The 57,671-nt window shown below is 64.0% G+C and carries 53 protein-coding genes and 1 pseudogene (1 of these 54 running past the window's edge); 40 read left to right on the top strand and 14 right to left on the bottom strand.

The genetic code is table 11. The annotated features are described in order from the left end of the window. From GGQ88_RS18560 to GGQ88_RS18460, 21 genes are all read left to right on the top strand, one after another. A protein-coding gene (locus GGQ88_RS18560; RefSeq protein WP_183614962.1) for a biopolymer transporter ExbD crosses the window boundary here: on the top strand, positions 1–378 show its 3' portion. Its footprint begins 78 nt before the window's first position; 378 of the gene's 456 nt are visible here — the last part of the coding sequence; the start codon falls outside the window, past its left edge; the stop codon is at positions 376–378. Positions 379–404: 26 nt separating this feature from the next. After that, positions 405–1,316 (top strand): hypothetical protein, encoded by a 912-nt coding sequence (locus tag GGQ88_RS18555; protein WP_183614961.1) that lies wholly within the window; start codon positions 405–407, stop codon positions 1,314–1,316. Then, a complete protein-coding gene (gene tolB, locus GGQ88_RS18550) occupies positions 1,313–2,626 on the top strand; it encodes a Tol-Pal system protein TolB (protein WP_183614960.1) in 1,314 nt (437 codons plus the stop codon). The genes GGQ88_RS18555 and tolB overlap by 4 nt, the downstream gene beginning before the upstream one ends. A gap of 80 nt (positions 2,627–2,706) precedes the next feature. After that, positions 2,707–3,219, top strand: coding sequence for an OmpA family protein (locus tag GGQ88_RS18545; protein ID WP_183614959.1), 513 nt, complete (start codon positions 2,707–2,709; stop codon positions 3,217–3,219). 14 nt (positions 3,220–3,233) lie between these two features. Continuing rightward, positions 3,234–3,893 (top strand): OmpW/AlkL family protein, encoded by a 660-nt coding sequence (locus GGQ88_RS18540; RefSeq protein ID WP_183614958.1) that lies wholly within the window; start codon positions 3,234–3,236, stop codon positions 3,891–3,893. A gap of 50 nt (positions 3,894–3,943) precedes the next feature. After that, on the top strand, positions 3,944–4,690 hold the full coding sequence (locus GGQ88_RS18535; protein WP_221214772.1) for a tetratricopeptide repeat protein: 747 nt from the start codon (positions 3,944–3,946) through the stop codon (positions 4,688–4,690). 241 nt (positions 4,691–4,931) lie between these two features. Beyond that, positions 4,932–5,384 carry a hypothetical protein gene (locus GGQ88_RS18530; protein ID WP_183614956.1) on the top strand — a complete coding sequence of 151 codons (453 nt, stop codon included), beginning with the start codon at positions 4,932–4,934 and terminating at the stop codon, positions 5,382–5,384. Between the two features lie 33 nt (positions 5,385–5,417). Continuing rightward, a complete protein-coding gene (locus tag GGQ88_RS18525) occupies positions 5,418–5,678 on the top strand; it encodes a hypothetical protein (RefSeq protein ID WP_183614955.1) in 261 nt (86 codons plus the stop codon). 34 nt (positions 5,679–5,712) lie between these two features. Next, positions 5,713–6,573 carry a class I SAM-dependent methyltransferase gene (locus GGQ88_RS18520; protein WP_183614954.1) on the top strand — a complete coding sequence of 287 codons (861 nt, stop codon included), beginning with the start codon at positions 5,713–5,715 and terminating at the stop codon, positions 6,571–6,573. A gap of 64 nt (positions 6,574–6,637) precedes the next feature. Beyond that, on the top strand, positions 6,638–7,699 hold the full coding sequence (locus GGQ88_RS18515; protein ID WP_183614953.1) for a LysR substrate-binding domain-containing protein: 1,062 nt from the start codon (positions 6,638–6,640) through the stop codon (positions 7,697–7,699). A 142-nt stretch (positions 7,700–7,841) separates the two neighbouring features. Beyond that, positions 7,842–8,825 (top strand): P-type conjugative transfer ATPase TrbB, encoded by a 984-nt coding sequence (gene trbB / locus GGQ88_RS18510; RefSeq protein ID WP_246386312.1) that lies wholly within the window; start codon positions 7,842–7,844, stop codon positions 8,823–8,825. Then, on the top strand, positions 8,822–9,154 hold the full coding sequence (locus tag GGQ88_RS18505) for a TrbC/VirB2 family type IV secretion system protein (protein ID WP_183614952.1): 333 nt from the start codon (positions 8,822–8,824) through the stop codon (positions 9,152–9,154). Before trbB ends, GGQ88_RS18505 begins: the two co-directional genes overlap by 4 nt. Then, positions 9,154–9,426: a VirB3 family type IV secretion system protein gene (locus GGQ88_RS18500; RefSeq protein ID WP_183614951.1), complete on the top strand. Its 273-nt coding sequence runs from the start codon at positions 9,154–9,156 to the stop codon at positions 9,424–9,426. The genes GGQ88_RS18505 and GGQ88_RS18500 overlap by 1 nt, the downstream gene beginning before the upstream one ends. Beyond that, positions 9,423–11,912, top strand: coding sequence for a conjugal transfer protein TrbE (gene trbE, locus GGQ88_RS18495; RefSeq protein ID WP_183614950.1), 2,490 nt, complete (start codon positions 9,423–9,425; stop codon positions 11,910–11,912). The genes GGQ88_RS18500 and trbE overlap by 4 nt, the downstream gene beginning before the upstream one ends. After that, positions 11,909–12,625, top strand: coding sequence for a P-type conjugative transfer protein TrbJ (gene trbJ, locus GGQ88_RS18490; RefSeq protein WP_183614949.1), 717 nt, complete (start codon positions 11,909–11,911; stop codon positions 12,623–12,625). Before trbE ends, trbJ begins: the two co-directional genes overlap by 4 nt. Before the next feature lies 1 nt (position 12,626). Continuing rightward, on the top strand, positions 12,627–12,890 hold the full coding sequence (gene trbK-alt / locus GGQ88_RS18485; protein WP_183614948.1) for a putative entry exclusion protein TrbK-alt: 264 nt from the start codon (positions 12,627–12,629) through the stop codon (positions 12,888–12,890). Then, the gene (gene trbL, locus GGQ88_RS18480) at positions 12,887–14,203 is read left to right on the top strand and encodes a P-type conjugative transfer protein TrbL (protein WP_183614947.1); all 1,317 of its coding nucleotides are present in this window, start codon (positions 12,887–12,889) and stop codon (positions 14,201–14,203) included. Before trbK-alt ends, trbL begins: the two co-directional genes overlap by 4 nt. Positions 14,204–14,208: 5 nt before the next feature. After that, entirely contained in the window at positions 14,209–14,892 is a 684-nt protein-coding gene (trbF, locus tag GGQ88_RS18475; RefSeq protein WP_183614946.1) for a conjugal transfer protein TrbF, read from the top strand. Further along, positions 14,889–15,893, top strand: a complete 1,005-nt coding sequence (gene trbG / locus GGQ88_RS18470; RefSeq protein WP_183614945.1) for a P-type conjugative transfer protein TrbG — start codon at positions 14,889–14,891, stop codon at positions 15,891–15,893. Before trbF ends, trbG begins: the two co-directional genes overlap by 4 nt. After that, complete coding sequence (locus GGQ88_RS18465) at positions 15,890–17,176, top strand: TraB/TrbI/VirB10 family type IV secretion system protein (protein WP_183614944.1); 1,287 nt, start codon at positions 15,890–15,892, stop codon at positions 17,174–17,176. Before trbG ends, GGQ88_RS18465 begins: the two co-directional genes overlap by 4 nt. Further along, positions 17,173–17,400, top strand: a complete 228-nt coding sequence (locus GGQ88_RS18460) for a DUF2274 domain-containing protein (protein ID WP_183614943.1) — start codon at positions 17,173–17,175, stop codon at positions 17,398–17,400. Before GGQ88_RS18465 ends, GGQ88_RS18460 begins: the two co-directional genes overlap by 4 nt. A 110-nt stretch (positions 17,401–17,510) precedes the next feature. Here the strand turns inward: GGQ88_RS18460 and GGQ88_RS18455 are convergent, their stop codons facing one another. Both GGQ88_RS18455 and GGQ88_RS18450 read right to left on the bottom strand, forming a co-directional pair. Beyond that, positions 17,511–17,657: a hypothetical protein gene (locus tag GGQ88_RS18455; RefSeq protein WP_183614942.1), complete on the bottom strand. Its 147-nt coding sequence runs from the start codon at positions 17,655–17,657 to the stop codon at positions 17,511–17,513. Between the two features lie 90 nt (positions 17,658–17,747). Continuing rightward, positions 17,748–18,125: an SOS response-associated peptidase family protein gene (locus GGQ88_RS18450; RefSeq protein ID WP_183614941.1), complete on the bottom strand. Its 378-nt coding sequence runs from the start codon at positions 18,123–18,125 to the stop codon at positions 17,748–17,750. A gap of 516 nt (positions 18,126–18,641) precedes the next feature. Here GGQ88_RS18450 and GGQ88_RS18445 point away from each other — a divergent pair. The 7 genes and pseudogenes from GGQ88_RS18445 to GGQ88_RS21415 all read left to right on the top strand — a co-directional run. Next, positions 18,642–19,169, top strand: coding sequence for a hypothetical protein (locus GGQ88_RS18445; RefSeq protein WP_183614940.1), 528 nt, complete (start codon positions 18,642–18,644; stop codon positions 19,167–19,169). A gap of 80 nt (positions 19,170–19,249) precedes the next feature. Continuing rightward, positions 19,250–20,533, top strand: coding sequence for a CsgG/HfaB family protein (locus tag GGQ88_RS18440; protein WP_246386309.1), 1,284 nt, complete (start codon positions 19,250–19,252; stop codon positions 20,531–20,533). Positions 20,534–20,619: 86 nt separating this feature from the next. After that, the gene (locus tag GGQ88_RS18435; protein ID WP_183614938.1) at positions 20,620–23,721 is read left to right on the top strand and encodes a beta strand repeat-containing protein; all 3,102 of its coding nucleotides are present in this window, start codon (positions 20,620–20,622) and stop codon (positions 23,719–23,721) included. 180 nt (positions 23,722–23,901) lie between these two features. Continuing rightward, a complete protein-coding gene (locus GGQ88_RS18430; RefSeq protein WP_183614937.1) occupies positions 23,902–24,885 on the top strand; it encodes an AAA family ATPase in 984 nt (327 codons plus the stop codon). A gap of 10 nt (positions 24,886–24,895) precedes the next feature. After that, positions 24,896–27,235, top strand: a complete 2,340-nt coding sequence (locus GGQ88_RS18425; RefSeq protein ID WP_221214771.1) for a S8 family peptidase — start codon at positions 24,896–24,898, stop codon at positions 27,233–27,235. 251 nt (positions 27,236–27,486) lie between these two features. After that, a complete protein-coding gene (locus GGQ88_RS18420) occupies positions 27,487–28,866 on the top strand; it encodes a DUF6035 family protein (protein ID WP_183614936.1) in 1,380 nt (459 codons plus the stop codon). Positions 28,867–29,451: 585 nt separating this feature from the next. Next, positions 29,452–29,628: pseudogene (locus GGQ88_RS21415) on the top strand (aldehyde dehydrogenase (NADP(+))); the annotation flags it as partial. Positions 29,629–30,165: 537 nt separating this feature from the next. On the opposite strand, the gene GGQ88_RS18415 reads toward GGQ88_RS21415, so the two are convergent. Further along, positions 30,166–30,831, bottom strand: a complete 666-nt coding sequence (locus tag GGQ88_RS18415; RefSeq protein ID WP_183614935.1) for a LolA family protein — start codon at positions 30,829–30,831, stop codon at positions 30,166–30,168. Between the two features lie 96 nt (positions 30,832–30,927). Further along, positions 30,928–31,095, bottom strand: a complete 168-nt coding sequence (gene rpmG, locus GGQ88_RS18410; RefSeq protein WP_011446825.1) for a 50S ribosomal protein L33 — start codon at positions 31,093–31,095, stop codon at positions 30,928–30,930. Between the two features lie 237 nt (positions 31,096–31,332). On the opposite strand from rpmG, the gene phhA reads away from it, so the two are divergent. Continuing rightward, entirely contained in the window at positions 31,333–32,223 is an 891-nt protein-coding gene (gene phhA / locus GGQ88_RS18405; protein ID WP_183614965.1) for a phenylalanine 4-monooxygenase, read from the top strand. Positions 32,224–32,323: 100 nt separating this feature from the next. Here phhA and GGQ88_RS18400 read toward each other — a convergent pair whose 3' ends face one another. From GGQ88_RS18400 to GGQ88_RS18380, 5 genes are all read right to left on the bottom strand, one after another. Continuing rightward, positions 32,324–32,599 (bottom strand): hypothetical protein, encoded by a 276-nt coding sequence (locus GGQ88_RS18400; RefSeq protein ID WP_183614934.1) that lies wholly within the window; start codon positions 32,597–32,599, stop codon positions 32,324–32,326. 89 nt (positions 32,600–32,688) lie between these two features. Continuing rightward, positions 32,689–32,955: a GlsB/YeaQ/YmgE family stress response membrane protein gene (locus tag GGQ88_RS18395; RefSeq protein ID WP_183614933.1), complete on the bottom strand. Its 267-nt coding sequence runs from the start codon at positions 32,953–32,955 to the stop codon at positions 32,689–32,691. Positions 32,956–33,049: 94 nt separating this feature from the next. After that, complete coding sequence (locus tag GGQ88_RS18390) at positions 33,050–33,862, bottom strand: undecaprenyl-diphosphate phosphatase (RefSeq protein ID WP_183614932.1); 813 nt, start codon at positions 33,860–33,862, stop codon at positions 33,050–33,052. 87 nt (positions 33,863–33,949) lie between these two features. Next, a complete protein-coding gene (locus GGQ88_RS18385) occupies positions 33,950–36,010 on the bottom strand; it encodes a M13 family metallopeptidase (RefSeq protein WP_246386306.1) in 2,061 nt (686 codons plus the stop codon). Between the two features lie 141 nt (positions 36,011–36,151). Continuing rightward, on the bottom strand, positions 36,152–37,954 hold the full coding sequence (locus tag GGQ88_RS18380; RefSeq protein ID WP_183614930.1) for an ABC transporter transmembrane domain-containing protein: 1,803 nt from the start codon (positions 37,952–37,954) through the stop codon (positions 36,152–36,154). Positions 37,955–38,116: 162 nt separating this feature from the next. On the opposite strand from GGQ88_RS18380, the gene GGQ88_RS18375 reads away from it, so the two are divergent. The 3 genes from GGQ88_RS18375 to GGQ88_RS18365 all read left to right on the top strand — a co-directional run bounded on the left by GGQ88_RS18375 (position 38,117) and on the right by GGQ88_RS18365 (position 40,087). After that, the gene (locus tag GGQ88_RS18375; RefSeq protein ID WP_183614929.1) at positions 38,117–39,373 is read left to right on the top strand and encodes a polyhydroxyalkanoate depolymerase; all 1,257 of its coding nucleotides are present in this window, start codon (positions 38,117–38,119) and stop codon (positions 39,371–39,373) included. A 97-nt stretch (positions 39,374–39,470) separates the two neighbouring features. Next, entirely contained in the window at positions 39,471–39,704 is a 234-nt protein-coding gene (locus tag GGQ88_RS18370) for a type II toxin-antitoxin system Phd/YefM family antitoxin (RefSeq protein WP_183614928.1), read from the top strand. Next, positions 39,701–40,087, top strand: a complete 387-nt coding sequence (locus tag GGQ88_RS18365; protein ID WP_183614927.1) for a type II toxin-antitoxin system VapC family toxin — start codon at positions 39,701–39,703, stop codon at positions 40,085–40,087. Before GGQ88_RS18370 ends, GGQ88_RS18365 begins: the two co-directional genes overlap by 4 nt. 13 nt (positions 40,088–40,100) lie before the next feature. On the opposite strand, the gene GGQ88_RS18360 is transcribed toward GGQ88_RS18365, so the two are convergent. From GGQ88_RS18360 to GGQ88_RS18350, 3 genes are all read right to left on the bottom strand, one after another. Further along, on the bottom strand, positions 40,101–40,562 hold the full coding sequence (locus GGQ88_RS18360) for a MaoC family dehydratase (RefSeq protein ID WP_183614926.1): 462 nt from the start codon (positions 40,560–40,562) through the stop codon (positions 40,101–40,103). 83 nt (positions 40,563–40,645) lie between these two features. After that, complete coding sequence (locus GGQ88_RS18355; RefSeq protein ID WP_183614925.1) at positions 40,646–42,004, bottom strand: putative O-glycosylation ligase, exosortase A system-associated; 1,359 nt, start codon at positions 42,002–42,004, stop codon at positions 40,646–40,648. Beyond that, positions 41,997–42,158 carry a hypothetical protein gene (locus tag GGQ88_RS18350; RefSeq protein ID WP_183614924.1) on the bottom strand — a complete coding sequence of 54 codons (162 nt, stop codon included), beginning with the start codon at positions 42,156–42,158 and terminating at the stop codon, positions 41,997–41,999. Before GGQ88_RS18350 ends, GGQ88_RS18355 begins: the two co-directional genes overlap by 8 nt. A 67-nt stretch (positions 42,159–42,225) precedes the next feature. Between GGQ88_RS18350 and GGQ88_RS18345 the strand changes: the two genes are divergently transcribed. The 4 genes from GGQ88_RS18345 (at position 42,226) to GGQ88_RS18330 (ending at position 51,421) form a co-directional block, all read left to right on the top strand. Beyond that, the gene (locus GGQ88_RS18345) at positions 42,226–43,470 is read left to right on the top strand and encodes a TIGR04063 family PEP-CTERM/XrtA system glycosyltransferase (RefSeq protein WP_183614923.1); all 1,245 of its coding nucleotides are present in this window, start codon (positions 42,226–42,228) and stop codon (positions 43,468–43,470) included. 42 nt (positions 43,471–43,512) lie between these two features. Continuing rightward, positions 43,513–45,129 (top strand): hypothetical protein, encoded by a 1,617-nt coding sequence (locus GGQ88_RS18340; RefSeq protein WP_183614922.1) that lies wholly within the window; start codon positions 43,513–43,515, stop codon positions 45,127–45,129. A gap of 204 nt (positions 45,130–45,333) precedes the next feature. Beyond that, entirely contained in the window at positions 45,334–49,974 is a 4,641-nt protein-coding gene (gene gltB / locus GGQ88_RS18335) for a glutamate synthase large subunit (protein WP_183614921.1), read from the top strand. A 13-nt stretch (positions 49,975–49,987) separates the two neighbouring features. Continuing rightward, complete coding sequence (locus GGQ88_RS18330) at positions 49,988–51,421, top strand: glutamate synthase subunit beta (RefSeq protein ID WP_183614920.1); 1,434 nt, start codon at positions 49,988–49,990, stop codon at positions 51,419–51,421. A 139-nt stretch (positions 51,422–51,560) separates the two neighbouring features. On the opposite strand, the gene GGQ88_RS18325 is transcribed toward GGQ88_RS18330, so the two are convergent. Then, positions 51,561–52,883, bottom strand: a complete 1,323-nt coding sequence (locus tag GGQ88_RS18325; RefSeq protein WP_183614919.1) for a CNNM domain-containing protein — start codon at positions 52,881–52,883, stop codon at positions 51,561–51,563. Between the two features lie 166 nt (positions 52,884–53,049). Between GGQ88_RS18325 and GGQ88_RS18320 the strand changes: the two genes are divergently transcribed. Both GGQ88_RS18320 and GGQ88_RS18315 read left to right on the top strand, forming a co-directional pair. Continuing rightward, the gene (locus tag GGQ88_RS18320) at positions 53,050–53,742 is read left to right on the top strand and encodes a YiaD family glycine zipper/OmpA-like lipoprotein (protein WP_183614918.1); all 693 of its coding nucleotides are present in this window, start codon (positions 53,050–53,052) and stop codon (positions 53,740–53,742) included. 128 nt (positions 53,743–53,870) lie between these two features. Then, a complete protein-coding gene (locus tag GGQ88_RS18315) occupies positions 53,871–54,869 on the top strand; it encodes an aldo/keto reductase (RefSeq protein ID WP_183614917.1) in 999 nt (332 codons plus the stop codon). Positions 54,870–54,873: 4 nt separating this feature from the next. Here GGQ88_RS18315 and GGQ88_RS18310 read toward each other — a convergent pair whose 3' ends face one another. Then, positions 54,874–55,650 carry a 3'(2'),5'-bisphosphate nucleotidase CysQ gene (locus tag GGQ88_RS18310; RefSeq protein WP_183614916.1) on the bottom strand — a complete coding sequence of 259 codons (777 nt, stop codon included), beginning with the start codon at positions 55,648–55,650 and terminating at the stop codon, positions 54,874–54,876. Positions 55,651–55,836: 186 nt separating this feature from the next. Here GGQ88_RS18310 and sucC point away from each other — a divergent pair, with 186 nt between their 5' ends. Together sucC and GGQ88_RS18300 are read left to right on the top strand one after the other, a co-directional pair. Beyond that, positions 55,837–57,036, top strand: coding sequence for an ADP-forming succinate--CoA ligase subunit beta (gene sucC, locus GGQ88_RS18305; RefSeq protein ID WP_183614915.1), 1,200 nt, complete (start codon positions 55,837–55,839; stop codon positions 57,034–57,036). A 405-nt stretch (positions 57,037–57,441) separates the two neighbouring features. After that, positions 57,442–57,671 (top strand): electron transfer flavoprotein subunit beta/FixA family protein (locus GGQ88_RS18300; protein WP_425490467.1); only part of this gene is annotated, 230 nt, incomplete at its 3' end.

Here is a 57,671-nt window from a genome sequence, read left to right as displayed (position 1 = left end):
GATGTGATGCTCGTTCTGCTCGTGATCTTCATGATCACGGCGCCGTTGGCGGTAACCGGCGTGAAGGTCGATCTTCCGCAAGCGCGAACGCAAAACCTGGCATCGGACCAAAAGCCGCTGATGATCACCATCAATGCCGCCGGGGAAATTTTCATCGGCGATGCTGTCATCGCCCGCGATTCCTTTGGCGAGACATTGCGTCAGATGGCGGCAGCTTCGGGCGATCCTGCCAGCATGCGGGTCTTTGTCCGGGCTGACCGGAGCCTCGCTTACGGCTCGGTCATGCAGATCGTTGCCGAGATCGGGGCGGCCGGCTTCGTGAAAGTTGCGTTCCTGTCGGACTCGGGTGACGCCCCCATTGATAAGGTCTTGCCGTGAATGCGCGCCTGCCTTCTCTTGTCTCCTTGCTGCTTCATCTGGGATTGCTCGCGTTGCTCTTGCTCGTGACCTTTCCCACGCGCAATCTGGTGCTGCCCCCGGCGGGCATGGAGATCGAGATCCTCGATCTCGATCATGCCATGCCGTTGCCGCAACCGGAGCTTGCGCACCAGGAAAGTAGTGAAACGGCTGCCCGGCCTCTCGCTGCCGCTCTTCAATCCGAGCCGGCGGCGATCGTGTCTCCGGTGCCCAACGAGCCGCCGCCGATACAGCAGCCAGTGCCGCGAGCATCCGCGCCCGCGATGCCCGAACCAGTCGTTTCGCCCGTGCGGGTCAACGCGCCCGTCGCCCCTGCGCTAGGTCCCGGCCCGGTACGCGTTCTGGCGCCGGCAGTTCCAGCACCTCCCACCCCCCCGCTCCCGGCCCCTCCATCAGCAGCCATGTCTCGTGCAGCCCCATCGCCCGCAGCGAGTACCCCAGCACCGCGACGCCTTGACGCCGCTGCGCTAGCCCGCACGCTCGGGACAGTAACCGGAGCGGCCAGTCGGCCTCGCCTTAACTCCGCTGCAATTGGTTCTGCGATTGGACAGGCCGTGCCCAGGGGCGTGGCCGGGCTCACCATCCGCCAACGCACCAATTTGGCCGAGATGATCCGCTCGCAGATCACGCCCTGCTGGAATCCGCCGCAGGTCGAGGAGACCAGCGGGCATGTCACGATCCTCATGCGGATAAAGCTGGGACGGGATGGCGCTGTAGCCGGCGCACCAGTGGTATCGCATGTCAGCGGCCAGACCGCTGCAAACGGCGCCTATGCCAACGCGGTCACCGGCAGCGTCCGGCGAGCGATCCTGCGCTGTTCCCCGCTCAAGCTGCCATCCGAACTTTATGAGGCATGGGCAGATGTCGAAATCAATTTCGATCCGAGAGACGTACAATGAGAAGGGCCTTCGTTCAAGCGATCCTGGCGTTGTTCCTGGTCGAGGCGCATCCCGCGTTCGCTGAGGGGCCGCTGCATGTCGATATCACGCAAGGGGTGGCGTCGCCCCTGCTGCTCGCCATTCCGGATATTTCCAGCGGAGCCATACCGGAGGTCGCAAATGGCGAGGATGCAGGGGTAGCGCTGGCGAAAGTTGTGCGCGCCGATCTTGGTTCCACTGGCTTCTATCGCTTTGTCTCTGTCGATGGCCACTACGCAGCCGCAGACGAAGTCGCGTTTGCGCCATTCGCCCGCGCCGGAGCCCAGGCGCTTGTCGTCGGCCGTGTCCGTTTGGTTGGCAACAATGTCCTCGCCTATGACTGCGCTCTTTATGACGTCTTCGGCGCGCATCTCGAAACCTCGCAACGCATTCTGGTAGCTGCCCCGCAGTGGCGCCGCGCCGCGCACAAATGCGCCGACATGGTGTTTGCCTTCACCACCGGCGATCCGGGTCATTTCGATACCCGGCTTCTTGTCGTCGGCCAGGACGGTGAACGGCCTGGTCTGCACACGCGGCTCCTCTCGATGGACTATGACGGCGCGAACCAGACAGTGCTGTCGCAGGGGCAAGAACTTGTCGCCATGCCGCGGTACGCGCCGGGGAGTCGCAAGATCGTGTTCCTCTCCTTCGTTATGCTTGTTCCCCAGTTGGTCTTAGCAGATCTCGACAGCGGCCAGATCACCGCACTGAAAATACCGCCCGGAGTTCCCTCCGCTCCGCGCTTTTCGCCCGATGGCCGCTCCATCATCTTCTCGCTCGCACGGGACGGCGTGGCGGATATCCTTGTAATTGATCTTCAGACCGGCGGTGTCCGGCAGCTCACGAACACCGCTGGTTCGAACACCAGTCCAGGTTACTCTCCCGATGGGGCGTTCGTGGTCTTTGAATCGGACCGATCGGGCGACCCGCAACTTTATGTCATGGCATCCGATGGCAGCGGCCAGAAGCGCATCAGTTTCGGAGCGGGTGCGCACGCCTCCCCGATGTGGAGCCCGCGCGGTGACCTCATTGCCTTCACCCTGGTTGAAAACCGCAGACTTCGCATCGGGGTGATGAAGCCGGATGGTTCGAAGGAACGGATACTTTCAGATGGCGAGCGTGACGAGGATCCAAGTTGGGCGCCGAGCGGACGCGCGCTCATGTTTCAGCGAACCGCTGCCGGGAAGGCGCTGCCGGGTGTCTGGATGACCGATCTCAGCGGAAAGCTTGAGAGCCGCATCAATATCGACCCGTCTGCGTCCGAACCTGCCTGGTCGGGGAGGCGGCCATGACGCAAATGACCCCATCCAGGCATTCTGGCATCCTAAGGCACTCCCGAGGGCCTGCACTGCTTGCTGCAGTGTTTCTGCTGATGTCCTGCCAGCGCCTGGCGCAGCCCTTGCAGCCGCCCCCGCAGTTCGCGATGCAGGCACCGCAGCCCGCACCGCTGAGCGTCCAGCAGGATGTTGCGCAAAATCGCGCGATGCGTGACCCCGATACGCCAGCTACGGTCGAGGATTTCGAACGTTATGCGCGCACTACAAGGATCCTGTTTGCGCGCGGGAGCGCCGAACTTTCCGATGCCGCCCGCGCGACCCTCGATCGCCAAGCCGAGTGGCTGAAACGCCATAGCGATGTCCGCGCCGTACTGGCTGGCCATGCCGACTTGCTCGGCCCGCGCGAGCATCAGTTCGCGCTCGGCGAGAGGCGGGCCGCAGCCATGAAATTCTATTTCACCGTACACGGCATCTCGGGTGAGCGCCTCATTGTGACCTCGTTCGGCAAGGAACGCCCGGTCAACGCAAGCAGCGATGAAGTCAGCCAGAGCCAAAACCGCCGTGGAGAGACCATACTCATCGGTCTTCCAGGTGCACCGCGACCATGAGGGGAGACCAGAAAATGCGCCGTTCAGCTATTATCCTGTCCACCATTGCTACCTTCGCCGCGACCACACCGGTCTGGGCTGCGCCGGGAGACATATTGATCAGGGTCCGCGGAGACTATGTCGTTAGGACCGGAAGCTCGGACGTGACGGTCAGTGTCGGAGGATCGCCGGTTACGGCCAAAGCCAAGGGCGCGGTCGGCGGCGAGGCCAGTCTGACTTTCTTCATGACTGACCATCTCGCAACCGAATTCACGCTCGGCGGCGCCCCCTATGACCTCAAGGACAGCAGCGGGCGCACATTGATTTCGGCCGGGTTGATCACGCCAACGGCCATGCTCCAGTATCACCTCATGCCGAACGGCCGTGCGTTCCGGCCCTATATCGGCGCTGGGGTATCCTACGCCAATTTTGGCAGTGTGACCGTGGGTGAGGTTCTCACTAACCGCACTGTCGTGCCCGCTATTTCCTATTCGGCGAGCATCAATGGCGCCCTTGCGCCTGTGGTTCAGATCGGTGCGGACGTTGCCATCAACGAGCAAATGTATATAAATCTCGACGCGAAATATCTCGGCACCAATTCGAAGCTGACGCTCGTTCAGGGTGGTAACAGTCAGACTGTTTCACACAAAATGCGGTCGCTTGTTCTGGGCGCAGGCGTGGGATTCCGTTTCTGATGTCCTGGACCGGCAGCAACAGGTCGATCCGGCATCGGCGATTAGGGGCAATGGCCCTCATGGCTTGGTCGCTGCCCTCGATTGGCGTTGCGCAGGCGCAGACGGCGCAAGTTGGTTATCCAGCTACCGTCAGCCCCGTACCTCGTTCGGCTTCGTCTGCGTCGCTCGAGGCGCTCCTTCAACTCGACCGCAGGCTGGCCGCGCTGGAGCGGGCGTTGTCCGGACTTATGTCCGCCCAAGAGCAGGATCATCGTGCGCTTGCCGCCAGTCTCACGCAGATGCAGGCACTGAAAGGCGACATTGAATCCCGCCTCGATGCGGTCGAGCGGCAGGCTGAGGCTATTCCAACGGCATCGAAAACGCCTGAGGCTGCGCCGGTCCCGCCGGTTGCACCACCGCCGACCGCCGATGATCGGTTCCGGCAGGCAATGGACTATGCCGAAGCCCAGGACTGGCCGAAATCCGAACTTGCTTTCGACAGTTTTGTCGCAAGCTGGCCATCGGATGCGCGTGTGCCCGAAGCCAGGTTCCAACTCGGCCGCGCTTTCCAAGGGCAGGGCAAATATGCTCAGGCGGCCCAGATATTCCTCGATCTTTATGAAAAGGCACCCCAGGCCCCGTTTGCCTTGGCCAATCTCTTTGCCCTGGCCGATGCGCTTGTCGCGATCGGGCCAGACAATAGCGCGCAGGCTTGTGAGGTGTATTCCGAAATCGAGGTCGTGCATGACTCCGTCCTCACCACGGAGCAGAGATCCCGTCTGCTCGATCGTCGTCTGGCTCTGAAATGCGCCGGTTGACGCCCGTGGCCCCCTTGGCAAGCGATCTTTGGGCAGCCCGACGAAAGGTACGACTAAGCGCGATCGCTTTGGCGTTGTCCGCAACCCCGTTGGCCGCAAACGCAATGGTCCGTGACGTTGCTATGCCTTCGGGAACCGTGCCTGAAGGCATCATCATGCGCCTCTCGCACGATGGAACTCACAGCAGCTCTTTGACCAGCGATGGCTTTGTCAGCGACACCGATAAAAAGGGAGAGATGCGGTGGAATCGTCCCTGAACGCGCCCGAGAACCACTATGTAGGTCTCGGCCAACTGCTTGCCGGTGCCGGAGTCCCGGTTGCTCGTACCGAACAACTCATATCCGGCATGTTGGCACAGAGCGTGCAAGAAACCCGGCTGACAGTCTCCCGCGACGTATGCGCGCTGGTTGATGGCTATATCAGGGGCCTCGATAAGCGATACGCAACGCGCCTTGACGATGCTCAGAAGCTCATAACAAACATCACCATTGAACTCGAAATAGTCCGTCGTCGGGCGCGTGATGAGCGCGCTACCCGAAATAGGATTGTGATCGTTCTTATTGCTATGCAATTTTTAGCTTCAATCGCAATTATTGGTTCTCTGTATTTCAAATTTCCACTCAAGGCCGAAGATATTTTTAGCACATCGCCGGATGACTCGACTGTTTCTGGATATGAACTTCCGGGGCGATGAATTGGTGGCAGGGGCGTGGCGACATCCCAATTGATGCAGACTGAACAGTTGATGCGCACGGCCTGCGAAGCGTTAACGATTGCCCAGACCGAACTGACCGTCCGGCAGGAGTTGCTGCTTCACCAGCTATGCCGATCGTCATCCGGCGAAATGTCGGAGGCTACCCAACTGGCTGATCACGCGCTCGAACCCTGCGTGATGCAGTTGAAGCAGATCCGGTTCCAACAATTCCGCTGTGCGGCATGCGATCGGCCGCGAGGCAAGGCGCGATGCTCTCTGACACTCTTGGGTTGAATTCCTCATTATAATCGAGTGGCAAAGGACGGAAATGACCAAACTTGGGATGCCGGATTTACGCTCAAGTTCCAATGACCAATGGAATCAGATGGCCTGGAGATGGGATTGTGATCGCCCGCCGCTGAGGCCCTCGCAACTCGATGTCGTACATTATCAGAACGAGATCGACGTGCTGGCCGATTATCGCTCCATCAACACTGCGGCCATTCTTGGCTTCATTCGGGAGTTTCGGGGTTTGGCATGGCCCACAGGAACACGGGTTATCTGCTTCGAAGATAGTCTCGACATGATCGAAAGAGTCGGGTGCGGGAGACGCGAGGAAGCTCTGCGCTGGCATTCGACCGACCCGGCGGTTGCTCTTGGAAGTGTGCAGATCGTCCTGTGCGATGGCGGCCTTCACCAGCATGGCTTTCCAGACGGGCAGGAACGTCTGGTGGCCCAGCTCGCGCGCATGCTCGCCCCTGGCGGGCGGGCTGTCTTCCGTTTGTTTCTTCCGCCCGATCCCTGCCCCTCGCCGTATGAAGTGCTCGACCGTCTGGAAGATGGCGCTATCGCCAACATGAGTGAACTCAAGCTGGCATTGGGCCACGCCATGACAACGCAGGCCGCGCAAGGCGTTTCGGTCAATGCCATTTGGCACCGTCTCCACGAACGGATCGGTTTCGAAAAGCGTGAGCAGTTCTTTGACCTGCTTGGGTGGCCGCGCTGCGAGTACGAGGTTATCGACCTGTACCGAGATTCCCCTGTTCAGCATCATTTTGCCAGCCTTGAAGAAGTACTGACAATGTTCTGCGGCAAGACGATGGAGGGGGTCTTCCGCCTGGTCCGCGTGTCTGCCGTTTCGCGGGACGAGCCGCTGCCGTGCTGGCATCTCACCGTCGAACGAAAATGAGCAAACGAGCGTGGTCGCAGTATGCTGCAAGGCTGGAGGGCGACCTGCACGCAAAGGCGGTGGAATGAGCGCTTGCCCTTTCCTTCAGGATTCTGGTCTTGGTCTACAGGATGATCCCGAATGGCCTGAGCAAAGTACCAAGGGCGCAAGGGCTGCCAGTTGGAACAGCGTGCGCGCCATGCCTTCCCCATCGGTCGATCCTGTTCTGATACGAACCGGGGTCGAGCGGGTACATCTCGAAACCGCCCTTGCGCTCGCCATGCACGGCAGCTTCAATCGCACCGCCCGCGCACTAAACATGAAGGCGTCAACGGTTAGTCGTCGGATCAGGGACCTGGAATTCCAACTCGGGACAGCGATATTCGAACGGAACCGACATCGCATTGCACCAACCCCGATCGGAAGGATCTTTCTGGAGCGAGCCGGCGACCTCCTGCGCGAATTCCATGGTCTCGTCGCTGGTATTCGCCGCATCGGAGACGGCAAAGCTGGCACTGTCGCTGTGGGCTTTCATGGCCCGATCGGGGATGGCCCCCTCGCAGATCTTCTGTTCCAGAAGATCGACCCGCTGCCCGACCTTCGCCTGGTCCCCGTCGAAATGCCAAGGGATCGGCTGGCCGGAGCGCTGAGCTCGTGCCAGATTGACGTCGCCATCGTCCGTGGCCCTCCTGATATCGCGAGCACCGACACACTCCCCCTTGCCGGCGAACGGCTCGTCGCGGTGCTGCCGCAGGAACATGCGCTCGCCGCCCGCGAACGCATAGGCTGGCCTGCTCTCGCCAACGAAACGGTCATGCTGTCGCGTCCAGACTGCGGAGATGCGCTGATCACAGGCCTTGCACAGCGGATGCACGCACCGGGAATGAACGGCTCAGTCGAAGTACATGACATCGGCACTTGCTCCATACTGGCGCTCGTCGCGCGCGGTCGGGGCGTGTCAATCTCGACCGAAGCGATCCGGGCGCATGCGTTCGAAGGCGTCGCTGTGTGTGATCTCGAAGAAACGCTTGAAGTTCATGCATGTTGGGATCCCGATTCGCCGAATCCCGTAGTCGGACGTTTCCTGCGACTGCTGCGCTGCGACCGCCCGCATCGCCAGTCGGTTTGCGTGTCTGCGCGCGCATGACGTCGGCTACGCCATTGCCTGTCTTGCTTCGCCGTTGTGCGACACCGGAAAATCACTGTTGAACCCGCCCTGTTTCTGCGTCTCTTAATCATCCCCATCGCGCCGGACGGTCATCGCCGGCGCTCTCAAACGGGGAATGTCCATGGGCGCCGCCAGCCACGGATCGCAAGTTCACGCACGAGGCGCGCGCATGCTGCGCACCGCGATGGGCGCGTCGATCGCATCCTGGCTCGCCGATCCCCTCGTCATCGAGGTCATGCTCAATCCGGACGGGCGCCTCTGGGTCGATCGCCTGGGTGAAGGGATCAGCGACAGTGGCGAGCGCCTCTCACCCGCAGACGGCGAACGTATCATTCGCCTCGTCGCCCATCATGTCGGCGCTGAGGTCCACGCCCGCTCCCCGCGGGTTTCCGCCGAACTGCCGGACAGCGGCGAACGCTTCGAAGGACTGATACCGCCGGTCGTAACCGCCCCGGCCTTCGCGATCCGCAAGCCCGCCGTCGCAGTCTTTTCGCTCGGTGATTACGTCACCGCAGGCATCATGTCTCCGGCCGAAGCCGAGGTGCTCCGCCGGGGCGTCGCGGACCGCCTCAACATTCTCGTTGCCGGCGGCACCGGCACCGGCAAGACCACCCTCACCAACGCGCTGCTTGCTGAAGTCGCCAAGACCCAGGATCGCGTCGTGCTGATCGAGGACACGCGCGAGTTGCAGTGCGCCGCACCCAATCTGGTCGCGATGCGCACCAAGGACGGGGTGGCCTCGCTCTCCGATCTCGTCCGCTCATCGCTGCGCCTGCGCCCCGACCGTATCCCAATCGGTGAAGTGCGCGGCCCTGAAGCGCTCGACCTCCTGAAGGCCTGGGGCACCGGACATCCCGGCGGCATCGGCACAATTCACGCCAACACGGCTGTGGGGGCGCTCCGCCGCATGGAGCAACTCATCCAGGAAGCCGTGGTGACCGTGCCGCGCGCGGTTCTCGCAGAGACCATCGATCTCATCGCCGTGCTGGTGCGGCACGGCACCGGACGCCGCCTGTCCCAGCTCATGCGCGTCACAGGCCTCGATCCTGCCTTCGGCGACTACCGCCTGACCCCTGCAACCCAAGACCTCGGAGACGTGTCATGATTTCTGTATCCCACCGCCCCGCGCAGCATCTGGCGGCCTGGCCGGCATTTTTCGCCGGCCTGCTGCTGTTCGCCGGCACTGCCCATGCCTCGGGCTCCTCCATGCCGTGGGAAGCTCCGCTGCAATCCATCCTTGAATCGATCGAGGGGCCGGTCGCCAAGATCGTTGCGGTCATCATCATCATCGCTACCGGTCTGGGGCTCGCCTTCGGCGATACATCGGGCGGCTTCCGGCGACTGGTCCAGATTGTCTTCGGCCTGTCGATCGCCTTTGCGGCCAGCTCCTTCTTCCTCTCCTTCTTCTCCTTCGGCGGTGGGGCGCTGGTCTGATGGATGGCCGGGAAGAGGATATGCCGGGGTTCCTGGTGCCGGTCCATCGGGCGCTATCGGAACCCATCCTGCTGGGCGGCGCCCCGCGTAGCCTTGCCATCGTCAACGGCACCCTGGCTGGTGCGCTGGGCCTCGGCCTCAGGCTCTGGCTCGCGGGCCTCGCGCTCTGGGCCATCGGCCATGCGCTCTCGGTCTGGGCCGCGCGGCGCGACCCCCAGTTCGTCGATGTTGCCCGCCGTCATCTCAAATATCCCGTCTGGATGCGGCCATGATCAACCTCTCCGAATATCGCTCCAAGGCCGCCTGCCTTGCCGATTTCCTTCCCTGGGCCGCACTGGTGGCGCCCGGCATCGTGCTCAACAAGGATGGCTCGTTCCAGCGATCGTTGCGCTTTCGCGGTCCCGATCTCGACAGCGCAACCCCCGCCGAGCTGGTCGCGGTAACCGCGCGCCTCAACAATGCGTTGCGGCGGCTGGGAACGGGTTGGGCCGTGTTCGTCGAAGCGAGCCGGGTGCCCGCGCAGGACTATCCCGACGCCACCTTTCCCGATCCCGTCTCCGCGCTGGTGGACCAGGAACGCCATGCGCAGTTCCGCGAGGAAGGCGCCCATTTCGAGAGCTTCTATCATCTGACCTTGCTGTGGATGCCGCCCGCCGAGGACGGGGCTCGGGCAGAGAGCTGGCTCTATGAAGGCCGCTCCGGATCGGGCGTCGATCCCGATGAGCTGTTGAAAAGCTTCGTCGAGCGCAGCGACCGCGTTTTGAATCTGGTCGAAGGCTTCATGCCGGAAGTCGCCTGGCTCGATGACGGGCAGACGCTGACCTACCTGCATTCGTGTGTGTCGACCAAGCGCCAGCGCGTGCGCGTGCCCGAAACCCCGGCCTATCTTGACGCCCTGCTGACCGACGAAGGGCTTACCGGCGGGCTCGAACCCAAGCTCGGCGAGCATTACCTGCGCACACTCACCATCACCGGTTTTCCGACCGCGACCTTCCCGGGGCTGCTCGACGAACTCAACCGGCAGGCCTTCGGCTATCGTTGGTCGACCCGCGCGATCATGCTCGACAAGACCGACGCCACCAGATTGCTGACGAAGATCCGGCGACAATGGTTCGCCAAGCGCAAGTCGCTTGCCGCAATCCTCAAGGAAGTGATGACCAACGAACAGTCGGTCCTCATGGATTCCGACGCCTCGAACAAGGCGGTCGATGCCGACATGGCCTTGCAGGAACTGGGTGCGGACGCCGCCGGTATCGCGTATATCACGGCGACCGTCACCGTCTGGGACCGCGACCCGGCGCTCGCCGCCGAGAAACTGCGCCTCGTCGAGAAGGTCATCCAGGGCCGCGACTTCACCTGCACCATCGAGGGCATGAACGGGCTGGAGGCATGGCTCGGATCCCTTCCCGGCCATGTTTACGCCAATGTCCGCCAGCCTCCCGTTTCCACCCTCAATCTTGCCCACCTCATTCCCCTCTCGGCCGTGTGGGCTGGCGCGGAACGCGACGAGCACTTCGCGGCGCCTTGCCTGCTCTACGGCAAGACCGAAGGCTCGACCCCGTTCCGCCTCTCCCTCCATGTCGGCGACGTTGGCCACAGCCTTGTCGTTGGCCCGACCGGCGCGGGCAAATCGGTGCTGCTCGCGCTCATGGCGATGCAGTTCCGCCGCTATGCGAACGCCCAGATCTTCGCTTTCGATTTTGGCGGTTCGATCCGCGCCGCCGCCATCGCAATGGGCGGGGACTGGCAGGATCTGGGCGGCGCGCTGCACGAAGGCGAATCGGGTGAGGGTGTGGCCCTGCAGCCGCTGGCCCGGATCGACGAACCGGGCCAGCGCGCATGGGCCGCCGAATGGCTGGCCGCAATCCTGGCGGGCGAAGGGGTGGCGATCGATCCTGCCGCCAAGGAGCATCTGTGGACCGCGCTCGGCTCCCTGGCCTCCGCACCGGTCGCCGAGCGCACGCTCACAGGTCTTGCCGTCCTCCTGCAGAACCAGGAACTCAAGCAGGCGATCGCGCCTTATTGTGTGGGCGGTCCCTGGGGGCGACTGCTCGATGCCGAAACCGAACAACTGGGTGAAGCGCGCGTTCAGGCCTTCGAGACCGAAGGACTGATCGGCGCCGCCGCAGCCGCCGCGGTCCTGGCCTATCTCTTCCACCGCATCGAGGGCCGGCTCGATGGCCGTCCCACGCTCATCATCATCGACGAGGGCTGGTTGGTGCTCGACCATCCCGCCTTCGCAGCTCAGCTGCGCGAATGGCTCAAGACCCTGCGCAAGAAGAATGCGAGCGTCATCTTCGCCACGCAAAGCCTTGCCGATATCGAGACGTCGACCATCGCGCCTGCGATCATCGAAAGCTGCCCCACCCGCATCTTTCTTCCCAATGAACGCGCGGCCGAACCACAGATCCGCGCGGTTTATGAACGCTTCGGCCTGAACGCCCGGCAGATCGAGATCCTGTCCCGAGCAACGCCCAAGCGCGATTACTATTGTCAGTCGCGGCGCGGCAACCGCCTGATCGAGCTGGGTCTGGGCGAAGTCGCGCTCGCTTTTGCCGCAGCCTCCTCCAAAACCGACCAGCGCCATATCGGTGAACTGGTCGCCGCCCATGGCCAGGCGGGCTTTGCCGCTGCGTGGCTGCGTCATCGCGGCCTCGACTGGGCCGCCGACCTGCTCCCTGCGCCCGATCCCCTGATCCTGTCCGAACCGGACGACGCTCCCTTTCTACCGCTCGATCCCGAGGAGTTTCCATCATGAAAACGCCGTCGCTTCGCCGAGTCCTGATCACCGGCAGCATCAGCCTGGCCGCTCTGGCCGGGCCTGCGCTCACCACGCCGGCCCAGGCCCAGTTCGGCGGGATCGTCTATGATCCCAGCAACTATGCACAGAATGTGATGACCGCCGCGCGGTCCCTGGTACAGATCAACAACCAGATCCGGCAGATCGAAAACCAGGCGAGCAGCCTTGTCAACGAGGCGAAGAATCTCACCAGCCTGCCGATCTCGACGCTCTCGAGCCTGCAGCAGCAGGTCCAGCAGACCCGTCAGCTTCTCGCCCAAGCCCAGCGCATCGCGTACAATGTCCAGGATATCCAGAGCGCGTTCACCCAGCGCTACAATGGCGCGAACCTCACCGCCTCGCAAAGCCAGATGGTCGCCAACGCCAATGACCGCTGGCAAGACAGCGTGGGTGCGTTCCAGGACGCGCTGCAGGTGCAGGCCGGCGTCGTCGGCAATATCGACGGGGCCAGGGCCAGCCTCGACACGCTGGTCAATGCGAGCCAGTCGGCGAGCGGGGCGTTGCAGGCGGCCCAGGCCGGCAACCAGCTCCTCGCGCTCCAGTCACAGCAACTCGCCGACCTGACCGCCGCGCTGGCGGCGCAGGGCCGGGCGCAATCGCTCGAAGGCGCGCGCAACGCTGCCACCGAAGCGGAAGGGCGCGAGCGCTTCCGCCGCTTCCGGGGCAATTAGGATGCGGCGGCCGGGCCGGATTGCGCTGGGTGCCGCGCTGGTCGGCCTGATGCTGGCCGCGACGGCCGGGATCGCGATGCATTGGCGGGAGCGAGGCCAGCCCAAACGGGAAGCCAGGGTGCCTGCCGGCGCGCAGGAGCACGCGGCCGCTCCCGAAGTCCGCACGCTCACCCGCTGCCGCACCCTCACCATGCCCGACAGCGGCTGCGAAGCTGCCTGGGAAGCCCGACGGCGCCATTTCTTTGGACAGGATTCAGCCCGATGAACGACACCGGCGTGATCGACTCATTCCTGTCGGTCTTCACCAGCTATATCGACAGCGGCTTCGGGCTGCTCGGCGGCGAGATAGGCTTCCTCTCCTCGACCCTCATCGTCATCGACGTCACGATCGCCGCCCTGTTCTGGGCCTGGGGCGCGGACGAGGACGTGCTCCAGCGATTGGTCAGGAAGACGCTCTACATCGGCGTTTTTGCCTACATCATCGGCAATTTCTCGAATCTGGCGACGATCCTGTTCGAGAGCTTCGCCGGCCTCGGGCTCAAGGCTTCGGGCGGCGGCATGGCGCTGGGCGATTTCATGAAACCTGGCGCCGTCGCCGCAACTGGCCTCACCGCAGGCAAGCCGCTGCTCGATGCCACCGCCGATCTCCTCGGGCCGGTCGGCCTCTTCACCAATTTCGTGCAGATCCTCGTGCTGCTGCTCGCGTGGGCAATCGTGGTGCTCGCCTTCTTCGTCCTCGCCATCCAGGTCTTCATTACCATCGTCGAGTTCAAGCTGGTGACGCTCGCCGGCTTCGTCCTCCTGCCCTTCGCCTTCTTCGGCCGAACCGCCTTCATGGCCGAGAAGGTGCTCGGCCATATCATCTCCTCGGGGATCAAGCTTCTCGTCCTCGCCGTCATTACCGGCATCGGCACCACCTTGTTCAGCCAGTTCACGTCCGGGCAGGCACCTGATCCCACCGTCGAACAGGTTATGGCGATCGCACTCGCCGCTCTCACGCTGCTTGGCCTCGGCATCTTCGGTCCCGGCATCGCCAATGGCATCGTCACCGGCGGTCCCCAGCTTGGCGCCGGCGCGGCTGCCGGGACTGCGCTTGCCGCCGGCGCGACGCTCGGCGGCGGTGTGGCCGGCGCGCGGCTCGCCGGCAGCGCCGCCATGGGCATGGCCGGAAACGCCGCCACCGGCATGGCCCGCACGGCGGGCGCTGCATCGGGCGCCTATAGCGCCGGGGCCGCGGGACGGTCCGGTGTGGCCGCCGTCGGCGCAGGACTCGCCCATGTCGGCAAGGGTACGCAAGACGCAGCCGTCTCGCCGCTCCGCCGCGCCGCACAGGCCCTGAAGCAGAGCTATGCCGATGGCCGCAACGGGGCGATGGACAGCGCCGCCGGTGCGGGCGCGCAGTCCTCCTCTGCCGCATCGCCTTCCAGCGCATCGGCACCCGCCGCGCCGCCCGCCTGGGCGACAACGATGAAGCGCCGGCAGGCGATCACCCAGGGCGCCACAATGGCCGCCCATACCCTGAAGGGCGGCGACAGCCATGGCGGCGGCGTCAGTCCCGACCTCACGCAAAAGGACTGACACGCATGTTCAAGCGACCTTCCATCCGCTACGGGCAATCGCCCGAACCCGTCACCCCCTATCAACGCGCGGCGCAGGTCTGGGACGACCGCATCGGCTCGGCGCGCGTGCAGGCCCGCAACTGGCGCCTGGCCTTTTTCGGCTGCCTGGCCCTGTCCGGCGGGCTGGCGGGCGGTCTCGTCTGGCAGTCGGCGCGCGGGACCATCATCCCCTGGGTGGTCGAGGTCGACAAGCTCGGCGAAGCGCAGGCCGTGGCGCCCGCCACTGCCGACTATCGGCCGAGTGATCCGCAGATCGCGTTCCATCTCGCCCGTTTCATCGAAAATGTGCGCTCCATCCCCGCCGATCCGATCGTGCTCCGGCAGGACTGGCTGCGCGCCTACGACTTCGCCGCTGCCAAGGGCTCCCTGTTCCTCAATGACTATGCCCGCGCCAACGACCCGTTCGCGCAGATCGGCAAGGTCCAGGTCTCGGTCGAGGTGTCGAGTGTCATCCGCGCCTCCAACGACAGCTTCCGCATTGCCTGGACCGAGCGCCGTTATGTCGATGGCGCGCTCGCCGAGACTGCCCGCTGGTCGGCGATCATGACGGTCATCGTCCAGACCCCGCGCACCCCCGATGCTCTCGCCAGGAACCCGCTCGGGCTCTTCGTCGCCAATCTCAACTGGTCGAAGGAACTCAACCCATGACCCCACTTTCTCTCCCATGCCCGCGTCTCTGTCTGCTCCTCTCCGTCTCGCTGCTACCGCTCGGCGCAATGGCCGAGGCACGGTCCCGCAAGCCACCGCCGCCGATGGTCGCGGCAATGCCTGCGCCTGAACCCCGGCGGGTGGTGGAAATTGTCAGCGTGCCGACGCCGCTCCCGCTTCCTGGCCAGTTGAAGCCCGTCGCGCCTGCGCGCGAACCGGGGGAAAAGCCTGCCCCGCAGCTGCGGGTGACCGCCGCCAACGCCGCTGCTCGCGTGCAACCCAGCAAAGGCGGCTATTTCAACGCGATCCAGCAGTACCCCTACGCCGATGGCGCGCTTTATCAGCTCTATGCCGCCCCCGGCCAGGTCACCGACATCGCGCTTCAGGAAGGCGAGGAACTGGTGGGGCCTGGACCGGTCGCGGCCGGTGATACCGTGCGATGGATCATCGGCGACACGGTGAGCGGTGCGGGGTCGGCAAAGCGGGTGCATATCCTGGTCAAGCCCACCCGCGCCGACATCGCCACCAACCTCATCATCAATACCGACCGGCGCACCTATCATCTCGAACTGCGCGCCACGGCCACGACCTATATGGCCTCGGTCTCCTGGATCTATCCCGCCGACCAGCTCATCGCCTTGCGGCTCGCCCATGCTGAACGCGACAGGAGCGCGCCTGCGACCGCGGGCATCGATATGGAGCGGCTCAACTTCCGCTATCGCATTTCCGGTGACAAGGCAGCCTGGCGCCCCGCCCATGTCTTCGATGATGGCCGCCAGGTGATGATCGAATTTCCCGGTAGTGTCGCCACCGGCGACATGCCGCCCCTGTTCGTGCGCGGCGCCGATGGATCGGCCGAACTCGTCAATTACCGCGTTTCGGGTCGCTATGTGATCGTCGACCGGCTGTTCGATGCGGCCGAGTTGCGGCTCGCGACCCGCAAGGGCGAGCAGCGCGTCATCATCGAGCGGCAGGGCGCTGCGTCGCGGTGGGCGTCATGATCGGGCCGGAACGGGACGAGGGGCAGGCGCAGGCCGCGCGGGAGGCGAACCTGGCCCAGCCTGCCGGCGTCGCTCCGGAACACCGCGCGGCCGTGGCCGCCAACCCGGGCGCCTTTCGCCTTGCGGGGCCACACCCGCGCGTCACGCGCCTGTCGCGCAAGGCCCTCGCCACGATCGGCATGGTCGCCGCAATCGGCATCGGCGGGTCGCTGCTCTATGCACTCCGGCCCGTCCATCATGGGCCGGCCGTCAACCTCGTCGACACCGACAGCCGCAACAAGGCCGCTGTCGTGACCGCCGCGCCGGCAAGCTATGACAAAGTGCCAAAGCTTGGGGCACCGATGCCCGGCGATCTCGGCCGGCCGATTCTGTCCGCACAGCAAAATGGTCAGAGCGTGCCGGTGCTGCCGATCGGGCCTTCGACCGTGCAACCCGATTCCCGTCTGGCCGCCGCCGAGCAGGCTCGCCAACGCGCAATGCAGGAGCGGGAATCGGCGAGAGCCAGCAAATTGTTCCTTGGCGCCGAAGGCGCGCGATCGGCTTCCCCTGTAAGTGGCATCCAAAGCGCAAAGGCAGGCCGGGCGGTTACGGCGAGCGATGCGGCGGGCGCGGCGCCTGCCGGGCAGCCGGCCGGCCAGTCCGCGAAAAAAGCCTTCCTCCAGAATGGCGGGAACCGTGTGGCGGCCAGCAATGAGCGGATCATGGCGCCTGTGTCTGCTTACTTGGTGCAGGCCGGCAGCGTCATTCCCGCCGCGCTCATCACCGGCATCCGTTCGGACCTGCCGGGACAGATCACCGCGCAGGTGACGCAGAATGTCTACGACAGTGCGACGGGCCGTATCCTGCTCATCCCGCAGGGCGCGCGGCTGATCGGCGAATATGACAGCGAAGTCTCGGCCGGACAGAACCGGGTCCTGCTCGCCTGGGATCGTCTCATCCTGCCCGGCGGCCGCTCGATCCTGCTCGAACGCCAGCCCGGTGCCGATGCCTCGGGCATGTCGGGGGTGCAGGACAAGGTGAACTATCACTGGGGCAATATGCTCAGGGCTGCGATGGTCTCGACCATGCTTGGCGCTGGCACACAGCTCGCAGCGCAAGGCGATGACGAACTCACCCGGGCACTACGCTATGGCATGCAGGACACGGTGAGCCAGACGGGGCGGCAGGTGGTCCAGCGCGAGATCAATGTGCCGCCGACGCTCACCGTCCGGTCGGGCTTCGCGATCCGGGTGGTGATCACGCGCGACCTTGTGCTCGAGCCGGCGGCGGAGGCGCAGCCATGAGCCGGCTGCGCCTCGGGCCGATCGTCGAGGAAAAGCCCGTGAAGCTGACGGTCGAGCTGCCCGGCGGATTGTTCCGGCAGCTTGCCGACTATGCGCGTGTCCATGCGGCCGAGAACGGCCTTGCCGAACCGGTGCCGCCCGAACGACTGATCGCGCCGATGGTCGAGCGCTTCATCGCTGCGGATCGCGGTTTCGTGCGGCGGCGGCGAGGGCAAGACGCATGATGCCCGCCGTCGCGACAGGCACTTCGGGGCTGGTCGACATGCTTCCCGGATCGCCGGTGCGCATTGCGCGACCAGATTCGGATGCGTCGAGCGCCGCGCTTCTTCGCCGATCAGTCGTCAGCGGGATGCCCTGACGTCCACCCCTCCGAGGTTCTTTCCAGATAGAATGCGTCGTTCTCGTAAGCCTGTTCAAGCGTATGGAGGGCTGCGCCCGACAGCCAGGCCTGCCATTGCGAGGGCGGCAGCAGGAGTGGCATCGACCTGCTCGCGGGTTCCGCGCGGGCATTGGCTGTGGTCAGCATGCCGGCAAAGCCGCCAGTAGCCGGATCGGGCCAACACAGGCCGGCTTAGGCACAGATCGGCACGTCCCAAAGTCCGAACCAGCTGCGCGTGCGCTGTCCGGTCTCACCCTGCGGATAGGCAAAGTCCTCTGCCGCGATCAGGCAGCGCTCCAGAAGGCCCAGCCCCAGCGGGGAGTTGTCACCGGCGATTTCCCGCGCGAAAAGTGTCGTCCGCACGCCGTCGCCACGCGCTTTGCTGAGAGCGTCTTGCGGCAGCCCCCAGGACAGCGCGCGCAGCTGTCGTCCCTGCGCTCCTTCGATCACGACGATCGCTTTCTCGCCCGGCCAAATGGTCGGGCGCCAGGACAGGCCTGGATCGGGGCGGGCATCGAACAGCTTTGCCATCTCGGAAACGGCGGCGCGGCAGCGAATCAGGCGGGTCATTTCCCGACGGTGGGGTCCATTGGTGAAGATCCGGTGAGACGCACGACACGGATCGACATTGCCGGTCGTCGCAACCCCCGAACCCGGCCCGGGAAATCGTGCCGAGGGCCCGATGATGCGCAGCGCCTGGCGAACGTGCATTCCGACGCGCGCCGTGAGGCAACCTTTTCCAAGAGCACTGGCGTCACAGGCCTGGTGCTTGGCCTTGACGAGCCAGCCCATCGCGGGCTTGGCAACGCGACAAGACGATCGACCTTTCACAGCACCAGTCAGCCGCCCTTTGCCGAAGGAGTTGCGGCCGGATCAGGCGCGAATCGGAGAATGCCAGGCCCGGGCACTTGTGCGACGAGCGCCATGAATGCCGAGCGTCCCCGTGCATCGTCCTACGCCATTGCCTGTCTTTCCACGCCGGCCCTTTACGCCTGCAATGCGTTGTTGCCCTGCATGATTTCATGGCTTTCTTGATGGCCCCGTAAGCCGCGGCATGGCGCCGTGGTCCCTTGGGGGATGATGCTCATGTCCTATCCGGCAACAGGTGGCAGGACTGCTGTTGCAGTCCTTTGCGCGCTTGCACTCGCCTCACCGGCGCTCGCCAACAATTACGGTGAAAGTGCCGCCTGGCAATTTCGTACTTCGGCCGACCGCGCCAATCAGGCCGCGATCCTCGACCTCATCGAGAAGCGCCGTGCGGGCGGCTATGCGAACCCGACCTATACGACGACGATCGAGCGCCAGTACAATTGCGGCGTTACCGCGACCGCGACCGGCAATGCGGGGACGCAGACCGCGCTTGCCCATTCACCCACCACCACAGGCTCGGTTGCCGACGCACAAGGCAATGCCAGTGACAGCATCGTGGACGGTGGCAGCGGCAGCAATGGCCAGAGCAACAGCGGCGTCGTTTCGGCCTCGATCTCGGGCGGCACCTCGGTTGCGGTCGACGGCGCCGCCTGGCAGGCGCTTAATTCCACCCAGACCAACAGCGGCGCGCAAAGCGTCAGCGTGGCCGGTTCGACCGGCTGCACGTTCGGAGCGCTCAACTGATGGGCGCGCAGGCGGCGGGCCGTCGGGAAATGGCCGGGAAGAGGATGGGTCTGCGGGGGCTGGGGTTGCGGGCGGTTGGCTTGCCGCTCCTCGCCCTCGCGCTGCCGGGCTGCGCCAGCATGACCCAGCAGCGGATCGGGATCGGCGAGGAGCCGATCATCGTCGGACCGCCGGTGCGCGACAACCGCACGCCGATGGATGGGGCGCTGGCCTGCTATGCGGGCTGGCTGGCGTCGCGCGGCGCCAGGCCGCTGGTGATCGCGGTCGGCGACGTGCGCGACTACACCGGAAAATATTCGGTCAACGAAGGCAATGCCATCACCCAGGGCGGTGCACTGATGGTCGCCTCGGCGCTCGGCAAGTTGCGTGGGTCGGTACGGATCGCCGAGCGATTCGATCCGGTCATCGCCGAACGTGAACTTGCCTATGCCGACCGCCGGCAACTGGGTGACGGCAAGGTCCATGATCTCGCCAGCCCCGCAGGCCGACAGATCGTGCCCTGGCTGCCCTATTTCGGGGGGAGCATCGCAGCGTCCGATTATTACATTGTCGGCGGCATCACCGAACTCAATTACGATATCCGCTCAGGCGGTGTCGAAACCGGCGTGACCTCGGTCGGCCCCAAGGCGCGGACCTATACCCAGAGCGTCGCGCTCGACCTGCGCATCGTCGATACGCGCTCGCTGCTGGTGGTGCGCACGGTCAGCCTCACCAAGCAGTTCACCGGCTACGAAACCGGATTCGGCGTGTTCCGCTTCTTCGGTTCCAACCTCTTCGACATCAATATCGGCGCCAAGGGACAGGAGCCGCTTCAGCTCGGTATTCGCACGGCGCTCGAGGAAGCCACCATGCGCCTCATCGGCGCGGTTGCACGCGTCGATCCCGATCCGTGCATGAGCCAGGCGAGCTGGGCGGCAAGCGTGCCGCCCGCTCCGGATGCTTCCCTCGTCAGCGTGGCACCGAGCCTGCGGCAGCGCCTCGCTGCCAATGGTCTGGCGCTCAACGGACCTGCCAGCGCCAGTGCAGACAGCGGTGCGGTCGACGTTTCGATCCTTTTCGAAACCGGCATGGACGGCCTTCAGGGCGGCGCGGAGGCCGCGATCGACCGGATTGTGACGGGCGCCAGGCGCGGCGGCGTCTTCGTGACGCTGCTCGCTCACGACACCGAAGCCCTCGACCCCAAGGCGCGCGCGATGCTCACCGATCGCCGGATCGCGGCGCTGATGGCGGCCCTCGCCAAACAGGGCGTCGCCGCCGCTTCGATCCACCAGCTCTGGCGCCCCGATCCCACCGATCCCACCGATCCCGCCGTCCAGCGCGGCTCCGCTGGTCTGCAGCGGCTCGCACGCCTGCGCATCGGCTGACAGCCCCTTCTCCCTCGCATGAAAGGAGGCGCCCACCCGACACGCAAATGCCCGGTTTCCCTTACAATTCAGACAAGGATTATTCCATGAACCAGACAGCTTCTTCTCATTCGGTTCGTCGCCGCAGCCTTCTCGCGGGCGGCGCGGTGCTTGCCCTTGCCGGCTCGCTGGCAACCCCCGCTTTCGCCACTCCCACGCGCGGCATCGAGGCCACAGGCGCGCAAGTCATCGCAACCGATCAGAGCAAGGACGGGTCGCCGGTCAGCGCCAGCGCAGCCAATCCACGGATCGAGGCCACTGGCCTGGTCGATGGGTCGAGCATCGCCCTTGCTGGCAATACTGTCAGCGCCGCTGCGCGGGCAAACAGCGCGAGCGCCGCGCTGACGCCTGATTCGCGGGATCTCGCAGCCGCAACCGGCGGCACCTGGCTCGCGAGCGGGACCGACGGCACCGACGCGCAAGCCTCTGCACTGATCGCCACGCGGCAGTCGACCGATGCTGCACAGGTGTCCGCAGCAACCACCAATTCGCGCATTCGTGCGCGGCTCGGCGATCTGGTGGACAGCAGCGCGACTGTCAGCAGCAACGCGCAGGAAGCGGTCGCGCTGGCCAATGATGCCGCAGATACGCTCTTTCTGACCGGCGTCACGGTCGGCACCGGAGCCGGTATCGTCAGCGACCAGTCGGTCGGCGGTGACGCAAGTGTGGCGGCGCGCTTCAGCGGCCAGGCGGGGCTCAAGGTCGCCGATGCTTCGGGTAGCGATCTTGCCGTTGGCCAGAACCTCCAGCGGGCGGTCGCCTATGGCAACAGCGCCGCCAATGCGCTTGGCATCGATGCGGTCCAGCTCGATGCCGCAGCCAGCTATGGCACGCCGTCCCTCGTCGAGGCCAATGCCAGCGATCCAGAGGTCAACGCCGCTTATGCCGTGCTGGCCAACCAGCGTCTCGCCAGCGGAGTGGCAGCGCGTGCGAACGGGGGCTTCACGGTCACGGTGAACGATGGGGCTGTCGCCTCGAACGTGACCAATGACGGCAACAGCCTGGCCGCCGCAGGCTATGGCAACCAGTCCTCGAACCGTCTCGATCTGTCCGCTGACACGGTCGCCAATGATGCCCGGGGCGGCGGGGCCGTCGCCAACATCACCAGTGTCCAGTCAGCCTCGGCCGTTCCGGTCAAAGCCGACAGCCGCGGCGGCGCGCGCATTGCCATCGCTGGCGATGCGGTGGAAACGAGCCTTGGGGCGCGGGACAATGCGGTCCTGGCGGTGGCGACCGCTAACCGCGCGGATGGCAATCTCCTGTCGGTGACGGCAAACGGGATCGACGCTGGCACGGGCACTGGTTCCGGCGGTGAGGGTGAGGGTGGCATTGTCCTTGTTCCCCCCGTGTACATCGGCACTGCCCTCGTGGGCGGCGATGGCGAGATGAGTGTCACCGCGCCGTTCAGCGTGCAGAACGACCAGAACAACCAGGCCCGCGTTGCGGCCAGCGCCAAAGATGCGGCAACCCTGATCGCGGTCGATGCCGCCATCATCCGTTCGAACGCCACGATCAGCGGCAATAGCGCTGGGGCACAGGCCAGTGGCAATGAGGCGACGAACGGACTTTCGTTCGAGGCCAACCGCCTTGCAACCGCGGCCGACCTCAACAGTCTCCAGCAGGGAACGGGCGGTGTCAGCGCAGCGGTCGGCTCTGCCCGAAATCGCGCAGGCGCAACCCTTTATGGTGGCGGCGATGTGGTCGATTCCAGCCTGACGGTATCGGACAACGGCATCGAGGCGAACGCGACCGGGAACACTGTTACCAACAGCATGGCGATCATCGCCAACAACCTGACCAATGCCAGCGGGCACGAGAATGCACGGGCGGGCCTGATCGATTCCGGCGTCGGTGCCTCGGCGGACTATGCCCTGGCCAATTCCCAGGAAATCATGGGCAGCTATCTCCACCCTGCCGGGGTCGAGGCCTCGGCGTTTGGAGCCTTCGGTGCCGTCGCCGGGGAGGGCGCGGTGCGCTCCGCCCTCAATGTCACCGGCAACAGCCAGACCGCCTCCGCGCTCGGCAATGGTGCGGTCAACAGCCGCACTATCGCAGCAACCACGCTGGGCGAGGGCAACGATCCGGCGCCTGGCTCTGCACTGTCTTCGGCACAGATGGCCTCTGCCAGCGTCAATGCCGTCTCGGACATGCAGCTCGGCGTGACCTCGGCTGCGGTCGATTCCGGTTTGCTCCTCTCCGCCAACAGCAATGTCGCGCGGGCAGGCATGAACGATGCCACCAACAGCCTCGCCGTCGATGCATTGCGCACAGGGACCCTGAGCGGCGAGCCGGCCTCGGTCCTCGCTGATGCGGGCTTTTCCCGGCAGGTCATGGGCGATCACGTCCTCGCCAGCAACCAGATCGCCGATGGCAGCGTCAATGCGATGGCGGTGACGACGGGCCGGCCCGTGGACCCGGCGATGTCCCTCGTTCGTTCCGGTTTCGAGGCGAGCGACAACGCGACGCTCGCCTCGGCCGTCGCGAACAATGCCGGAAACAGTCTCGCGCTGACGTCGGCGCTGCAGGGCGGCGCGAGCGCGGGTCTGCTCAACCAGCAACTGAATTATGCTGCTGTCGGCGCGCAGGCCACCAGCACTTATGGTATCGGCGTGCATGCCTCGTCCGATGCGACAAGCCTGGTGGATAACAACGCCACTTCGGCCATCGCACACGGCAATATTGCGACCAATTCGGTCGCGGTGAGCGGGGTGGCCGAAAGCGATTGCACGCCTGATCTCGCATCGATCACCACCGGCGCCCTCAACGCGGCGATGGCACCGGCGCTGCTGTCCAATGCCCAGATGAACACAGGCGGCGTTTCGGCCCATGCCGTGAGCCCGACTGTCTCGCTGAGCTATGGTGGCGTCAGCGACAGCCGCCTCGGCGTGACCGGCAACAGCGTGACGGCTGCCGCCTATGGGAACAGCGCCACCAATTCGGTCACGCTGGCCTCGCTCGGCACCTTGCCGGTTTCGGGCATCAGCAGCGTCCAGACCAACAGCGGTGCCGTCACCGCCCAGGTTACCAACGCGGCCTATACGGTCACGTCGTCGAGCCTCTCGGCGGGCCGGATCGGCATTTCGGGCAACAGCGTTAGCGCATCGGCGATCGGGAACACGGCCACGAGCAAGGTCACGGTCTCGCGCTGATCCGTAGCGGCGGCGCCTGAAGCCTCTGGAGCGCCCGCCGCATGCGGGAAAGGCCGTCACGCTTGCCCCCGGCGTGGCGGCCTTTCATCGTCGGGTTTTTCTCGATCCGGTGCAGGAAATTATGGCAGATCGGGCAGATTTGGCTATGCTGGCGAAGTGAAGGAGGGTTGATACGGATCCATGGCGCGCGGTGAACTGATGAAGAAATTGCTGGCGAGCTACGGCAAGGACGATGAGTTCCGGGCCGTTGCCGAGCAGATCATCAGTGAGGAAGAGAAGAAAAATAATCGCGTTCTCGCACGCTCTCTGCGCCGTTCACTCGACGCTGCTCCATCTCGTCCGGCCAAGCCCAAGGCGCTTGCGCCCCTCATCCCATTCCCGGAAGCCGCCGGGGAGTTCATCGAACTGGTCGAGCCCGCGCACAACAAGCAGGACATCATCCTGTCCAGCGAGAATGTGCGTATCTTCCTCGATCTGATGCGCGAATTTCGCCGTGGCGACGAGATTCGGCGCCGGGGCCTGCCGGTCCGTTCAAAGCTTCTGTTCTGTGGCCCGCCCGGTTGCGGCAAGACGCTCTGCGCCGAGATATTCGCGGCGGAGCTGGGCATGCCGCTGTACATCGTCAAACTCGATCGGCTGATCTCTTCCTATCTGGGCGAGACCGCGACGAACGTGCGCAAGCTGTTCGAGTTCGCGCGCAAGCAGCCTACCGTCCTCTTCTTCGACGAGTTCGATGCGCTGGCACGCGCCCGGGAGGATGGCGGCGAGCACAATGAGCTGCGCCGCGTTGTCAACAGCCTGTTGATCTTCATCGATCGTATCCAGCCCAAGGGTTTTCTCGTCGCCGCGACCAATCTCGACCAATCGCTGGATACGGCGATCTGGCGGCGCTTCGACGAGGTGATCTGGTTCGATCTACCCGATACGCGCATGGTCGCCCGCTTCCTCACGATGAAGTTCCGCAATGTCGCCCTGGCCTTCGAGCCGCAGGCACATCTCGATGAGCTGGGCGGATATTCCTATGCGGAACTGGACCGTATCTGCGTCCAGGCGATCAAGGCTTCGGTCATCGATCGACGGAAACAGGTCAGGGAGCAGGATTTCCTTCACGCCATCGCCGATGAGCGCCGTCGTCGGCGCAGAACCGAACGCATGACTGTCTGACCCCCGCTCAGTGGCGCGTTACGATCATCTGCAGCTCCTGCGGCTGCCCGAGCGCTTGCCTCGGCGCAAGAATGGCGGCGGTGGACCCCCGCCTCAACGCAATCCGCGCGGTCACAGCGACCGCCTGGGCCAGGAACTCGATCAGGCTGTCACCGCACAGCGCCAGCGCCGCCGGGCTGATGCGGTCGATCCTTCCCTGATCCTGCGGGTCCAGATGAGCGGCCCCTTGCTCGAAGAAGAGTGGAACCGCGTCGGGCTAACCGTCCTGTCGAGTGACGAGGATCGCACGCTGGTCCTCTTTTCGTCCTCGGATGAATTGACAGAGTTTCAGCGCAAACTCGGCGCCTATGGCCAGGGTACACAGCCTGGGCGCCAGGCCCCCGCGTTCGCATCGTTCATCGGCAATGTTGAGACGATTTCCGAGGTCGCGCCCCGCGACCGCATCGGGATGCGCGCGCGTGAGGCCGGGCTCGTCGACGTCGATGATTTCCAGATCGGTGAGGCCTATACGCTCGATGTCGAGCTTTGGGATCTGGGCGCGCGAGTCTTGCGCGAGCGCAAGGTCGATGACATCGTCCGCTACGCAGAGGCACGTGGCGCCGAGGAGCTCGATCGCCATATCGGTCCCAATCTCACACTTGTTCGCCTTCGCTGCAATGGCGCCGTGGCGCGCACGCTGCTGTCGATTGAGGAGGTTGCGGAAGTCGACCTGCCGCCCGAGCCCGATCTTCTGGCGGTGCAGCACATCGACGACGCGCTTGGCGACCTGCCCGATGTGGCGGAACTTGATGAGGACGCGCCGCTCATCGGGATCATCGACAGCGGGATAAACGATCACCCTCTGATCGAGGACATCATCGTCGGGTCGATCGCCATTCCCGGAACGCTGGGCACCGCCGACGATCATGGCCATGGAACGTTCGTTGGCGGCATCGCGACGTTCGGCGATCTGCGCGCCCAGCTTGGTGCAGGCGAACTTGTCCGGCGCGCCCGGCTCTGTTCGGCCAAAGTCATCGACCACACCGGCAATTTCCCCACTCGTCGCCTCACGCCCAAGCTGATGCGTGAGGCGATTACCGGCCTCCATGAACAATTCGGCTGCCGGATTTTCGTGATCGCGCTTGGAGACCGTACCAAGGTCATTGCGGGTGGCAAGGTCGGCCCCTGGGCGCAGACGCTCGATGAGCTGGTGCGCGAACTGGATGTCGTCATCATCGTGGCGGCCGGCAATCGCCAGCCACGGCGCGGGATGCGGGTAGAGGAAGCTGTCACCGATTATCCCGGTTATCTGATGGAGCCGGAAAACCGACTGTGCGAGCCGGCCGGCGGCATGAACATTGTCACGGTAGGAGCGGTTGCTCATGGCAACGGTCTCAGCGGCCGGGCGGCGGACAATGTCGGTGTGCGACCCATTACAGAGGCATTCGAGCCTGCGCCTTTCTCGCGTGCCGGCCCCGGTGTGCGCGGTGCGATCAAACCCGATTTCACCGATGTCGGCGGTACGCTGATCTACGATGGCCCCACCGCTGCGCTGCAGGGCGGTGAGGTGCGGCCGGAAGCCGGCGTCATGTCGCTCCATTTTCGCCCCGTCGATCGTTTGTTCGCAGCGCGCTCCGGGACATCCCATGCCGCCCCGCTGGTGGCGTTCAAGGCGAGCCAGATCCTGGCCCGTTTCCCCGACGCCTCGGCGAACCTCGTTCGCGCCCTGCTGGTGACAAGCGCCGCCACGCCGCCTGAAGCAACGCGCCGTCTCGCGCCGCTTGGTGATGCGGCTGCCCTTGCGCTGTGCGGTCACGGGCGGGTGGATGCGGAACGTGCGGCTTTTTCGGACGATTCGCGCGTCATCCTCTATGCCGAGGACGAACTCGCTATCGACCATTTCGCGGTCTACCAGATTCCGGTCCCCGAGCTGTTCCAGACCGAACGTGGACGCCGCACGATCCGCGTCAGCCTCGCTTTCGATCCGCCGGTCAGGCACAGCCGCCTTGATTATAATGGCGTGTCCATGGGCTTCCGGTTGATCAGGGGATGCGATCCGGACATGATTTTTGAGCATTTCTGGCGACGGATGGCTGATGAAGCACCATTCCCGGAGATGGCGGCCCGTTATAATTGCAAGCTGCTCCCCAGCTCGAGCGTGCGGGAAAAATCGAGCCTGCAGTCTGCCAGCGTCAACTTTTCTCGGAATATCAGGGGCTATGGCGACAACTACTACCTTGTCGTGCGTTGCGCCGGCGGTTGGGCGGGTGATGAAGGGCAGCAATCCTTCGCGGTGACGGTGGAGATATCCCACGAAGCCGACCTGCCGCTATATGAGCGACTGCGCCAGCGCGCCCGCGTGAGGGCTTGAGGCTGAACCGAGCTATAATGAGGATGGCACGCGGTCGGCAGATGCGGCGCGCACAGGAAACTGCTCCTAGGGCACTTCGCTGCCGCAGCAGGCGTTGGCGGTGGAATGTACTGCTAACCAATAGACGGCTTACGCGGGTCCTAGTTTGTACCATCCATGGTTGATGATAGATTGCTGCCATGCGCTTGAGAAACGCCACGGTAGGGGGATATGAATTTGCAACGCCTGTCGAGGATGCGCAAATCGATGAGGTGATCGACCTCGATCACGGCACGACGCCCAAAGCAAAGGTCCTGATTGGATCGTTGTTCTATCAGGATCTCGTCGATAACCGCGTCAATATCGTCGAGCGCATGAACACGGGCAACCCGCGCTACCTCTGCTCAGAATGCCTGACGCCGGTCTATCTCGTCTCAACACCGGACAAGCGGTTTTTCTTTCGTCACCGGTCCGAGGAGAATGATTCCTGTTCCGCCAAAACACGGTCGGAATTGTCGGCGGAAGAAATCACGGCGCGCAAGTATCATGGGCTGCGCGAAAGCTGGCCGCATAAGCAAATCAAAGGCCTGATTGAACGCAGCCTTCTGGCTGACGCCGCATTCGGGGAGATCGCGGTTGAGCGCAATTGGAAGGCCGCAGATTCCAAGCGCTACCGACGTCCTGACGTTCAGGCAGGAAGCCCTGATGGCAAGGTCGCCTTCGAGGTCCAATTGTCGACGACCTTTTTGAGCGTAGTCGCCGGACGCCGCATTTTCTACCGCAGCGAGGGCGGTCTGCTCGTCTGGGTATTCGGCTCATTTGACGCAGGCTATCGGCGTCTCACCACGGACGACCTGCTCTATTCCAACAATTCCAACATCTTCATTGTGGATGAGGAGACAACCCTACTTTCCGAGCAAACGGGTGTCTTCCATCTTCGCTGCCATCATCGGAAGCCGGTCAGGCAAGGAAGCCGCGTCGTTGATGAATGGGTCGAGCAGATCGTCCCATTCCGCGACCTCACACAGGATCGCGATGGTCAGCGCCTGTTCCTGTTCGACTTTCAGGCTGCAGAAGCCGCAATCCGCGCGGCGATACAACAGGAAGCCGACGATGAGAGGGCCATGGCCATTCGCAGCGATCAGGCGGACCTATACGAATTCTGGGTCGAGCATGGTCGTTCGTTTCGGCATACTCCCGAGAACCGAACAGCCTGGCAGCAGTTACGCGATCGCTATGAGTGTCGGGGGCTGTCCCTTCCCAAGTTTCCTGACAGCGACGAGGCAATTCGAGTTATGCTGTCTGCGCTTTACAGCGCCCGGGAAGGCAGGCCCGTCGGCTACAAATTTTCTAAGCTCGTGCAGGTCGCCCATCAGGTTGCCGAAGCCTATCCCGGTCTCTTCATCGCTTTCTACAGCGCGGTGGAGGCCTATGGTCACGCGGGTCTCTTGAAAAGCCAGGACAGTAGCGGAAAGTGGCGGGAGAGACTCAAGGGCTCTGAGCGACATGGGTCCGCGCTCGAAGGGATTTTTAGTCGTATCAGGCGCAATGATCCTGAACTCAGGCCTGAGACCAGCGTGTTGCCTTTGATGAATTTTCTGTTTCCAGAAGTGTCTGATCGGGTCGCAATGGCTTTGTGCGGTGATGGCTGAAGGCGACAGCAATGTGCCATACTGCTGCTGGTACTCCGCAGCCAGATCGCTTCCACAGGAGGGGATAGTCGGCAGGATGGATCCTGCTGAAGTCACCACGCAGGAGAATGCTCATCCCGGCCGCACCACTTCGAATCACCGTATGCGGACATGGACGAAGTTGGTGGTCGCGGATCACGCAGGTCCATCCAGCGCGGCTTTCGCCCCGCCGATGAGACCATCGCATCGCTTGGTATCTGCAATTGGATTCGTCTGCGAAGCGGCTTCTTCAGCGCGGGTGTGATTCTTGCCTGAAGCTCGTCACGCTACGCCTGCATAGCAGGAATGGTGCTTACCCGGTGATTACATCACGAAAAAAATGGATAAAAAATATTACAAATTATCATTAAACATTAGATATTTATACTGCTTTCGACTCTAATGTCTGGTACTTCCGTTACCGGCGGATTTAGGCCAACGGATTAGCGTCATAGTGGCGGGCGCGGAAATAGTGGCGGGCGCGGAAATCGAGCCAATTCCTGGACGCGGCCGCCGATGAGATTGACGTACTCGGCGATGTGCTGACCGAGCGGGCTATGGCGGAGAGCGGCCTGCAGCGATCCGCGGATCATGGCGGCGGGCTTCACGGGCTCCCACAGCGGCGGCATCGCACTTGTGATGGGGGCGGCAGAGCGCCCGGTGCCGATCCCGGTCTACGCACAGATGAGCAGCATCAATCCGGTATTCCTGTTGCCCACTGCGCTCGAAGCTCGGGCCGAAGCACCGGCAGTGTATGGTCTCGCGTTGGAGCGCGAGCAGTGGAACACCGACGCAAAATTCCAAAAAGAAAACCCTCGGACCGGGGGCATTGGTCCGAGGGTTCCATTTGCGTTCGTCACGCTTGACTGGCGACCGTATGGAGGTCGGGCAACAGGGGGGAAACCCGTCCGGGCCGCTTCGTCACGGCCTTTTTAGGACCCGCTCGCTTGCCCTTGGATGAACGGTTGTGACAGGCTTGTCGCAGTTTGTCGCAAGGGACGAACGGTTGCGCGATGAGGCGAAGTCGGGTGCCGACGAGGGGAGTTTTGCCAGCGAATCGCCTTAACAAACTTGCAGCTTCCCCGCGCAGGCGCGGCCCTTAGGAGGTTCCGCGATGAGGCCTGGGGCCCCCGCCTGCGCGGGGGAGCAGATTGCTTGGTGAGTTCCATTTATCGTCGCCCCGGACTTGATCCGGGGGGAGGCTTCCTTTCGCCAAAGAGCAAAGCCTCATCCCGGGTCAGGCCCGGGACGACGGAGATCTGGCTTTTCTGCCAGGTCAGATCAACGCCCGGGGGCGGTACGCCGTGGGTCGGTCCACTTGAATGTCTTGTCGTCCACGGCAATGCCGTACGCATGCGCGGTCAAGCGGATAGTCGTGCGCTTGTTCTGCGAATCGAGCGCCACCCACGAATCGAGCTGGAGACCGCCGGGGGCAGCGCCGTTGCGGACGAAGATCATCGTGATCGTGCCGTATTCGGGATGCTTGGGATCGCGCACCTGCAGGCTGATCACGTCGCGATCACCTGTCGGCAGCAGCGTGGCAAACTTCGCGACGTCCTTGTTCGGATCGAGCAGCGCGCCCAATGGGCTGTTGCTGATCGGCCAGCGCTGCACCTGCCGCACTTCGTAGTCGATCATGGTCAGCGCGCGGCCATCGCCAACGATCAGCAGGGGCACGCCCTTCTGATACTGGAAGCGGATCTTGCCCGGGCGTTTCAAGGTCAGCACGCCCGATGTGCTCTGGCCGGACCGGTCGGTCTGCACGAAGTTGGCCCGCAGCGTGGTGATCCCGCGCAGGGCGGCAACGGCACGGGTCACGTCGGACGATGGTGCCTGGGCGGAAACCGCAGCGACCGGCGCTACAACGGCGCCAACCGTGCCGAGCGCAAGCGAAAGGGCCGCCAAAGGACGGCCCAGCTTGCGCGAAATGTTCAAAATCGTGTTCATCGCCGTTCCTTGAGGTGTCGGCGTTGAACTCGCCGTGAACCGACCCGTTCCGAAAATGAAAGGGTCAGCCCAGGCCGTAAAGCGCAAAACGCGCTGTTACTTGATCTTGGCTTCCTTGAACTCGACATGCTTGCGCACCACGGGATCGTACTTGCGGAAGGTCATCTTCTCGGTCGTGTTGCGCGGGTTCTTCTTGGTAACATAGAAGAAACCGGTGTCTGCGGTCGAGACCAGACGGATCTTGACGGTGGTTGGCTTTGCCATGACTCTATCCTGAACTTTATCGCGCGCGAATCTTAAACGAATGTGGCGGCGCGTTTCCACGCCGCCGTCACAGGGTCGGGCGGTTGGGATAGAATCGGGGTAAAGTCAAGCGCGCTGTCGGGACGTCAGCAATTTGCCGAAACGTCGTGCACGTGATAGTGGTTGCAAAAGAAACCAGGTTGACCAGTCCAGATGACCGATAACATCGTGCCCTTCGATTACGAGCGCCTGCCGGAAATGCCCGATGGTGTCTATACCGCGCCGCTGCGCCGTCCAGCGCATCTGGCGCAGGACTGGCTCGAACCGGCGCAGCGTCGCTACACAGGCGACGAGAACGCGATCTGGGACGAATTATACCACCGCCAAATGGAAGTCCTGCCCGGCCGCGCCTGCACCGCATTCCTTGAAGGCACCGAGCGGCTCGACCTTGGGCGCGGCGGCGTGCCCGATTTCGAGCGGCTCTCTGCCGAACTGGGGGCGCTGACCGGGTGGAGCGTCGTACCGGTGCCGATGCTGATCCCTGACCACGTGTTTTTCTGGCATCTCGCCAATCGCCGATTCCCCGCCGGAAACTTCATCCGCACGCGTGACACTTTCGATTACATCCAGGAGCCCGACGTCTTTCACGACGTGTTCGGCCACGTGCCGATGCTGACCGACCCCGTCTATGCCGATTATATGCAGGCCTACGGTCGGGCCGGGTGGAAAGCGATGCGCCACAATCGCCTCAAGGCGCTGGGCGCGCTCTACTGGTATACCGTCGAGTTCGGGCTGGTGAAGGAGGGCGACGCCTTGCGCGCCTATGGCGCGGGCATCCTGTCCGGCCCGCGCGAGGCGGTGTTCGCCATCGAAGGGCAATCGCCCAACCGGGTGATGCTCAATGTCGATCGCGTCGTGCGCACCGATTACGTGATCGACGACCTGCAGCCGACCTACTTCGTGATCGAAAGCTTCGATGACCTGTTCCGCCAGACTGTCGGCCGAGATTTCGATCGGCTGTACCAGGCGCTCGGGCCGGGTTTCACTTACGCCAATACTGCGGTGATCGACGTCGACGACGTGCTCCATCATGGCACGCTCGAATATCACCTGCGCGGTGGGCGCGGATCGGGAGCCAAGCCTGTCTGACACGAAAAACCCGGCGCTGCTCTAGGACAGCGCCGGGTTCGTCGGTCTTGGGGTCGGAGCGGTTGCCCGTTCGGCCCGGACCGAAACTTGATGTACCAGATCAGCCCGGGATCTTGTCGGCCTGATCTTCCATCTTGTCGGCCTTCTTTTCGCCCATATCACGGACGGCGTCGGCCTTGTTTTCCATCGCGTCTTCCGAGGCGCCGCCCATGGCGTCAGCCTTGTCTTCCATCGTGTCTGCAGCAGCTTCAGACGACTGACGTACTGCGTCGGCCTGATCTTCGGCGGCATTTTCCTTCGCGCTGTCGCACGCGGAAAGTCCAAGACCCATGGCGACGACGGAAGCCATCATCGCGCCTTTGAAAATACCCTTCATGGTAATCCCCTTCGGTTGAAAATTCTGGTCATGGGAAGGGCGGTCCTTGCGGGCCGCCCTAACCGGTAAGGTTTTGAAAAAGCGTTAAATTAGCGAACCGAACCACGACGGACGAGGTTCACGATCGCCAGCAGGATCAGCGCGCCCAGGAACGAAACGATCAGCGTACCGGCGGTGATGCCGTTGGTGATGCTGCCGCCGCCGACGAGGGGCGCAAGCAGGAAACCGCCGAGCAGTGCGCCGACGATGCCGACCACGATGTTAAGGAAGATACCCTGCTGGCCATCGGTGCGCATAACGATGCTCGCCAACCAGCCGAGAATGCCGCCGACGATGAGAAGAATGATCAGGCTCATGTTATAACCCCTTGAAGTGCTGTCTGTCCGGTCAATCCCGAACGCGGCACTTGGTTCCGCAAAAGCGGCAGGGCGTTTTAGGCGAAATTAATGTTCAGCGCAGCGTGAGCCAGGCAATCGCAGCCGCGCCAGCGACGATCCGGTACCATGCGAACGGCTTGAACCCCGATCGACTGACGTAGGCGACGAACAGCCGGATCACCGCCAGCGCGACCACGAACGACACTGCAAAACCCACGCCGATCTCGCTCCAGCCCACGCCCATCGTGCCGCTCATAACCGCCTCGCGGTTGTCGATCAGTTCGAGCGTCGTCGCGCCAAGCATCGTTGGAATCGCAAGGAAGAAGCTGAACTCCGCCGCAGTGCGCCGTTCGATGCCCATTGCCAGCGCGCCCATGATCGTCGCGCCCGAACGACTCACGCCGGGGACCATCGCGAGGCATTGTGCAAAACCGACGCCTATCGCCTGACGCAACGGAAGCTGGCCGATGCCGGTCAACTCTCCGGTCTTGGCATATTTCTCGATCACCAGAATCGCGACGCCACCCACGATCAGTGCCCAACACACCACCATCGGGCTGCCGAGCATCACATCGATCTGCTCTTTCAGCAGCAGGCCCAGCACAGCCGAGGGGATGAACGCCGCCAGCAGGTTGCGCAGGAACCGCAGTGAAATCGGCTCGAGCTTGAGGAGTCCCATGCCGACGGCCCAGAACGTGCGCCAGTACTGCACGACGACCGCCAGGATCGCGCCCAGCTGGATAACGACATTGAACATCGCCCACTGGTGCGCGTCGTACCCGAACAGCTCGGTCGCCAGGATCAGGTGCCCGGTCGAGGACACCGGCAGGAACTCGGTGAGTCCCTCGACGATTCCAAGCAGAATAGCAGTGACGATCGTGTCCATAACGGTCCCGTGAAGCTGAACTGCGGGGTTCAGCCGCAGCGCAGCATCAAGTCAAGCGCAGACCGTCGATAGGGGTGGATTGCCGTCTCACCAGATGCGGATGCGCTGATCCGGCGGAAGGTACAGCGCGTCCCCCGGCTTCACGCCGAACGCCTTGTACCATTCATCGAAGTTGCGGACGATTCCGTTGACGCGGTAGGCGCCGGGCGAATGGTAATCGGTCTTCAGCCGGTCACGCGCCGCCGCATCGCGCGCCTTGAACCGCCACACTTGCGCCCACGCCATGAAGAAGCGCTGGTCCCCGGTTAGCCCGTCGATCACCGGCGCTGGCTTGCCGCCCAGCGACAGATGATAGGCGCGCAGCGCAAGGCTGAGCCCGCCCAGATCGCCAATATTCTCGCCGAGTGTCAGCCGCCCGTCGATGCAGGCCTTGCCGCCTGCGCTTGCCTCATCGAACGGGCAGAACGCATCGTACTGCGCCACAAGCCGCCCGGTCAGGGCATCGAAAGCAGCGCGGTCCTTGTCGGTCCACCAGTTGCGCAAGTTGCCGCTGGCATCGGACTTGGAGCCCTGATCGTCGAAGCCGTGACCCATTTCGTGCCCGATCACCGCACCGATCGCGCCATAGTTTACCGCCGGATCGGCGCTCAGGTTGAAGTAGGGCGGCTGCAGGATCGCGGCCGGAAACACGATCTCGTTGAGCTGCGCCGAATAGTAGGCGTTCACCGTCTGCGGGAACATGCCCCACTCGCTGCGATCGACCGGCTTGCCGATGCGTGGCATGTCATAGGCCAGCTTCCACTGCTTGGCCGCGATGGCATTGGCCAGCGGTGTCTCGGGCGAAATCTTAAGCCCCTCGTATTGCTTGTACTTGTCCGGATAGCCGACCTTGGGGGTGAACGCAGCCAGCTTCGCCTCCGCCTGCTCGCGCGTGGCCGGACTCATCCAGGCAAGGTCCGACAGGTTCGCCGCCATCGCCTTGCGCAAGTTCCCGACGAGCGCTTCCATCGCCGCCTTGTTTTGCGCAGGGAACCAGCGCTGCGCATAGACCTTGCCGACCAGCTCGCCGACTTGCTCCTCGGTCGCGCCGATCGCCCGCTTCCAGCGCGGCTCGTCCTGCGGCTGGCCGCGCAGCAGCGTCCCGTAGAAGGCAAAGCGCGCAGCATCGATTCGCGCGGGCAGTACGGCGGCATAGTTCGACATGAACCGCACCGTCGCCCAGGCTTTCCACGCTGCCAGTGGCTCGCTTTGCACCAGCGCAGCGATCGCCGGCACGCCGCCGCCCAGCTTGCTCGCCATGTCCGGTGTAAAGCCCGCCGCTTTCAGCTCGTCGGCCGTCGGCGGGTACTGTTGAATCACCAGTTCACCCACACCCTTGGCACCGGCAGCGGTCAGCATCGCGTCGAGCGGCAGGCCCTTGAACGCCTCGCGCGCCTGCGCCAGCGTCAGCTTGTTGTAGGTCAGATCGCGGTTGCGCCCCAGCGCCCGGTCCCAGTGCGCGGCGGCGATCTTGCTCTCGAGCTGCCAGATTGCCTCGGCACTGGCCGCAGGCTGCCTGTCGCCAGCCTCGGCAAGTGCGGTCACCAGCCACTTGATGTAGCCAGCCTTGATCTCGCGGTTGCGCGGGCTGTCGATCAGATAGTAGTCCCGATCCGGAAGCCCAAGCCCCGCCGCCCCTGCGTAGAGCGCATAGCGCCCGCTGTCCTTGCTGTCGGGGTTCAATGCCAGCCCGATCGGCGATTCGAACGCAGGATCGCCGAACAGCGTGGCAAGGTCGGTGGTCGTCCGAACCTTGGCGATGCGCTCCAGCCACGGCCGCGCAGGCATGAGCCCCCCCGCCTCGATCCGGCGCGTATCCAGAAACGCCGAATAGGCCGCCGCGATACGCGCCATGTCCGATCCTGGCGCAGCCTTGGCCGCCACCGCCTCGTCCATGACCAGCCGCAGCCGGTCGCGCGAGGTGTCGCTGAGGATGTTCATGATCCCGTAGGTCGACTTGTCGGCGGGGATCTGCGTGTCGCGCAGCCAGATGCCGTTGACATGGCCCATGAAATCGTCGCCCGGTTTGATCGCGGGGTCGACGTATTTCAGCTGTAGCCCCGATCCGGAATAATCGGCAGCAGCCTCTTCACCGATGGCGGACGACATGGGGGCGAGCGCGCACGCGGCAGCGCACGCGCAAAGATAGGCGGCAAGACGTTTCATGTTGGACGGCGACCCTGACTGGTTTCAATCTTTACCAGATAGATTGCCGCTACTTTGGCGAAAGTCCAGTCTTTAGCGGGCCTGTCAGGCGACAATGCCCTCGAACTGCAGCTTCGCCAGTCGCGCATAGAGCCCGTCAGCCGCCGACAGGCTGGCGTGGGTGCCCTGTTCGACGATGCGCCCGCCATCCATCACGATGATCCGGTCCGCTGCGCGGATCGTCGCCAGCCGGTGCGCGATAACCAGCGTCGTGCGCTCCTTCATCAGTCGGTCGAGCGCTTCCTGCACCAGACGCTCGCTTTCGGCATCGAGCGCGCTGGTTGCCTCGTCCAGCAGCAGGATCGGTGCCTTGCGCAGCACCGCGCGCGCAATCGCGATACGCTGGCGCTGTCCGCCCGAAAGCCGCGCGCCGTCCTCGCCCAGGAACGTGTCGAGTCCCTCGGGCAAGTCGCGCAGGAAGCCCTCGGCATTGGCCGTGCGCGCCGCTTCCCAGATGTCCTCGTCGCTGGCCGACCAGTTGCCGTAGCGCAGGTTGTCGCGCGCCGATGCTGCAAACAGCGTGGCGTCCTGCGGCACCAGCGCGCTGCGGGCGCGGATCTCGGCGGGGTCGGCGCTGGTCAGCAGCACGCCATCGATGCGCACCGTGCCGCCATGCGGGTCATAGAATCGCTGCGCCAGCAGGAACAGCGTCGATTTGCCCGCACCCGAAGGCCCAACGATCGCCACCGTCTCGCCCGGTTCGACCGTCAGCGAAAAGTCGTTGAGCGCCAGCACTTCGGGGCGTGAGGGGTAGCGGAACACCACATTCTGGAACGCGATCTGCCCACGCGGCGGCACGGGCAAGGCCGTGGGCCGCACCGGCGGCGCAATGTCGGGTTCCTCGCGCAGCAACTCGTTCAGCCGTCCGGCGGCACCGGCACCGCGTAACAGATCGCCATAGACTTCCGACAGCGCTCCCGCTGCGCCCGCAACCAGCCCTGCGGTAATCACGATCGCAAAGATCGTCCCGCCGCTGATCGCGCCCGAGGCCACGCCCAGCGCGCCTTCCCAGACGAGCATGGTGATCCCGCCGAAGACGAGGAAGATCACGATCGCGGTCATCACCGCACGCAGCGAAATCCGGCGCAGCGCTGTCTGGAAGGTCGCCTCTACCCGCTCGCCGAACCGCGCCATCTCGCGCGTTTCCTGCCCGAACGCCTGCACGATCTTCATCGCGCCCAGCACTTCGGCCACGATCACGCCGATCCCGGCCACCCGGTCCTGGCTCGATCGCGAGACATTGCGCACCCGCCGCCCGAAGAAGACGATCGGGCCGACAACCAGCGGAATCCCGACCATCAGGATCGCGGTCAGCTTGGGCGCAAGGAAGAACAGATAGGCAAGCCCGCCGACCGCGGTGATGACGTTGCGCAACGCCACCGACACCGTGGTGCCCACGACCTGTTCAATCACCGCGGTGTCCGAGGTCATCCGCGAAGAGATTTCCTTGGGGCTGTTGCTCTCGAAGAACGACGGAGGCAGGCGCAGCAGGTTCGCCTGCACGCGCAGCCGAATGTCGGCGACCACGCGTTCGCCCAGCCAAGATACGAAGTAGAACCGGCAGGCGGTGCCGATCGCCAACACCACTACAATCAGTAGCAGGTACTGGAACCACCGTCCCAGCGCATCGACATCGGCCCCTTGGGCAAAACCCTTGTCGATGATCAGCTTGAACCCCGCAGGGATCGCCAGCGTCGAAGCAGAGGTCACCAGCAGCGCAACGCACGCCGCGACCATCCGTCCGGGATACTTCATCGCCTCGCGCCAGATCATGCGCAGTGGGCCCAGCGTGCGCGCACGCGGAGCCGGTTCGGCGATCGGTTCTTGAGCCAGCGTTTCCTCGTCCATCGGCACCGCCTAGCCGATGCAAGGGTTCGCCGGAAGGGGGCGCGGGATACACTCCCGATTTGTTGCGTTGCACAAACGATCGTTTGGTTGCAGACTGCGACTAACGACTCTCCGGAAATCGGGTGTTCCCGCACCGGGAGACAAACAACAAAGGTGTTCGCAGTGCTCTACAAAGCTTACGAAATCCAGCGTTCGCTATTGAACGCGAGCAGTGCCTGGGCGTCGATGACCGCCGACATGCTCAACGATGCGCGCAATCCGTGGGCGGGCATCGGTCCCAGCCAGATGATGGCCTCGGCGCTCGATGTCTTCGCACATGCGGCAGCGCCCCGGGGCAAGCCTGCCTTTGGAATCAAGGTGATCCATGTCGATGGCACCGCACACGTGGTCAAGGAAACCACGGTCGTCACGCGCCCGTTCGGTCACCTGAAGATGTTCACCCACGCCGGTCTGCCCAAGGACGCGCCGCGCTTGCTGATCGTTGCCCCGATGAGCGGGCACTACGCCACGCTCCTGCGCGGCACGGTCGAACGCATGATGGAACGCTGCGTCGTCTACATCACCGACTGGGCTGACGCGAAATACGTGCCGCTGGCCGAAGGCGTGTTCGATCTGGACGACTACATCGATTACCTTACCGGTTTCCTCGAACACATCGGCCCCGGCGCGCATGTGATGGCGGTGTGCCAGCCCTCGGTTCCCGCATTTGCCGCAGCAGCGATCATGGGCGCGAACAAGCACCCCTGCCGCCCGGTCACGCTGACCATGATGGGCGGGCCGATCGACACGCGCGAAAGCCCGACGGCGGTCAACGATCACGCGATCACCAAGCCGCATGTCTGGTTCAAGCACAACGTCATCACCGAAGTGCCCGCCAACTATCCGGGCGAAGGCCGCCGCGTCTATCCGGGCTTCGTGCAGCTCGCCAGCTTCATGTCGATGAACCTGGGCAGCCACATGATGAGCCATTACAAGCTCTATCAGCACATGATGCAGGGCGCCGATGTCGACGCCGACGCGACCAAGACCTTTTACGAGGAATATCGCGCGGTCTGCGATCTACCCGCCGAATTCTACCTGCAGACGGTCGACGTCGTGTTCCAGCGTCACGCCCTGCCCAAGGGCGAACTGGTCCATCGTGGCCAGACGGTCGATCTCGGCGCGATCACCGAAACCGCGCTGCTGTGCATCGAGGGTGAGCGCGACGACATCTCGGGCATCGGCCAGACCAGGGCCGCGCTCAAGGTCACGCCCAATCTGCCCGACGACAGGAAGCAGTACTTCCTCGCCCCGGAAGTCGGCCACTACGGCATCTTCAACGGCTCCCGCTGGCGCAACTCGATCGCCCCGGTCGTCGACCAGTGGATCGCCAAGTTCGAAAAGAAGGCCAAGGGCGGCAAACTGACCGCTGTGGCCTGAGGCAAACAGACACGACGGGCCGGTTGAACAGCGTTCGACCGGCCTATTTCTTGCAATATCGGGCGGATTAGCTATGTTCTTAGCTAAGGAGGCTGCGATGGCCCAATTTTCAGTTCACGATGCCAAGACGAATTTGTCCAAGCTGATTGCGCAGGCGCTGGCTGGTGGCGAGGTGGTGATCGCTCGCGGTAACGTGCCCGCTGTGCGTCTCGTGCCGGTTGCCACGCAGGGTAAGCGTCAGTTCGGCGCTCTCAAGGGCAAGATCGCAGTCGACGCACGGTTCGACGAGCCGCTTCCCGAAGACGAGCAGGGTGGCTGGAACCTCGGTTGAAGCTGCTCCTAGATACCCACGCGCTGATCTGGTGGCTGGCAGGCGACGCAGCCTTGGGTCGGGCTGCGCGCGACGCGATTGCAAACGAAGCCAACAGCGTTGCCGTCAGCGCCGCCTCAGCCATGGAAGTCGCCACCAAGTTCCGCATCGGGAAATTGCCCGACGCTGCGTTGCTGGCGCAGAATTTCGAAGCGATCGTTGCCGCTCAGGGCTTCGAAGAGCTTGCCATCAATGTGCGGCACGCTCGCCTCGCAGGCGAGATGAACATCGCGCACAAGGACCCGTTCGACCGCCTGCTGATTGCGCAGGCCCAGGCCGAAGACATGGTGCTCGTGTCCAACGAAGCCCTGTTCGATGGGTTTGCTGTCAAACGGCTGTGGTAGCGCGCATAGATCTCTAAATGAACAACTGCGAAATCCACTCGCAGATTAGCGCGGGCTTGTCCTCGCCTTCGATTTCGACCGTGATTTCCATTGTCTGCTGCCACTGGCCGGGACGCTTTTCTTCCATTTCCAGCAGCTTGAACACGCCGCGAATGCGCTTGCCGACGCGCACCGGGGTGAGGAAGCGGGTGCGGTTGCCGCCGTAGTTGACGCCCATCTTGATGCCCTCGGGGCGCGGGCAATCGCTTTGCGCGGTCAGCAGCGGTATCAGCGACAGCGTCAGAAACCCGTGCGCGATCGTGCCGCCGAACGGGGTCAGCCTGGCCTTTTCAGGGTCGACATGGATAAACTGGAAATCGCCCGTCGCCTCGGCGAAAGTGTTGACGCGTTCCTGCGTGATCTCGACCCAGGTCGATGTGCCGACGACCTGGCCGATCATCGCTTTGATCTCGTCTGCGGATATGGATTTGGTCATGCCTTGCTCTCTCCGGTCAGCTTGTTGCCGCCAGTGTGGCCGCATGCTCTCGCCGGTGCAAGCGGGCGGACGGGGCGTGCGCCTCAGGCGGGCTGGGGCACTGCCGCCTGCTTGCGGAATGGCTTGGGCTCGGCCGCCCGCAGGCGCTTGGCATAAGCCCACAAGCCGCATTGCAAGCCGACGAGCATGTAGCAGAACGGCTGAAACGCGATGCCGACGAAGGTGCTGCCGACCAGATAGACGACCTGCGCCTGCTGCAATGCCTCGGCCAGCGGCGAAACCCAGCGGAGTTCCTCGCGGGTCTCCTTGCGGAACCTGCGGCGCAGCAGTTCCATCTGCCACACGCCCAGAAAGTGCAGCGCCAGCCAGATCGCCAACCCCGGATAACCCTGCTCGCCCAGCATCTCGAAATAGCTCGAATGGTAGGCGCGGCCTTTTTCGACGATCGGCTGGAATTCGAGCGCGGTGTTATTGTCGCCCGCATTGTCGGCCTTGACCGTATCGTAGACCAGTTCATTCTGGCGATAGGCTTCGAAGCCTCCGCCGAACGGGTGGGTCTTGGCGAACTCGATCGTCCACTTCCACACCGCAATCCGCGTTCCGGCAGACTGGTCGGACTGGTGGTTCTTGATCGTGCCCATCCGGTCGGTGAATTCCTTGGGCAGCAGCGGCACCGCGATCAGTGCGGCCACCGCCATGACCGACACGATCAGCATCCGTCGCTTGGCCGTGCGCAGATACATCGCCATCAGCACGACCACGCAGACCAGGCCCGTCCGCGCGCCCGTACCGATCGGCATCAGCACGCAGGAAAAGCACAGCGCCACCGCGAACACCTTCACCCGCCAGTCGGGTGGAAAGATCGTCCCGAAGCGCATCAGCCAGATCGCCAGTGGCACGACCGCAATCGCGACAGCCGAGATGATCGACCCTTCATACAGCCCGGTATTGTCGTTGATCAGCAGGCGCAGCTCGCCGTAGCCGCCGCCGCCCGCCATCGTCTTGATCCCGCCGCCGATCACGATCACCCCGATCGAGAGGACCAGGATCAGCGCGATGGCCTCGATCCGCAATCGGGTGCGCAATGTCAGCGGCAGGAACAGCGCGAACAGCAGCGCTTTCCATACCCACGCCCACTTTTCCGCAGCCTCGACGGGAAAATCTGCGGTCTGGGTGGTCAGCCCGCAATAGACGAGCAGTGCCAGCAGCAGAAACTGGCGCAGCGAAAAGCGGATGCCGTTCTTGTCCTCGGCCACAAACCACGCGATGAATGCGCACAGGAAAGCGATCAGCGAAACCGGAATGTGGGACAGGATGCCCCAGCTGACCTTCTGCGGCGCGACGATGTCGATGTAGGTATAGGCCAGCACGAAAATGAACGGCTTGCGAAAGCCCGCGCCGATGAATGCCAGCACGAAGCTCAGCAGGAACAGGTCAAGCATCGCTGCTCTCGACCGTAGTTTGCGGCGGCTTGCGGAACGGCACCTTCCGGCCGGGCAGCGAAGGATCGTCGTCCAGATCGGCACGATGCAGCACGCGCCAGATGACCAGCGCCATCAGCAGGTGCGGCAGGAATATCGTGAACTTGTCGATCATGCGGCTGATACTGCTAGAGCAACGAGGTTGACGCGGCGTTAAGCTTCGCGTGGCAGAAGTGGGTGCCATGACCCGTGTGCTCCACGTCCTCGACCATTCGCTCCCGTTGCAGAGTGGCTATACCTTTCGCACCCGCGCGATCCTCAAGGCGCAGCAGGCCATGGGAATCGAGGTGCGCGGCATCACCGGGCAGCGCCATCTCGCGCCTCCTGCCACCGCCGAGCCCGAGCAGAGCGATGGCCTGATCTTCCACCGCACCCCGGGCACCGCAAACGGACTGCCGCTCATCCGCGAATGGAGCGAAGTCACGGCGCTCGCCGGTCGTATCGTCGCTGTTGCGCGGCAATGGCGGCCCGACGTGCTCCACGCCCATTCGCCCGCGCTCTGCGGGCTCGCCGCGGTCAAGGCGGGCAAGCGGCTCGGCATACCGGTGGTCTACGAAATCCGCGCCTTCTGGGAAGATGCCGCCGTCGGCAACGGCACCGGGCGCGAGAACAGCCCCAAGTACTGGCTCACCCGCGCACTCGAAAACGATGTCGTCGCCAAGGCGGACCGTGTCGTGACGATCTGCGACGGCCTGCGCTCGGATCTGGTTGCGCGCGGCGTCTCGCCTGAAAAGCTCTCGATCATGCCCAACGGCGTCGATCTCGAGCTGTTCGGCGATCCGTTGCCCCGCGACGTGGCGCTGGCTGACGAACTCGCGCTGGGCGAAGGGCCGGTGATCGGCTTCCTCGGCAGCTTCTACCCCTATGAGGGGCTGGACGATCTGATCGCTGCCATGCCCGCGATCGTCGCAGCCGTGCCGGGAGTCCGCCTGCTGCTGGTCGGTGGCGGTCCAGCCGAAGGCGAGTTGCGCGCGCAAGCACAGGCATCGCCTGCCGCCCACGCGATCAAGTTCGTCGGTCGCGTGCCGCACACGCAGGTCGACCGCTACTATTCGCTGGTCGATGTGGTCTGCTATCCGCGCAAGGCGATGCGCCTGACCGAGCTGGTCACCCCGCTCAAACCGCTTGAAGCGATGGCGCAGGGCAAACTCGTAGCGGCGTCCGATGTCGGGGGCCACCGGGAGTTGATTCACCACGGCATCGATGGCACCTTGTTCCCGGCGGACGACCCAGGCGGCTTGGCCCGCGCCATGGTACAAATGCTTGAAACGCAAGCGGAATGGCCAGTCCGGCGCGAACAGGCCCGCACCCATGTTCGCACCCGCCACGATTGGGCGGTGAACGCCCGGCGTTATGAACTCGTTTACCAAGCCCTGATACTTCCAGCCGGTGAAACCAAAGCCAAAGTGTCGGACGAAGCGGCCTGAAGTCGCAGTCCAGCGCGGACAAGAAACAGGACGGACCCTGCAGTGACCGTTACCAAGCGCAAGCCCAAGCCCACCACCGCGCACCCGATGTTCCCGTTCGTGACCGCCTTGTGGTTCGCGACGTTCCTCGGTCTCGGCAGCTTCGCCGTCGCTCCGGCTCTGCTTGAAGGCCCGGTCGTTGCTCTGGGCCTGCCGGCACTGGTTCCCGCTGCTGCACCGCCGCTGGGCTTTACCGCACGCCTGCTGTTCGCCTTGGCGATGATGGGGCTGGGGGGAATCGCCGGCTACCTCGTCGGTCGCGCGCTGGGTCGCGGCAAGGTCGAAGCTCCGGTTCGCGCACGCGGCTTCGGCAAGCAGGCGCAAGACAAGACCGGGTTCGAGGCACGCCGTCCGATCAACCCGTCCGAAGATCTTGGCGCCCCGCTCGACGCACCGATTGCACAGGACGTGCCCCTGCGGCGCCGCGCGCTGTCGCTCCACGACGAATCGCAGCTGTCCACCCCGTTCGAATCGGCCCCGCTGCCCGGTTTCCTGCCGTGGGAGGTCGCAGCGCAGGACGCCGAAGTCGAAGCCGAGGCCGAACCAGCAGCACAACCCGGGCCCACGCCGGCAGCCATAGCCATGCAGACCACGCCCGCCGATCCGCTGGCACTTGATCTGCTGCTCGAAGAGGCCCAGACCTTTGGCGAGACATCGTACGAACCTGTGGCCACCAGCACGCCGGAAGTCGCTGCCGACCTTGATCATGTCTTCGGGTCGTCTCCGCTGACGTTCGACGCGCCGGACGTCGCGGAAGCCGCGCCGTTCACGCCCACAGCGCCCGCCCCATCATATCAACCCTCGCCAATCCTGCAGGCCCAGCAAGTCCAAACCACACCGATCGAGCACGCCGCCCTCGACAGCCTGGGGCTCGTGCAACTGATTGAACGTCTGGCCCTGGCCATATCGCGTCGTGCCCGCAGGGCAGAACCCTCGACCGCCGCCCCTGCCGTCGATGCGCCCGCGCCAACTGCCGCGCCCGAAGCGCGCGAGATTCCCCGCTTCGGCTCCTCGGCACTGACCGATCCGGCGCCTGCTGCCTCGGCCGAATATCGCGCTGCGCCCGAACGCGTGGTCCAGTTGCGCCCCGCACAGTTCCAGCCTGTCGCCGCGCCCGAATTCGACGCATCTTTCGGCGATGACGGCGAGGATGAGGACGAGGACCTCGGTCTCGACCGGTTCCTGCGCATGTCGCCGCTGCGCACTCGCGAACCCGCTGTCCATACAGAGCAGGCATCGCCGGGCGATGCCGCCCCCGAACCGGAAGTTGCCGAGGAACGCTATCCCTCGCTGCTCGACATCGGTCCGGTCGCCGCCAGTCGCGAACCGCTGCGTATCGACGATGGCATCGCCGATGAGCCCGAAGAAGACGCCGCGATCGAACCGGTCGTGGTGTTCCCGGGGCAGCAGCAAGCGCGCCAGTTCGAGCGTCCGTCGATCACGCCACTGGCAGGCTCGCCGCTTGCCGCTCCCGGCCGCGCTGCGCCGTCGCCGCCCACGGCCGATACGGGTGAGGGCGAAGTCGCCGGTCAGTCTGGCCCCGCGCTCGATGCCGACGAGGCGGACCGCGCCCTGCGCGCAGCGCTTGCAACCTTGCAGCGGATGACCGCCCAAGGCTGAAAATCTGCCGTGTAACACCCGGAAAACAGCCCGTTCTGCCGTCCTGCATCCGTATTTCCGCGTTTAAGCACGCGACTGATACCGGAGTGCGGTTGCAAAATAACATTCCTGCAGTCATGGGGGGTCTTCGCGCAACTTTCGTCTCCTTTCGGGAGGCGTGATTCGCGCGCGACTCCTCTTTTTGGATGTAGGACGATCATCGAAATGGGATTTCCGCCGGTTCAGGGCCTGTACGATCCACGTAATGAGCATGACGCCTGTGGCGTGGGTTTCGTTGCCCACATCAAAGGCCAGAAAAGCCATTCCATCGTAGATCAGGCGCTGGAAATTCTGCGCAATCTCGACCATCGCGGTGCGGTGGGCGCCGACCCGTTGCTGGGTGACGGCGCGGGGATCCTCATCCAGATCCCCGACCAGTTGTTCCGCAAGTGGGCCGCTTCGGAGGGCAAGGACCTGCCGCAGCCGGGCGACTATGCCGTGGCCATGTGCTTCCTGCCGCAGGATGAATCCGCGCGCCTGTTCGTCACCGAATTCTTCGAGAAGTTCATCGCCAAGGAAGGTCAGGAACTGATCGGCTGGCGCGATGTCCCGACCACGATGGACGGCTTGGGCAAGGCAGTCGTGGAATCCATGCCGGTGATCCGCCAGTGCTTCATCAAGCGCGGCGCAGGGACGCCCGATCAGGCAGCGTTCGAGCGCAAGCTGCTCGCCATCCGCAAGCAAACGCAGAACCCGCTGGCGATGATGGCTGAAAAGCACGGGCTTCCGGGCGTCACGCAGCTCTACATGCCGAGCTTCTCGACCCGCACGATCGTCTACAAGGGCCTGCTGCTCGCCAACCAGGTCGGCTCGTTCTACGATGATCTGCGCGATCCCGATTGCGTCTCGGCTTTGGGCCTCGTGCACCAGCGTTTCAGCACCAACACCTTCCCCAGCTGGAAGCTCGCGCACCCGTTCCGCTTCATCGCCCACAATGGCGAGATCAACACCGTTCGCGGCAACGTGAACTGGATGAACGCGCGCCGCCGCACGATGGAATCCGAACTGCTCGGCCCCGATCTCGACAAGATGTGGCCGCTGATCCCGCACGGCCAGTCTGACACCGCCAGCCTCGACAATGCGCTCGAACTGCTGATTGCGGGTGGCTATTCGCTGGCGCATTCGGTGATGATGCTGATCCCCGAAGCATGGGCCGGCAATCCGTTGATGAGCCCTGCGCGCCGCGCGTTCTACGAATACCATGCCGCGCTGATGGAACCCTGGGACGGCCCCGCCGCCGTGGCCTTCACCGACGGTCGCCAGATCGGCGCGACGCTCGATCGCAACGGCCTTCGCCCTGCGCGCTTCTCGATCACCCGCGATGATCTGATCTGCATGGCGTCGGAAAGCGGCGTCCTGCCGTTCCGCGAGGAAGATATCGTCCGCAAGTGGCGGCTCCAGCCGGGCCGCATGCTCCTGATCGACATGGAGCAAGGCAAGATCATCGAGGACGAGGAAATCAAGGCCGAGCTGGCCGCGGCCGAGCCTTACGAGGAATGGCTCGAACAGGCGCAGTACAAGCTCAAGGAACTCGACGTGATCGAGCCCGAGCTGGCCGCGATCCCGCAGGAAACCACCTCCTTGCTCGATCGCCAGCAGGCGTTCGGTTATACGCAGGAAGATATTTCCAAGTTCCTCGAACCGATGGCCATCGCGGGTGACGATCCATTGGGCTCGATGGGCACCGACACGCCGATCGCGGTGCTGTCTAAGCGTTCGCGCCTGCTCTACGACTATTTCAAGCAGAACTTCGCGCAAGTCACCAACCCGCCGATCGACCCGATCCGCGAGGAACTGGTGATGTCGCTGGTCAGCATGATCGGCCCGCGCCCTAACCTGCTCGGCCACGACGCTGGCAGCCACAAGCGCCTCGAAGTCGATCAGCCGATCCTGACGAACGAGGAAGTCGCCAAGATTCGCTCGGTCGAAGCGGCGCTCGACGGCGCGTTCCGTACCGCCACGATTGACACCACCTGGGACGCTGCTGCCGGGGCCGATGGCCTCGAAATGGCGATCAAGGAAATGTGCTGGGCGGCAACCGAAGCCGTGCTGGCCGACAAGAACATCCTGATCCTGTCGGACCGCAGCCAGAACGAGCATCGCATCGCGATGCCGGCCGCGCTCGCCACGGCGGCGGTACACCAGCACCTCGTCCGGCAGGGCCTGCGCATGCAGACCGGCCTTGTCGTCGAAACCGGCGAAGCGCGCGAAGTGCACCACTTCTGCGTGCTCGCAGGGTACGGCGCCGAAGCGATCAATCCCTATCTCGCGTTCGAAACGCTTGAACAGATCCGCGTCGCCAAGGAGCTTCCGCTCGGCACCAAGGACGTCAAGAAGAACTATATCAAGGCGATCGGCAAGGGCATCCTCAAGGTCATGTCCAAGATGGGCATCTCGACCTACCAGTCGTACTGCGGCGCGCAGATCTTCGACGCGGTCGGCCTGTCCACCGCGTTCGTCGACAAGTACTTCACCGGCACTGCCACCAGCATCGAAGGCGTCGGCCTGCGCCAGATCGCCGAAGAAACCGTGCGCCGTCACGCCACGGCCTATGGCGATAACCCGATCTACAAGAAGATGCTCGACGTCGGCGGCATGTACCAGCTGCGCCTGCGCGGTGAGGAACACGCCTGGACCGCATCGAACATCGCCAACCTGCAGCACGCGGTGCGCGGTAACACGTCCGAAAAGTACGCCGAGTTCGCTGAATCGATCAACAACCAGTCCGAGCGCCAGCTGACCATCCGCGGGTTGCTCGAACTGAAGAAGGCCGATCAGGCGATTTCGATCGATGAGGTCGAACCGGCCGCAGACATCGTCAAGCGCTTCGCCACCGGCGCGATGAGCTACGGCTCGATCTCGTGGGAAGCGCACACCACGCTCGCCGTCGCGATGAACCGCATCGGCGGCAAGTCGAACACGGGTGAGGGCGGCGAGGACCCGGCACGCTTCACGCCGATGGCCAATGGCGATTCGATGCGCTCGGCGATCAAGCAGGTCGCCTCGGGCCGCTTTGGCGTGACGGCGGAATATCTCGTCAACGCCGACGACGTGCAGATCAAGATGGCGCAGGGCGCAAAGCCCGGTGAAGGTGGCCAGCTTCCGGGCGACAAGGTCGACAAGACCATCGGCAAGACCCGCCACTCCACCCCCGGCGTCGGCCTGATCTCGCCCCCGCCGCATCACGATATCTACTCGATCGAAGACCTCGCGCAGCTCATTCACGATCTCAAGAACGTGAACACCCGCGCGCGTATCTCGGTCAAACTGGTGTCCGAAGTCGGCGTCGGCACGGTCGCTGCAGGCGTGTCCAAGGCGCGCGCCGATCACGTGACCATTTCGGGCTACGAAGGCGGCACCGGCGCATCGCCGCTGACATCTTTGACGCACGCCGGATCACCGTGGGAAATCGGCCTTGCCGAAACCCAGCAGACGCTGCTGCTCAACAACTTGCGCAGCCGCATCTGTGTCCAGGCCGATGGCGGCATCCGTACAGGTCGCGACGTGGCCGTGGCCGCGTTGCTCGGTGCCGATGAATTCGGCTTTGCCACCGCGCCGCTGATCGCGGCCGGCTGCATCATGATGCGCAAGTGCCATCTGAACACCTGCCCTGTCGGCGTTGCCACGCAGGACCCTGTCCTGCGCGCGCGCTTCACCGGCCAGCCGGAACACGTGATCAACTACTTCTTCTTCGTTGCCGAAGAATTGCGCGCGATCATGGCCGAAATGGGCTTCCGCACCGTCGCCGAGATGGTTGGGCGGGTCGATCGGCTCGATACCAACAAGGCGATCCATCACTGGAAGCTCGAAGGCATCGACCTGTCGAAGCTGCTCCATCGCGTCGAACCGGTCGAGGGCACCACCCTCAACTGGAGCGGCACGCAGGATCACGGCCTCGAAGCCGCGCTCGATCAGGACCTGATCAAGGCCAGCGCGGCTGCGCTCGAAAGCGGGCAGGCAGTCCGCCTCGAACGCACCGTGATCAACGTCAACCGCACGGTCGGCGCGATGCTCTCGGGCGAAATCGCGCGCAAGCACGGTCACAAGGGCCTGCCCGACAACACGGTCCACGTCTCGTTCAAGGGCGTGGCCGGGCAGTCGTTCGGCGCTTTCGTCGCGCACGGCGTCACGCTCGATCTGGTGGGCGATGCCAACGACTATGTCGGCAAGGGCCTCTCAGGCGGCCGCGTGATCGTGCGCCCTCCGGCGCATGTCGAACGCGATCCGGCAGAGAACATCATCGTCGGCAACACCGTGCTCTACGGCGCAATCGCGGGCGAGGCCTACTTCAACGGCGTTGCCGGTGAACGCTTTGCCGTCCGCAATTCGGGCGCCGTCGCGGTGGTCGAAGGCACCGGCGATCATGGCTGTGAATACATGACTGGCGGTGTCGTTGCGGTGCTGGGCAAGACCGGCCGGAACTTCGCAGCGGGCATGTCGGGCGGCGTTGCGTACGTTTATGACGTGGACGGCAACTTTGCCGATCTTGCCAACAAGGCGATGGTCGACCTCTCGCCTGTCTCGGCAGAGCGTGACGACGAGGACGGCACCGGCCGGCCGCAGCAGCGTGGCGTCGATGTCTACGACTACGGCATGGGCGACATGCTACGTCACGATGCAGAACGTCTGCGCGTCCTGATCGAACGTCACCATCTCTATACCGGCAGCAGGCGCGCGCGCGAAATCCTCGACAACTGGGCGGATGCCCTGCCCAAATTCGTCAAGGTCATGCCGCGCGACTATGCACGCGCCCTGCGCCAGATGGAGGCCGAGCGCCTCGAAGCCGCCTCCGTCGCGGCCGAATAAAGGTTCAATTGCAATGGGTAAGGCAACCGGCTTTCTCGAGATCGACCGCAAGGATCGCAGCTACGATGCGCCTTCGGAACGGCTGAAGCACTATCGCGAATTCGTCATCCCGCATGACGAAACCGGGCTCAAGGGCCAGGCGGCGCGCTGCATGAACTGCGGCATTCCGTACTGCCACAACGGCTGTCCGGTGAACAATCAGATCCCCGACTGGAACCACCTGGTCTACGAGAACGATTGGCGCGAGGCGCTGACCAATCTCCATTCGACCAACAACTTCCCCGAATTCACCGGCCGCATCTGCCCCGCCCCATGCGAGGCGGCGTGCACGCTGAACATCGTCGACCAGCCGGTCACCATCAAGTCGATCGAATGTGCCATCGTCGATCGCGGGTGGAAGGAAGGCTGGATCGAACCGCACGTACCCGCGCGCAAGACCGGTAAGTCGGTCGCGGTCGTCGGCTCTGGCCCTGCCGGTCTGGCCGCCGCCCAGCAGCTCGCGCGCGCCGGTCATTCGGTCACGGTGTTCGAAAAGAACGACCGCGTCGGTGGACTGCTGCGCTACGGCATCCCCGACTTCAAGATGGAAAAGACCCACATCAATCGCCGCGCGATGCAGATGGAGGCCGAAGGCGTCCAGTTCCGCACCGGCGTCGAAGTGGGCGTGACCGTCTCATTCTCATCGCTCAAGGAAAACTTCGACGCGGTCGTCCTGTCGGGCGGCGCCGAAGACCCGCGCGGCCTTGGCATTCCGGGCGCGGAACTGCCCGGCGTGCGCATGGCGATGGAATTCCTGACGCAGCAGAACAAGCGCAACGCAGGAGACGACGAGTTGCGCGCCGCGCCGCGGGGCTCGCTCACGGCTACCGGAAAGCATGTCGTGGTCATCGGCGGTGGCGACACCGGGTCGGACTGCGTCGGCACCTCGAACCGCCAGGGCGCAGCTTCGGTCACCCAGCTCGAGATCATGCCCAAGCCTCCCGAAAAGGAAGACAAGGCGCTTTCCTGGCCGAACTGGCCGCTCAAGCTGCGCACGTCGTCCAGCCACGAGGAAGGCGTGACGCGCGAGTTCGCGATCCTGACCAAGCGCGTCGTCGGTGAAAACGACGTGTCGGGCCTGGAATGCGTCCGCGTCGAATGGGTCGGCGGCCAGATGCAGGAAGTCCCCGGCAGCGAGTTCACGCTCAAGGCCGACCTGATCCTGCTCGCCATGGGCTTCGTCGGCCCGCGCAAGCAGGGCCTGCTCGAACAGGCCGGCGTCGAGCTCGACCCGCGCGGCAACGTCAAGGGCAACGTGGTCGATTACAAGACCAGCGTCGAAAACGTCTTCGCCTGTGGTGATATGCGCCGCGGCCAAAGCCTCGTCGTCTGGGCCATCCGCGAGGGCCGCCAATGCGCCCGTGCCGTGGATGAGGCGCTGATGGGCGTGTCCGAGCTTCCGCGCTGAACGGATAGGCCCACCCCCGACTCCTCCCGCAAGCGGGAGGGGGGAAGTACAATTCGACGTTACGCCCTCCCGCTCGCGGGAGGGCCGCGAGACTTAGAGAGCCGAAGGCGAACTTAGTCGCAGCGGGGTGGGCAAATGCCTACCCTTCGACCTCAACCACCGGCGCAGCTTTGCTCCGGCACACCAGCAGCTTGTCGATCTTGCGCCCGTCCATGTCGACGACCTCGAATCGCCAGCCCTGATCGTGGAAGTGCTCGCCTTCACCCGGAAGCCGCTTCAACACCGACAGGCAGAACCCCGCCGTTGTCGCGAATTCCCGATCATCGGGCAGGTCGAGGCCCAGCCGGTCGGCGAGTGCATCGGCGGGCAGCGCGCCCGAAATCAGCAGCGATCCGTCCTCGCGCTCGACGATCATTGGCTCATCGCCCGCATCGCCATGGCCGACGAAATTGCCCGCAATCGCGGCGAGAAGATCGGCCGGCGTCACGATGCCCTCGAGATGCCCATACTCGTCATGCACGAGCGCAATCGCGACTTGCGCCTGTTGGATCATGGTCAAAGCGTCCATCGTGTCGAGCTGGTCGGGCACGATCGCGGGCTTTTTCATCAGCCGTCCCAACTGAACCTTGCGCCCGCGCAACAGCGTGGACAGCACGTCGCGCACCTTGACCACGCCGACGATCTTGTCGACCGAACCGTCGGCCACCAACAGCAGCGAATGCGGGCTATCCTCGATCGCGGCGCGCAGCTCGGCTTCCGGCGCGCGGCGCTCGATCCAGTGCAATTCGGTTCGCGGGGTCATCACCTCGCGCACCGGTCGTTCGGCCAGCCGCATGATACCGCTCATCAGCGCGCGCTCTTCTTCCTCGATCACGCCAGATCGCGTGGCCTCGGCAAAGATCATGTGCAGTTCTTCGGCGGTCACCTCCTGATCGGTGCCATGTTTGAGGCCCATCATCCGGATCAGCAGTCCCGACGATTTGTCCAGCGTCCAAACGAACGGCGCGGTCACCTTGGACATCAGCAGCATCGCTGGCGCAGCGATCTTCGCGATCGGTTCCGCTGCGCGCAGCGCCAGTTGTTTGGGCACCAATTCGCCCACCACAAGGCTCAGGTAGGTGGTGATCGCGATGACGATGATGAACCCGGCGTTGTCGGCGAATCGCTCTGGCAATCCCCACGCCAGGAGGCGCTCCGCTGTCGGTCCGCCAAGGCTCGACCCGGAATAGGCACCGGCAATGATCCCGACCAGCGTAATGCCGATCTGGACCGTCGAAAGAAATTTACCAGGGTCGGCCGCCAGCTCGATCGCGACTTTCGCGCCCTTGCTGCCATCCTCGGCGGCGACCTTCAGGCGCGATGTGCGCGCCGAGACGATCGCCAGTTCCGACATGGAAAACAGGCCGTTGAGCAAAACGAGGCCCAGAATGATGAATACGTCTGACCAGGGATAAGGTGTCACAATCGCGCCTGTAGCAGATTTGCCTGTAAAGGCGATAGCAAGCGAATGCCGCGCTCATGTGGTTCCCGTTCGGGAACCGTTCAGTCGAATCGGGCTTATCTGAACTGTCAAAGCGGCAAACCGTTGCATAAGGTCGTCTCGGGATGCTGATTCAAGGGGACAGGTTATGAAAATTCGTCGTGTTATGATGTCGGGCCTCTGCGCCGTTTCGCTGGTCAGTCTGTCTGCCTGCGTCACCGATCCCAACACGGGTGAACGCAAGGTATCGCGCACCGCAATCGGTGGCGGCGTCGGCGCGCTCGGTGGTGCCCTGCTCGGCGGCCTTATCGGCGGCTCGACCGGTCGCATCGTCGGCGCTGGCATCGGCGGTGTCGCGGGCGGCGTGATCGGCTACCAGAAGGACAAGCAGATTCGCGAACTGCGCGAACAGACCGCTGGTAGCGGCATCGACGTGTCCGAAACCGATGGCGGCCAGGCGATCCTCGTCAACCTGCCCAACGGCGTCACCTTCGATACCGACAGCTCGACCGTGAAGCCGGCGTTCGGTGCAACCCTCGATCGCGTTGCTCAGTCGCTCGTGCAGTACCCGAACTCGCTGATCGACGTTTACGGCCACACTGATTCGACCGGTTCGGATTCGTACAACCAGGCGCTGTCGGAACGTCGCGCCCGCGCCGTTGCCGATTACCTGACATCGCGCGGCGTCGGTTATGCCCGTATCCGCAGCCAGGGCTATGGCGAAACCCAGCCGATTGCGTCGAACGACACCGAACAGGGCCGCTCGGCCAACCGCCGGGTCGAAATCAAGATCGTGCCGATCAGCCAGGATGACGTGAACGCGGCTCGCCGCGGTCAGTAAGCCCGACTGATCACACGCAGACGGCGTCGCTTTCACCGGAGCGGCGCCGTTTGCTATGTACAGCGTACATTCGCGGTTGACCGTCGCGGCTCCGCGCTGGCATCGGCAGCGCATTCATGGAGAAACGCATGCCGCTTCAACGCCGCGCAATCAACGGGCGCTCGATCAATCCCGTCGGCCTCGGCTGCATGTCGCTCAGCTGGGCCTATGGCAACCGCCCGAGCGACGCGGATGGCGTGCGCCTGCTCCAGCGCGCGGTGGATATCGGCTACGACCACTTCGATACCGCACGTCTTTACGGCCTGGGTCACAACGAAACGCAGGTCGGCACCGCCCTCAAGGGAGCGCGCCGCGACAAGGTGTTTCTCGCCTCGAAGATGGGCATCTTCGCCAGCGGCGAAAAGCGCGGCATCGATTGCCATCCCGATACCATCCGTCGCGAACTCGAAGTGTCGCTGAAGCTGCTCCAGACTGACCACATCGATCTTTACTACATGCACCGCCGTGATTTTACGGTGCCGATCGAGGATTCGGTGGGCGCGATGGCCGAGCTGGTCAAGGAGGGCAAGATCGGCGCGATTGGCCTGTCCGAGATGTCGGCCGACACCCTGCGCAAGGCGGCCGCCGTCCACCCCATCGCCGCTATGCAGACCGAATACTCGCCGTGGACGCGCCAGGCCGAAATCGCCGTGCTCGACGCCTGCCGTGAACTCGGCACGACGTTCGTCGCGTTCTCGCCGGTCGCGCGCGGCGTCCTCGCCAACGGCGTCAGCGATCCCGCTGCGCTGCCGGAAAAGGACATCCGCCGCGCGATGCCCCGCTTCAGTGCGGATAACTGGCCCAGGAACCTCGCGCTGGTGGAACAATTCAACGCCATCGCCGCTCGCGAAAGCGTCACCCCGGCGCAACTGTCGCTTGCGTGGGTGCTGTCACGCGGCGATCATTTGGTCACCATCCCCGGCACGGCCAATGCCGCGCACCTCGAAGAAAACATCGCACGCTGGGGCTGGGAAATCCCCTCTGCCGTCTCTGCCGAGGTCGATGCCCTGATCAATCAGCAGACCGTCGCCGGCCCGCGCTACGCTGCCGCCATGCTCCCCACGATCGACACCGAAGATTTCGCGTAAGCGCTCACGCCAGCTTCGCCGCGCGATCCGCAATCCGCGCAATCGCCGCCTCGTGAATCGCTGGGGCGGTAACGAGCAGTCCGAACGCGCGCGGATCACGCTTGTTGAACGAGATCGGCCGACCGAACGCGTCGGACACTGCCGCTCCGGCCTCACGCGCGATCAATGCCGCCGCCGCGATGTCCCACTCGAACCCCCAGCGCAGCGTGGCAAGCAGGTCGGCCTCGTCCGCGCCGACCATCGCGATGCGCAGCGCGATCGAGTTGGGCTTGTCCACCGTCACCAGGTCGGAATCGACGCGTGGGAGGCTGTCGGCAGGCACACGCGCACCCCCAAGCTGCGTCCTGCTGCTCGCGACCAGCGGCAATCCGTTGCGCGTGGCACCCTGTCCCGCAATCGCCGACCAGTATTCGCCCCGCGCAGGCGCGCTCAGCACCCCTAGCAACGGCTTGCCTTCGCTGACCAGCGCCACCGAAACCGACCAGCCCGGTCGCCCGCGCACGAAATCGCGCGTCCCGTCGATCGGATCGACCAGCCAGCACAGCCCCCGACCCAGCCGCTCGGGATGGTCCACCGTCTCCTCGGACAGCCAGCCCGCCGCGGGCAGCAAGTCGCCCAGTTCGCGCTTGAGGAAGCCGTCCACCGCCAGATCGGCGTCGCACACCGGGCTGCCCGGCGTCTTTTCCCACACGTTCAGCGCGTGGCCGTGCCCCGGCCACGTCGCCAGCGCCATGGCTCCTGCTTCGCGGACGATCTGGTGAAGGCGGTCGTGGTCGATCATATGCTTTCGACAGTTGGTCGCTTCGTGCCGCGCACGCAAGCGTCTGCAGCCCCCTACTTTGGTCAGGCGGGGCATAGTCGCCCCTTTTCAAGCCTGCCACGCTGTGCTTTAGGCGTCCCGACTCATAGCGCCAGTGCGGCGCGCCGGTGGCTCTCACTCGAGGGCATCGCATAGCGGGGAACACGCATGAACGTTCACGAATATCAGGGCAAAGAACTGCTGGCCAAGTTCGGCGTCGGCATTCCCGCAGGCATCGCGGCGCTGACCGTCGAGGAAGCTGTCGCGGCAGCCAAGCAGCTCCCCGGGCCCCTGTACGTCGTGAAGGCGCAGATCCACGCGGGTGGCCGCGGCAAGGGCAAGTTCAAGGAACTCGGCCCCGATGCCAAGGGCGGCGTGCGCCTGGCCAAGAGCATTGAGGAAGTCGAAGAATTCGCCAAGGAAATGCTCGGCAACACCCTCGTCACCATCCAGACCGGTGAAGCGGGCAAGCAGGTCAACCGCCTCTATGTCACCGACGGCGTCGATATCGCCAAGGAATATTACCTGTCGATGGTCGTCGATCGTGGCACCAGCCGCATCGCGCTGATCGTGTCGACCGAAGGCGGCATGGACATCGAGGAAGTCGCTCACTCCACGCCCGAGAAGATCGCCACCATCGTGATCGATCCGGTCGAAGGCTTCATGCCGCACCACGGCCGCGCCGTCGGCTTCGCGCTGAACCTGTCGGGTGACCTCAACAAGCAGGCCGCCAAGATCGCCGAGCAGCTCTACAATGCGTTCGTCGCGCTCGATTGCGACATGCTCGAGATCAACCCGCTGGTGGAAACGAAAGACGGCAACCTGCTCGTCCTCGACACCAAGATGAGCTTCGATTCGAACTCGCTCTATCGCCACCCCGATGTCTTCGCGCTGCGCGACGAGACCGAGGAAGATCCGGCCGAAATCGAAGCCAGCAAGTACGACCTTGCCTACATCAAGCTCGACGGCAACATTGGCTGCATGGTCAACGGCGCAGGCCTTGCCATGGCGACGATGGACATCATCAAGCTGAACGGCGAATTCCCGGCCAACTTCCTCGACGTCGGCGGCGGCGCAAACAAGGAAAAGGTCACCGCCGCGTTCAAGATCATTCTCAAGGACCCTGCGGTGAAGGGCATTCTCGTCAACATCTTCGGCGGGATCATGAAGTGCGACATCATCGCTGAGGGCATCGTCGCCGCAGCCAAGGAAGTGAACCTGCAGGTTCCCCTCGTCGTCCGCCTCGAAGGCACCAACGTCCAGCAGGGCAAGGACATCCTGGCCAACTCCGGTCTGCCGATCGTCGCTGCCAACGACCTGGGCGATGCCGCCAAGAAGATCGTCGCCGAAGTCCGCGCCGTCGCCTGACGCCGGCGTATTCGCAAACTGCACAGGGGCGTCGGGGAACCGGCGCCCCTTTTGCGTCCGGGTGCGGTAGTAGGGTTTCGCGCGGAGACGCAGAGGGGATGGGCGCGCGGAGACAGCTATTGTCCGGCGAAGTCTGAGTGTCGCCTTGCGAACCCGGCATAGTTAATCCGACATTCTTTCGTCGCCCCCTCTGCGTCTCTCCTTCTCTCCGCGCCTCTGCGCGAAACGCTTCTTCTTCCCCCTTCCCGCAAGCGGGAGGGGCCGGGGGTGGGCCTCCATCATTAGATCGGCTCGCAACATTTGCACCCGCGATAACACCCCCACACCCGCACGTTTTGCTAGTTGACGTTTACGTAAGCGATAGATAGTCCTCGCAACAATTGGTGAGCCATCTCAGGAGAGCACATGAAAGCCCTGGTCTGCGTAAAGCGGGTGATCGACTATAACGTGAAGCCTCGGGTGAAGGCGGACGGTTCGGGTGTCGATCTTGCGAATGTGAAGATGAGCATGAACCCGTTCGACGAGATCGCGGTCGAGGAGGCCATTCGCCTGAAGGAAAAGGGCGTTGTGACCGAGATCGTGGCGGTGTCGGTCGGGCCGCAGAAGGCGCAGGAGACGTTGCGCACGGCGCTGGC

The sequence above is a fragment of the Novosphingobium hassiacum genome (assembly GCF_014196055.1).
GTDB classification, from domain to species: Bacteria; Pseudomonadota; Alphaproteobacteria; order Sphingomonadales; family Sphingomonadaceae; genus Novosphingobium; species Novosphingobium hassiacum.
The sequence above is the reverse complement of the archived record's forward strand: the minus strand, read 5'-3'. Positions and strand labels throughout refer to the sequence as shown.

Coding starts and splice junctions, on each gene's coding strand:
- tolB (WP_183614960.1), top strand. CDS start 1,313: ATGAGAAGGGCCTTCGTTCAAGCGATCCTGGCGTTGTTCCTGGTCGAG.
- GGQ88_RS18545 (WP_183614959.1), top strand. CDS start 2,707: ATGTCCTGCCAGCGCCTGGCGCAGCCCTTGCAGCCGCCCCCGCAGTTC.
- GGQ88_RS18540 (WP_183614958.1), top strand. CDS start 3,234: ATGCGCCGTTCAGCTATTATCCTGTCCACCATTGCTACCTTCGCCGCG.
- GGQ88_RS18535 (WP_221214772.1), top strand. CDS start 3,944: ATGGCCCTCATGGCTTGGTCGCTGCCCTCGATTGGCGTTGCGCAGGCG.
- GGQ88_RS18525 (WP_183614955.1), top strand. CDS start 5,418: ATGCAGACTGAACAGTTGATGCGCACGGCCTGCGAAGCGTTAACGATT.
- GGQ88_RS18520 (WP_183614954.1), top strand. CDS start 5,713: ATGACCAAACTTGGGATGCCGGATTTACGCTCAAGTTCCAATGACCAA.
- GGQ88_RS18515 (WP_183614953.1), top strand. CDS start 6,638: ATGAGCGCTTGCCCTTTCCTTCAGGATTCTGGTCTTGGTCTACAGGAT.
- trbB (WP_246386312.1), top strand. CDS start 7,842: ATGGGCGCCGCCAGCCACGGATCGCAAGTTCACGCACGAGGCGCGCGC.
- GGQ88_RS18505 (WP_183614952.1), top strand. CDS start 8,822: ATGATTTCTGTATCCCACCGCCCCGCGCAGCATCTGGCGGCCTGGCCG.
- GGQ88_RS18500 (WP_183614951.1), top strand. CDS start 9,154: ATGGATGGCCGGGAAGAGGATATGCCGGGGTTCCTGGTGCCGGTCCAT.
- trbE (WP_183614950.1), top strand. CDS start 9,423: ATGATCAACCTCTCCGAATATCGCTCCAAGGCCGCCTGCCTTGCCGAT.
- trbJ (WP_183614949.1), top strand. CDS start 11,909: ATGAAAACGCCGTCGCTTCGCCGAGTCCTGATCACCGGCAGCATCAGC.
- trbK-alt (WP_183614948.1), top strand. CDS start 12,627: ATGCGGCGGCCGGGCCGGATTGCGCTGGGTGCCGCGCTGGTCGGCCTG.
- trbL (WP_183614947.1), top strand. CDS start 12,887: ATGAACGACACCGGCGTGATCGACTCATTCCTGTCGGTCTTCACCAGC.
- trbF (WP_183614946.1), top strand. CDS start 14,209: ATGTTCAAGCGACCTTCCATCCGCTACGGGCAATCGCCCGAACCCGTC.
- trbG (WP_183614945.1), top strand. CDS start 14,889: ATGACCCCACTTTCTCTCCCATGCCCGCGTCTCTGTCTGCTCCTCTCC.
- GGQ88_RS18465 (WP_183614944.1), top strand. CDS start 15,890: ATGATCGGGCCGGAACGGGACGAGGGGCAGGCGCAGGCCGCGCGGGAG.
- GGQ88_RS18460 (WP_183614943.1), top strand. CDS start 17,173: ATGAGCCGGCTGCGCCTCGGGCCGATCGTCGAGGAAAAGCCCGTGAAG.
- GGQ88_RS18455 (WP_183614942.1), bottom strand. CDS start 17,657: ATGCCACTCCTGCTGCCGCCCTCGCAATGGCAGGCCTGGCTGTCGGGC.
- GGQ88_RS18450 (WP_183614941.1), bottom strand. CDS start 18,125: ATGACCCGCCTGATTCGCTGCCGCGCCGCCGTTTCCGAGATGGCAAAG.
- GGQ88_RS18445 (WP_183614940.1), top strand. CDS start 18,642: ATGTCCTATCCGGCAACAGGTGGCAGGACTGCTGTTGCAGTCCTTTGC.
- GGQ88_RS18435 (WP_183614938.1), top strand. CDS start 20,620: ATGAACCAGACAGCTTCTTCTCATTCGGTTCGTCGCCGCAGCCTTCTC.
- GGQ88_RS18430 (WP_183614937.1), top strand. CDS start 23,902: ATGGCGCGCGGTGAACTGATGAAGAAATTGCTGGCGAGCTACGGCAAG.
- GGQ88_RS18415 (WP_183614935.1), bottom strand. CDS start 30,831: ATGAACACGATTTTGAACATTTCGCGCAAGCTGGGCCGTCCTTTGGCG.
- rpmG (WP_011446825.1), bottom strand. CDS start 31,095: ATGGCAAAGCCAACCACCGTCAAGATCCGTCTGGTCTCGACCGCAGAC.
- phhA (WP_183614965.1), top strand. CDS start 31,333: ATGCCCGATGGTGTCTATACCGCGCCGCTGCGCCGTCCAGCGCATCTG.
- GGQ88_RS18400 (WP_183614934.1), bottom strand. CDS start 32,599: ATGAAGGGTATTTTCAAAGGCGCGATGATGGCTTCCGTCGTCGCCATG.
- GGQ88_RS18395 (WP_183614933.1), bottom strand. CDS start 32,955: ATGAGCCTGATCATTCTTCTCATCGTCGGCGGCATTCTCGGCTGGTTG.
- GGQ88_RS18390 (WP_183614932.1), bottom strand. CDS start 33,862: ATGGACACGATCGTCACTGCTATTCTGCTTGGAATCGTCGAGGGACTC.
- GGQ88_RS18385 (WP_246386306.1), bottom strand. CDS start 36,010: ATGTCGTCCGCCATCGGTGAAGAGGCTGCTGCCGATTATTCCGGATCG.
- GGQ88_RS18380 (WP_183614930.1), bottom strand. CDS start 37,954: ATGGACGAGGAAACGCTGGCTCAAGAACCGATCGCCGAACCGGCTCCG.
- GGQ88_RS18370 (WP_183614928.1), top strand. CDS start 39,471: ATGGCCCAATTTTCAGTTCACGATGCCAAGACGAATTTGTCCAAGCTG.
- GGQ88_RS18360 (WP_183614926.1), bottom strand. CDS start 40,562: ATGACCAAATCCATATCCGCAGACGAGATCAAAGCGATGATCGGCCAG.
- GGQ88_RS18355 (WP_183614925.1), bottom strand. CDS start 42,004: ATGCTTGACCTGTTCCTGCTGAGCTTCGTGCTGGCATTCATCGGCGCG.
- GGQ88_RS18350 (WP_183614924.1), bottom strand. CDS start 42,158: ATGATCGACAAGTTCACGATATTCCTGCCGCACCTGCTGATGGCGCTG.
- GGQ88_RS18345 (WP_183614923.1), top strand. CDS start 42,226: ATGACCCGTGTGCTCCACGTCCTCGACCATTCGCTCCCGTTGCAGAGT.
- gltB (WP_183614921.1), top strand. CDS start 45,334: ATGGGATTTCCGCCGGTTCAGGGCCTGTACGATCCACGTAATGAGCAT.
- GGQ88_RS18330 (WP_183614920.1), top strand. CDS start 49,988: ATGGGTAAGGCAACCGGCTTTCTCGAGATCGACCGCAAGGATCGCAGC.
- GGQ88_RS18320 (WP_183614918.1), top strand. CDS start 53,050: ATGAAAATTCGTCGTGTTATGATGTCGGGCCTCTGCGCCGTTTCGCTG.
- GGQ88_RS18315 (WP_183614917.1), top strand. CDS start 53,871: ATGCCGCTTCAACGCCGCGCAATCAACGGGCGCTCGATCAATCCCGTC.
- GGQ88_RS18310 (WP_183614916.1), bottom strand. CDS start 55,650: ATGATCGACCACGACCGCCTTCACCAGATCGTCCGCGAAGCAGGAGCC.
- sucC (WP_183614915.1), top strand. CDS start 55,837: ATGAACGTTCACGAATATCAGGGCAAAGAACTGCTGGCCAAGTTCGGC.